We start from the raw sequence: 51,548 nt of genomic DNA on the forward strand, positions 1-51,548 counted from the left end.
GTGAGCCCTTCGATGAGCGCGTCCAGCTGCCGGGCCGTGTCCGCGCCGAAGTGGCTGCCGAGCGCATCCTGGCTGCGCCGCGAGAATCCCGCTGAGGTTCCGCCCCCCCAACCCCCTTACAACAGAAGGGGGCCGCATCAAGGCCTCAGAGGGCGGCTAGGAGGTCTTCTACCAGGTCGTCCGGGTCCTCGATGCCGACGGACAGCCGGACCAGCTCCGCAGGCACCTGCAGGGCCGAGCCGGCGGTGCTCGCGTGCGTCATCTTGCCGGGGTGCTCGATCAGCGACTCGACGCCGCCGAGCGACTCGGCGAGGGTGAACAGCCGGGTCTTCGCGCACACGTCCAGCGCGGCCTGCTCCCCGTCCACGTGGGTGAACGAGATCATGCCGCCGAAGCCGTGCATCTGCTTGGCCGCGACCTCGTGGCCGGGGTGCTCGGGCAGGCCCGGGTAGTAGACCTTCGCGACCTTGGGGTGCTCGCGCAGCGCGGCGGCGATGCGCCCGGCGTTCGCGCTGTGCCGGTCCATCCGGGCCGCCAGGGTCTTCACCCCGCGCAGCGTCAGCCACGCGTCGAACGGGCCCGGCACGGCACCGGCGGTGTTCTGCAGGAACGCCACCGAGCTCGCCAGCTCGTCGTCCGAGGTGAGCACTGCGCCGCCGACCACGTCGGAGTGGCCGCCGAGGTACTTGGTGGTCGAGTGCACCACCACGTCCGCCCCCAGCTCCAGCGGGCGCTGCAGGTACGGCGACGCGAAGGTGTTGTCCACCACGAGCCGGATCCCCGCGTCCCGCGCGACCTGGGCCAGCGCGGCGATGTCGGCGATGGTCAGCAGCGGGTTCGTGGGCGTCTCGACCCACAGCACCTTCGTCTCCGGCCGCACCGCGGCGCGCACCGCGTCGACGTCGGACACCGGGACCGGCGTGTACTGCACGCCCCACTCGGTGAGCACCTTGTCGATCAGCCGGAACGTGCCGCCGTAGGCGTCGTCCGGGATGATCACGTGGTCGCCGGGGCGCAGCGAGCCGCGCAGCACCGCGTCCGTGGCCGCCATCCCCGAGGAGAACGCCCTGCCGTGCTTGGCGCCCTCCAGCTCCGCGAGGCACTGCTCCAGCGCGGTGCGGGTGGGATTGCCGGTGCGCGAGTACTCGTACCCGGCGCGCATCCCGCCGACGCCGTCCTGCGCGTACGTCGAGGTCGCGTGGATGGGCACGATCACCGATCCGGTCGTCGGATCGGGTTGCTGTCCCGCGTGAATCGCGCGGGTGGCGAAGCCATCACTCATGGATGGCAGCGTACGGACCACACGGACATCCGCCGTTCGGCAGGTGGCCGTCCCACCTGTTCCCGAGCACGACGACGGCCCACGACCGGAGGGGTCGTGGGCCGTCGCGGCTGGATCAGCGGATCACCACTGCGGGGGCTGCTGCCCCGGCTGCTGCGGGTATCCACCGGGCTGCTGCCCGTACTGCGGGGGCTGTCCGTACGGGGGCTGTCCCGGCTGCGGCTGGCCGTAAGGCTGCTGGCCGTACTGCGGCGGCTGGCCGTACGGCGGCTGGCCGGGCTGGGGCTGGCCGTAGGGCTGCTGGCCGTACTGGGGCTGGCCATACGGCTGGCCCGGCTGCGGCTGGCCCGGCTGGCCGTACGGGTTCGGCTGCCCGAACTGCTGGCCCGGCTGGCCGTAGGGGTTCGGCTGGCCGAACGGCGGCTGGCCCGGCTGCGGCTGCCCGGGCTGGCCGAACTGCGGCTGGGCCGCGTAGGGCTGCCCGGCGAAACCGGCCTGCGGGACGCCCTGCGCATCGGGACCGGCGGCGATCCACTCGCGCGTCGCGGGCAGCATCGCGAGGACGCCGACACCGGCCGCGATGAGCGCACCGACGATGTAACCGATCAGCAGCGGCACGGTGGGGGCGGTCGCGATGCCGGTGATCAGCAGCACCAGCGCCATGACCCCGGCGCCGCCCACGGTCACGTACGGGCCGTGCTGCTTGCGCATCAGCAGGAAGATCCCGCCGACCAGCATCGCGATCGACGCCAGCAGCTGGATGAGGGCGAGGAAGCTGGGCAGGCCGAAACCGATCAGGGAGATGGCCGACAGGACGCCGATGAAGCCGATGAGCCCGAGCAGGGTGCAGAGCCCGCCGAGTCCCGCGGCGACCCCACCGGCGACCTTCGCCATCGTCCCGTCCACACCCTGCTGCCCGTACGGACCCGGCCCGGCCTGCGGCGGCGGTGCGCCGAAACCGGCCTGCGGTGCCGGGAACCCGCCACCGGGAGTACCGGCCTGCGGGGGCTGCTGCGGGAAGCCGCCGGGCTGGCTCTGCGTGCCCGGCTGGCTGTACATCGGCTGCGCGGGCTGCGCCGACGGCGGCACCATCTGCGTGGCGGCCTCACCGCCCTGCCCGGCGAGTCCCGGCTGCTCGTACATCGGCTGCGCGGGCTGCATCGACGGCGGCACGACCTGGGTGGAGTCCCCACCGGGCTGCTGCTGCGGGCGCACCACCTGGGTGGCGTCCGCGGACGGCTGGTCCGCGGCCTGTTCCATCTGCGCGGGGCGGACGACCTGAGTGGCGTCCGCGCCGGAGGACTGGTCGGTGGCCGGGGTCTGCGGGTCCAGCTGGGCGCCGATCTTCGATTCGGGGGCGTCCGCCTCCGAGTCCGATCCCTGCGGTTGCTGTCCCTGCTGACCGCCGTCCGGCGGCTGCGGAGAGCTCATCGGGTTTCCTGACCCCCTTGGGCGTGGAACGTGGTTCTGCGGAGCGTGTTGATCGTGCACACGCTATCCGATGTGTCGCAGCGTAGCGGCCGTTCGTGACCAGAAGTCAACGCCCGGCGATGAACGCGAGGACGTCTTGGCGCGTGACGACACCGGCCGGTTTGCCGCCGATGAGCACCATCGCCCCGTCCGCGTCGGTCAGCGCCGACATCGCCGCGCTGACCTCCTCACCTGCACCGATGGTGGGCAGCGGCGGGGACATGTGCTGTTCGATCCGGTCGGCGAGCTGGGCGCGCCCGGCGAACAGGGCGTCCAGCAGGTCGCGCTCGTTCACCGCCCCGGCGATCTCGGCGACCATCACCGGCGGTTCCGCGTTGACGACCGGCATCTGGGAGACGCCGAACTCGCGCAGGATCGCCACCGCCTCCGCGACCGTCTCGTTCGGGTGGACGTGGACGAGTTCGGGGAGGGTGCCGTCCTTGCGCAGCAGCACGTCCTTGATGGCGCCGCCCGCGTGGTCCGGGGACAGGAAGCCGTACTTCGCCATCCACGAGTCGTTGAAGACCTTGCCCAGGTAGCCGCGTCCGCCGTCGGGCAGCAGCACCACGATCACGTCGTCCGGCCCGGTGTGCTCGGCCACGCGCAGCGCCGCGGCGGCCGCCATCCCGCAGGAACCGCCGACGAGCAGCGCCTCCTCCCGGGCGAGGGAGCGGGTCATGGTGAACGAGTCGGCGTCCGAGACCGGCACGATCTCGTCGCAGATGTCCCGGTCGTAGGTCTCCGGCCAGAAGTCCTCGCCGACGCCCTCCACCAGGTACGGACGTCCGCCGCCCCCGGAGTACACGGAACCCTCCGGGTCCGCCCCGATGATCTTGACCTTGCCGCCGGAGACCTCCTTGAGGTACCGGCCGATGCCGGAGATGGTGCCGCCGGTGCCGATGCCCGCCACGAAGTGCGTGATCCGGCCTTCGGTCTGCCGCCAGATCTCCGGGCCGGTGCTCAGGTAGTGCGACTCCGGGTTCGCGGGGTTGGCGTACTGGTTCGGCTTCCAGGCGCCGTCGATCTCGGTGACCAGCCGGTCCGAGACGCTGTAGTAGGACTCGGCGTGCTCCGGCGGCACCGCGGTCGGGCACACCACGACCTCGGCGCCGTAGGCCTCCAGCACGGCCCGCTTGTCCTCGCTGACCTTGTCCGGGCAGACGAACACGCAGCGGTAGCCCTTGCGCTGCGCCACCATCGCCAGGCCCACGCCGGTGTTGCCGGAGGTCGGCTCGACGATGGTGCCGCCCGGCTTCAGCTCGCCGGACTCCTCCGCCGCCTCCACCATGCGCAGCGCGATGCGGTCCTTCACGCTACCGCCGGGGTTGAGGTACTCCACCTTCGCCAGCACCGGCGTCGAGGCCGATCCCGCCAGCGAGTTCAACCGCACCAGCGGGGTGTTCCCGACGAGGTCGATCACGTGCTCGACGTAGTCCACAGCGAGTCCCTTTCGCTCTCCGCGACGTTGTGCGGCTGAGCCTAAGCGGACGTTTCGCGGCCCGTGGCGCACGGGTGGTCCCCGGGCGCGCCGCCCGGCTCGCCCGACCCGGCGGGAACGTTTTCCCGGCTGAGGGCGTATTCATGTACAGGACGAGAATTCGCGGAGCGTCGGCGTGGCGCGAGGAGGAGCGGTCATGGTCGGGACGCGGATGCTGCGGCTGGCACTGGTGGCGGCGGGAGCCGTCGGCGGCGTGTCCGGCGCCGCGTACGGCCTGCTCAACGGGCAGTCCTGGTACGCGCGGCGCGCCATCGGCGAACCCACCGGCGTGCCGTTCCGCGCCGACGGCGTGCACCTGCCCGACGGCACCGGGCCCGTCGCGGCCTCCCCCACCGGGGAAGCCCCGGTCCTGTTCGCCGTGCTCGGCGACTCCTCGGCCGCCGGCCTCGGCGTGGACGCCCCGAACGAACTGCCCGGGGTGCGCATCGCCCGCGGCGTCGCCGCCGAGCTGGAGAACCCCGTCGAGCTCACCACGTACGCGATCGTCGGCTCCACCTCCCGCGACCTGGCCGCGCAGGTCGAGGCCGCCCTCGTGGTGCCGCCCCGGCTCGCCCTGATCATCATCGGCGCGAACGACGTGACCGCCCGGCAATCGGTCGCCGACTGCGCCGCGCTGCTCGGCGACGCGGTCGGCGAGCTGCGCGACGCGGGCGTCGGCGTGGTCGTCGGCACCTGCCCGGATCTGGGGGCGATCCGGCCCATCCCGCAGCCGCTGCGGTCCGTGGCCTCCTCCTGGAGCCTCGCGCTCGGCCGCGCGCAGCGGCGCGCCGTCGAAGAAGCGGGCGGATACGCGGTGCCGCTCGCCGACCTGCTCTCCCCCGAATTCCTCACCCACCCCCAGGAGCTGTTCAGCCCCGACCGGTTCCACCCCTCCGCCGCCGGGTACGAGGCCGCCGCCGGACTCCTGCTGCCCGCGCTGTGCTCCGCGATCGGCGAATGGCACGGGCCGCCGGTGCCGCAGCCGCCGGTCCGGTCCTCCGCCGCCGAAGCCAGACGCCCCACCAGCCGCGTCGTCGCCCGCCTCAACCAGCGCTTCGGCCGCCACCGCAGCAGCTGACCCGCCCGACGACGGCGTCCCCACCGGGGTGCTGGTGACGGTCGTCTCAGCACGTCCCGGCCGGTGCCGGTCTTACAGTGGCGCGAGAAGTCGACCTCGCGGTCGGCGCCGCGACCCGTAGGCGAACGAAGGAGTTCCCGCATGCCCGAAGCAGTGATCGTGTCCGCCGCGCGCTCGCCCATCGGCCGCGCAGGCAAGGGCTCGCTGGTCGACGTTCGCCCCGACGACCTCGCCGCGCAGCTGGTGCGCGCCGCGCTGGACAAGGTGCCCGAGCTCGACCCGGCCGAGATCGACGACCTGATGCTCGGCTGCGGCCTCCCCGGCGGCGAGCAGGGCTTCAACATGGGCCGAGTCGTCTCCGTGCTCCTCGGCTACGACCACCTGCCCGGCACCACCATCACCCGGTACTGCTCGTCGAGCCTGCAGACCACGCGGATGGCGCTGCACGCCATCAAGGCCGGTGAGGGCGACGTGTTCATCAGCGCCGGGGTGGAAGCCGTGTCCCGGTTCGCGAAGGGCAACTCGGACTCGCTCGACGACACGCAGAACCCCGTGTTCGCCGACGCCGAAGCCCGCACCAAGGCCACCGCCGAGCAGGGCGCCGACGAGTGGGTCGACCCGCGCGAGTTCGGGAACGTGCCCGACGTCTACATCCCGATGGGCCAGACCGCGGAGAACCTGGCCCGCGCCAAGGGCATCAGCCGCGACGAGATGGACGAGTTCGGGGTCCGCTCGCAGAACCTCGCGGAGAAGGCCATCGCCGACGGCTTCTGGGCCCGCGAGATCACCCCCGTGACCACGCCGTCCGGCGCCATCGTCGACACCGACGACGGGCCGCGCGCCGGAGTCACCAAGGAAGCCGTCTCCGGGCTCAAGCCGGTGTTCCGCCCCGACGGCCGGATCACCGCGGGCAACTGCTGCTCGCTCAACGACGGCGCCGCCGCGCTCGTCGTCATGAGCGACGTGAAGGCCAAGCAGCTCGGCCTCACCCCGCTCGCCCGCGTCGTCTCCACCGGCGTGTCCGGGCTGTCCCCCGAGATCATGGGCCTCGGGCCGGTGGAGGCCTCCGAGCAGGCGCTGCGGCGGGCCGGGCTCGGCATCGGCGACATCGACCTCGTGGAGATCAACGAGGCGTTCGCCGCGCAGGTCATCCCGTCCTACCAGGACCTGGGCGTCCCGCTGGAGAAGGTGAACGTCAACGGCGGTGCCATCGCGGTGGGCCACCCGTTCGGCATGACCGGCGCCCGCATCACCACCACGCTGATCAACTCGCTGCAGTGGCACGACAAGCAGTTCGGCCTGGAGACGATGTGCGTGGGTGGTGGCCAAGGAATGGCCATGGTCCTCGAACGCCTGAGCTGAACTGTCTCGGCTCGTTCTGCTGAGAGGGCGGGTGGCGGAACCTCAGCGGGCCCCTCGCTGCGGGATCGTTTTCACCGGTGGCTCCGCCACATGAGAAAACGCTGTCCTCGCGAGGGGCCCGCTGAGAACCCGCGGCGGTGCCGGTTGATCAGGTGGTCGGCTGCTCAGCGGCTTCGCCGCTGACAGGGCCTGGAGCATGGGAAAGGGCCTCTCTCCTCGTGGAGGGAGGCCCTTTCTCGTCCTGGTGCTAGTCGTTCTGGAAGTACGACAGCAGGCGCAGGATCTCCAGGTACAGCCAGACCAGCGTGGTCATCAGGCCGAAGGCCACGTACCAGGCGAACTTGGCGTCCACCCCGCTCTTGATGGCCTTGTCCGCGGCGTCGAAGTCCAGCAGGAAGCTGAACGCCGCGATGCCGATGCACACCAGGCTGAACACGATGGCGATCGGGCCGCCGTCGCGCAGCCCCAGACCACCGGCGGTGAAGAACCCGGCGACCAGGTTCACCAGCATCAGGATGGCCACGCCGGCCGCCGCGCCGATGATCCACTTGGTCAGCTTCGGCGTGACCCGGACCGCACCGGTCTTGTAGACCACGAGCATGGCCGCGAACACGCCCATGGTGCCCGCGATGGCCTGCATGATGATCCCGGAGCCACCGCCGCCGGTGAAGTTGTTGACCGCGCCGCCGATGACGTAGCTGATGCCACCGAGGAACACGCCCTCGACCGCCGCGTAGGCGATCACGAGGGCGGGGCTGACCTTCTTCTTGAAGATGATGACCAGCGACAGCACCAGACCGATGATCGCCGCGGGCAGCGCGAGCGCGTACAAGCCGGAGATGTAGGTCGCCGCGCCGGTCGCGACGGTCAGCGCGAGCGTGATCGCCGTCTTGGTGACCACGTCGTCGATCGTCATCGGCCGCGTCGCCTGCGGCGGCGCGACCGGTGCCTGCCCGGGCGCACCGAAGCCGCCCTGGCCGTAGTTGAAGTTCGCGTACCCGCCGTTGGTCGGCAGGTTCTTGAACGCTGGGTTGCTCGTAGTGCGCAACTCGTCCTCCTGGGCGTGCTTTGCGCCGTCTCCGGTACAACGACCGAAGCTGCCGGTCGGTTCCCCACGGGTAAAACAGACTTTACCCCCGGTCCCGCGAACGCCTCGGCCCCCGGTTTCCCCGCCCGGCCGCCGGCCGAACAACCGGGAAAATCCGGTCACGGAACGTCGCAACCTTTTCCAGGGGTGGCCGCGCGTGCCTGGTCCGCGCGGAAACGGGTGTTGCGCTGCGACCGAACGAGTGAGAACCGGGCGAATCCGGCTGGGAAAAACGCAGCGCGTCATGGGCGCGAATAGATCGGATGGCGCCTTGTGGACACCCTCCGTGATCGGAAGGATGCGGCTCGGGTGTCCGTGTGCCGTGTCGGGGGCTTTCGCACCCGGTCCGCGCCACATCGCTGTGGCGCGCGCCGGAGAGCAAGCACGCCGACGCCCTGATCTCCCAGACCGAGACTGGAGCATGCATGCGCACGTTCAGGAAGTTGATCACAGCGGCGGTGGGTTCCGCTGTGCTCGCCGGCAGCGGACTGCTGGCGACCACGGGAACGGCCATCGCCGCGCCGGAGGAAGGGATCGGCCACGAGACCACACCGGGACAGCCCTACGCGGGCATCGAACGGGACCGGGACTGGCTCGGCTCCTACATCGTCGGCGACAAGCAGGTGTGGTGCGTCCGGTTCGCGCTGAAGGCGCCGGACACCGGCGAGCAGTACGAACCGGGCGACGAACTGCTCACCAAGTGGGGCGACCCGCTGCCGGACGACGTGGCGGCGAACATCTCGTACCTGCTGCTGCGCTACGGCACCACGCAGGACGCGGACCAGGCGGCGGCGCTCGCGCACCTGCTGCACTCGTGGACGTCCGCACCCCGGGACCCCAGCGACCTCGACCCGGGCAAGCCGTTCCAGGAGATCGGCTACGACATCGACTTCCAGCTCGGCAAGCTGCCGCAGGGCGCCAAGGACGCCGTGGAGCAGCTGCGCGCGGACGCGGAGAAGAACCGCGGACCGTGGGAGGCCTCGCTGACCGCTCCCGAACAGGAGCAGGTCATCGGTGAGGCCGCCGACTGGACCGTCACGGTCGAGCACCCGGACGGCACCGGCGTCACCGGCGTCCCGGTGACGATCACCGCCACCGACGCCGAGGTCGAAGGCCTCGACGAGGACGGCACCGTCACCACACCGGACAACGGCGACCCGCTCACCCTGAAGGTGACGCCCACCGGGCCGAACCCGAAGGTCGAAGGGGAGCTGTCCACCCCCGCCGAACGCCCCTACGTGCAGCAGGCCGTCGAGAACCCGGACGGCGTGCAGCGCGTGGTGTCCACCGGCGGGGAGGACCAAGTCAAGGTCGAGGACGTCACGACCGCGGTCACCGCGCCCGGCAAGGTCGCCGTCGGCAAGATCGACGAGGAGAGCAAGGCGGGCATCGCCGGCGTCGCGCTGCGGGTCAGCCTGCCCGACGGCGGGCCCGCGCTGAAGCAGGACGGCACCGAGCTCGTCGGTCCCGACGGGCAGCCCGCCGTGGTCACCACCGGCGACCAGGGCACGGTCGAGATCGCGGACCTGCGCACGCCGCAGGAGATCATGATCACCGAGGTGGCACCGGCGAAGGGCTACGAAGAGGCCTTCGACGCGGCGAACCCGCCGTCCGTGACGGGCACCGTCGAACCCGGCGGCACCCTGACGCTCACCGTGACGAACAAGGCCAACACCCCCACCGTGCCGATCTTCATCCCGGCCGGTGACCCGGGCGTCAGCGGTGGCGTGGTGGAGCTGAGCGCCGCCGGTGGCGACGGCGCCGTCTCCCCCGGCCTGCTGGGCCTGGGCGTGCTGGCGCTCACCGGGACCGCGGTCGCCGGTGGCGTGGCGTGGCGCAAGCGGCTCGCGGCGGCAGGTGAGCGTTGACCGCGCCGAAGCGTCGCCTGATCACGCTGGTCCTGGCCGGCGTGGTCGCGCTCGTCGCGGTGGTGGCCGTCGTGGCGAGCACGCTGCTGCGCGGCGAGGAACCGGCCGCGGCACCGCGGGCGGCCTCGGTCGCACCGGCCCCGGTGCAGCCCGCGGACCTGCCGCCGCAGCCGGTGCACATCCCCGCCGGGCAACCGCCGGGCACCGTCCGGCTGCCGCAGGGCGGCCAGGCGGAGCTGGTGCGCAAGGAGCTCGACCGCAGCGGCACCCTCCCGGTGCCGGACGGCGTCGACGAGGCCACGTGGTGGGGTGCCGGGCTGGACTCCCCGCAGGGCGCGACGGTGCTGGCCGGGCACGTGAACTGGAAGGGCTCGGTCGGGCCGTTCGAGGAGCTGTGGAACTCCGCTCCGGACCAGCTGGTCACCGTCGTCGACGACGACGGAACGGAGTGGCGCTACCAGGTCTCCGAGATCGTCACGCTGTCCAAGGAAGAACTGCCCGCCCGCGCCGCCGAGCTGTTCGGCCAGGGCGGCGAGCACCGGCTCGTGCTGGTCACCTGCGGTGGCCGGTACGTGGGCGGTGACCTCGGCTACGACGAGAACCGGATCGTGGTGGCCACCCCGGCCTGAGGCCGGTGCAACGACGAGAGCGGGGTTCCCACTCGGGAACCCCGCTCTTCGTTCGTCCAGGACCGGCGGCGGCTAACGCCGCTTCTTCTGGCCCTTCTTGGCCGAAGCGGCCTGCTTGCCCGGCCGCTTCTTCTGCTGCGGGCGCCGGTTCCCGCCTCCGCCGCCGGAGTTCGCGGTGGCCTTGGCGCCGTTCACGGCGGTGGCCGAAGCGTCGGTGGCCGAGGCCTCGGAGTCCTCGTCGGCAGCGGATTCCGCGGAGGTCTCCTCCGCCTTCTTCACCTGGCCGGGCTTCTGCCCCGGCTTCGGGCGCGGCGCGTCCTTCTTCGCTGCCAGCTCCTTCTGCTTCTCCCGCTCCTGCTCGCGGTCGATCTTGTTGCTCAGGAAGTGCTGCTGGCCCAGCGTCCAGATGTTGTTCGCCATGAAGTACAGGACGATCGCGATCGGCAGCACCCAGCCGGAGAACAACGTGCCGACCGGCGCGACGTACATCATGAACTTGCCCATCATGGCCGTCTGCGGGTTGGCCATGGAGGCGTCGGTCTGGCGCTTCATCGACATGCGCATGGTGGTGAACGTCGCGATGGACGCGATCACCATCAGCGGCAGGCCGACCGCGATCATGTTCAGCCGCGTGGTCCCGAACGCTTCGAGGACCGCCGCGGGCTGGCTCAGCCAGTTGCCGAGCTTCGCACCGAAGATGTCGGCGTTGATGAACGACTCGACCCCGGCGCGGTCGAAGATGTAGTTGCTCTGCGCCTGCGGGGTGAAGCCGCGCAGCACGTGGAACAGGCTCAGGAACACCGGGATCTGCAGCAACGCGGGAAGGCAGCCACCGATCGGGTTCACCCCGTGCTCGGACTGCAGCTTCTGCATCTCCTGCGCCATGCGCTGCTTGTCGTTCTTGTACTTCTCCCGCAGCTTCTGGATCTGCGGGGAGAACTTCGCCATCTTCCGGCCGGCGCGCATCTGGCTGATCGCCGGCTTGAGCAGCACCACGCGGAGCGTGAACACCAGGAAGAACACCGACAAGGCCCAGGCGAACCCGTTGTCCGGCCCCAGCACGGTGCCGAAAACCCTGTGCCAGAACCACAAAATGGCCGACACGGGATAGAGGATAAAGTCGAACACTCAACCACTCCTGGTCATCGCCCGGCGATCGTCCCGGGCCCGCTTGCACGGCCGCGCCCGCCCTGTGCGCACCGGCCTCAGCCCTACCAGGGTGCCATGCCCGGCGGCCCGGACGAGGCGGGGCGGGGCTTTACCACGGAGGGTGATGGCGCGGTCGCGGAACGTTCGAGGCCCGTCGCGGGCGACCGGGCCGTCCGGCACCCGCTCGGCACCACGCGCGGTGCGCCATCCCGCGATCCTGCGCCGCCTCCCCAGCCGGACCGCGGGCAGCCCGTTCCGGGAGCCGGCGACCCGCAGCCGCCCCGCCGGGCCGGAGCGCCGCACCGCACCGCTCGCCAGCACCGGGACCAGGTCCACCAAGTCGGCGGCGAGGCGATCCAGCTCCGCCGCCGCGTCCCGCGGGTCGAACCGCCGGTGCTGGCGCTCCGCGAGCCAGCGCAGCGCGGGCGGCAGTTCCGCCGGGCCCAGCGGCGGCACCTCGCGGCCCACCAGCATCGGCAGCACCACGGCGCCCGCGCCCGCGGCCACCACGATCTCCCGCCGGATCCAGTCCTGCGCCTCGTCCAGCGCCCGTCCCCCGCACGTCCCGGGCGCGGTCCTCCAGTGCGGGCCGATCAGCACCAGCAGCACCCGGCAGCGCCGCGCCCCCGCCAGCAGCTCCGGCGGGAACACCCGGCCCGGCTTGATCGACAGGCCGTCGAAGAAGATCCGGTCCGCCCCGAACCTGCGCCGCAGGTCGGCGGCGATGAACGCCGCCGCGATCTCCGCATCTCCGGTGCGGTAGTTCACGAAGACCTCGTGCACAGTGGCGATCTCCTCTACCCGTGCGGACTTCCGCTGATCAGCTCGTCCTGGTGTGCAGCGCCGCGGTGAGCCGCGGGTACAGCTCGCGCACGCAGCGGTTCGCGTGGAAGCGGGACAGCGTGCGGGAGATCCGCCGCAGGTCGGACAGGATCGTGGCCGAGGCGAACGAATCGACCACGGCCAGCAGCGCTCCGGTGAGCGCGCACGCGTGCTCCACCGCCCCGGCCGAGGCGTAGGCCAGCGCGCGGCGCATCCCGTAGCGCGCCCGGGTGCGCAGCGCCTGCTCCGGAACCCGGGCCAGCTCGCCGTCCAGCACCTCCGCCGCCCGCCTCGACCGGCCCAGGTCGTGCAGGCACCAGCCGGTGATCATCGCGGTGGGGTCGGGGAGGTACTTCGGCCCCAGCACCGGGACGTCGTGCTCCGGCGCGGCCCGCGCCAGCAGCTCGCGGGACCGGTCCAGCGCGCGCAGGCACGAGTCGTAGTCGCCGGCCAGCGCGTGCCCCTGCGCCTCCCGCTGCGCCGCGAGCCCGCCGATCCGCGGCGGCACCGGGCCCTGCTGCGCCCGCCGGGACAGCTCGATGGTCTGCCGCGCGTCGTCCCGGTACAGCGTGATCAACCCACGGCACACCAGCGCGTAGCTGGCCAGGTGCCGATCCCCGCCCGCCGCCGCGAACTCCACCGCGCGGTCGGTCCACCACAGCGCCGCCCGGTCGTCCCCGGACTCCTGCGCCATCCAGCCCGCGTATTCGGCGTAGCGGGCGCTGAGCACCAGCAGGTCACCGCTGCTGCTCGGCCCGGCGTCCGCCGCCAGCCTGCGCAACGTCTGGGAGTGCACCGCGAGCACCGGCAGCACCGCGCCGTGGCTGGCGGTCTGCCCCAGCTCGCGCAGCAGGTCGAACTGCCTGCGGAACACCTCCAGCGGTGGAGCGTCCAGCGCGGTCGCGGCCCGGCCGCGCGACCCGCCGCCGTAGGCGAACGGCACCTCGGCGCCGGGGACGCCCAGCGCGGCCACCTCGCCCCGGTCCACCAGCCGGAACCAGCCCGCGTCACCGGTGAGGTCCATCAGCCACAGGTCGCCCTCCCCCACCGGTCCCGGTTCCGGCGCGCTGGGCTGCGCGGGCACCAGGCTCGCGAGCGCACCGCCCGCCCCCAGCGCGGCGTCGCAGCTGCGAGCGAGTTCGGGGTTCGGCCGCCGGACACCGTTCTCGACCTTGCTGAGGTAGCCCTTGCTGTAGTGCACCCGCTCGGCCAAGTGCGCCAGCGACCATCCGGCGTCCTGGCGGAATCGCCGGAGTTCCGTCGCGAACCGAGTTCGCCGTGCGGCCACGAATACCTCCTGTTTCCGGTCGTCCGGCCGCGTGGCACCGGGCAACGCCTCGTGCCGGACGACTGATCGGGACATGCTTCGTCGAGGAAGAAAAAGAGGGGCGCCACGGAAATTAGTACGAAGCACACTGAAAGTGGAGGAGTTCTTGATCATGACATCCGGATTGCGCAACGCCTCACCCGACAGGAGCAAGAATCCCGAGGATCAGTTCGCCCTGCGTGCGATGCTGTCGCTCGGATTCACCCTGGTGCAGGTATGGGCCATGCACACAGCGCTCACCAGCGCCCCGCCGGAAGGTCCGGCCCGCTGGGCGCTGGCCCTGGTGCTGTCCGCCGCGTTCATCGCCGTGCTGGATTCCTGGGCCGCCGTCTGGCGGTACCTGCGGAACGGGAACCGGCGCCGGGTCCGCAATATCGGGTAATCCGGCCGGCCGCGCCCGACTCGCCGAATTCGCGGTTTCACGGGAAACGGCGCATTTCCCGCCGGAACAGCGAATCGAAATGGTCCGAGCGGTCGATCAAGCGACCCGAATCAGCCGGTTGGTACCGGGACCGCCCGTTCACCCCTCTTCCAGGACGTCCAGGACGGGCTGGCCGTACTTGGCCAGCTTGTTCTGGCCGACGCCGCTGATCGCGCCCAGCTCGTCCAGGGTGGCCGGGCGCTGCGCCGCGACCTGGCGCAGCACCGCGTCGTGGAAGATCACGTAGGCGGGCACGCCCTGCTCCTTCGCCGTGGCCGCGCGCCACGCGCGGAGGCGTTCGAACAGCGGCGCCGCCTCCGCGGGCAGCTCGACCTGCTCGGCCTTGCCGGCCTTGGCCTGCTTCGGCTCCTTCGCGGCCTTCGCCGGTTCGCGCCGGAACCGCACCTCGCGCTCCCGCGAGAGCACCGCACCGCTGGACTCGGTGAGCACCAGGGTGCCGTAATCACCTTCCACCGCCAGCAGACCCTGCGCCAGCAGCTGGCGCACCACGCCCCGCCACTCCACTTCCTTGAGGTCCGCACCCACGCCGAACACGGTGAGCTCGTCGTGCCGGAACTGCTGGACCTTGTCGTTGCGCTTGCCCAGCAGGATGTCCACGACGTGGCCCGCGCCGAACTTCTGCCGCCGCTCGTGCAGCAGCCGGTACACCGTGGAGAGGAGCTTCTGCGCGGCGACCGTGCCGTCCCAGGACTCCGGCGGGTTCAGGCAGGTGTCGCAGTTGCCGCACGGCGCGCCGTCCTGGCCGAAGTAGGCCAGCAGCTGCACCCGGCGGCACTCCACGGTCTCGCACAGCGCGAGCATCGAATCCAGGTGCGCGCCCAGCCGCCTGCGGTGCGCGTCGTCGCCCTCGGAGTTGTTGATCATCTTGCGCTGCTGGACGACGTCCTGCAGCCCGTAGGCCAGCCACGCCGTGGAGGGCAGCCCGTCGCGACCGGCCCGGCCGGTCTCCTGGTAGTAGCCCTCCACCGACTTGGGCAGGTCCAGGTGCGCGACGAACCGCACGTCCGGCTTGTCGATGCCCATGCCGAACGCGATGGTGGCCACCACCACCAGTCCGTCCTCCCGCAGGAACCTGGACTGGTGCGCCGCGCGCGTCCCCGCGTCGAGGCCCGCGTGGTACGGCACCGCCGGAACACCGTTCTGGCTGAGGAAGTCGGCGGTCTTCTCCACCGATGACCGGGACAGGCAGTAGACGATGCCCGCGTCCCCGGGGTGCTCGGTGCGCAGCAGGTTCAGCAGCTGCCGCTTCGGATCGTTCTTGCCAACGATGCGGTACTGGATGTTCGGGCGGTCGAAGCTCGCCACGAAGTGCCGCGCCTGCGTCAGGTCCAGCCGCGTCGCGATCTCACCGCGGGTGGCCTCGGTGGCGGTCGCGGTCAGCGCGATGCGCGGCACGTCCGGCCAGCGCTCGTGCAGCATCGACAGCGCCAGGTAGTCCGGCCGGAAGTCGTGGCCCCACTGCGCCACGCAGTGCGCCTCGTCGATCGCGAACAGCGAGATGTTCCCCTTGTCCAGCAAGGACAACGTGGATTCGACGCGCAGCCGCTCCGGCGCCAGGTAGAGCAGGTCCAGCTCCCCGTTCAGGAACGCGGCCTCCACCGCGCGGCGCTGCCCGGCGTCCTGCGTCGAGTTGAGGAACCCGGCGCGCACCCCGAGCTCGGTGAGCGCGTCCACCTGGTCCTGCATCAACGCGATCAACGGGGAGACGACGATGCCGACGCCGTCGCGGACCAGCGCCGGAACCTGGTAGCACAGCGATTTCCCGCCGCCGGTGGGCATCAGCACCAACGCGTCGCCGCCACCGACGACGTGCTCGACGATGTCCTGCTGCGGGCCCCGGAACGAGTCGTAGCCGAAGACGCGGTGCAGCACCTCCAGCGCGTCGGGCGCGGCAGGATCGGCGACGGGACTGCTCTGCGCGGAAGTCACCGGGCGATTCTACGGAGCCACCACGACGCCGAACCGGCCCATCGGGCGCCGGTGTGTCGGCCCAGTCCGCGGCCGCTCGCACGCCGCGGGCCGGGCCCCGGGCTCAGTTGACGAAGTCGGGGAGCCGCTCCGCCACCCGCTGCGGGCTCGGCATCTCGGCGATCTCCGCGGCCACCCGGCGAGCGACGAGCCGGTGCGGCGAATCGCCCAGCAGCGGCGCGGCCGCCGTGCGCACCGACTCCGCGGTGACCTCCGCGCCCAACAGCTGCGCACCACCCCCGGCCGCGGTGATCGTCTCGGCGTTGCCGAACTGGTCGGCGCCCTGCGGCAGGAACAGCTGCGGCAACCCGGCCCCCAACGCGGCCAACGTCGTCCCGCTGCCGCCGTGGTGCACCACCAGGTCCACCCGCTCCAACAGCTCCGCCTGCGGCACCCATTCGTGCACCGAGACGTTCGGCGGCAGCTCGCCCAACGCCCCCGCCTGCACGCTCGGGCCCGCCGCGACCAGCACGTCCACGTCCAGCGCGGCGAGCCCCTCGATCGCGGACCGCAGCACTCCCGCATCGCCGAAACCGGTGCCCAGCGTCAGGTACACCAGCGGCCGCGACCGCTCGGCCACCGCTTCCGGCGGCAGCTCACCGGGCGGCGCGAACGGGACCGGCCGCAGCGGGAAGCGCGGCAACGATTCGAGGAGCTCCGCCGGTTGCAGCGAAGCCGGGAAGATGTCCAGGAACGGATTCCCCAGGGTGCGCAGGTCCCCTTCGGGAAGGTCGATACCGGCGTCCGCCGCCACCGAGCGCAGCGCCGGGTCGAAACCCGCGTAGCTCGCCGGGGACTGGCGGCCGAAACCGTGGCACACGCCGGGAATTCCCGCTTCCCGCGCGGCCAGCCCGGCACCGTGGTTGCCCGCTTCGTGCACCACCAGATCGGGCTTGAACTCGGTGAGCACCGGCCGCAGGTCGGCCAGGTAGCGGCGCGGCAGCTCGGCGCCGAACACGAGGGAGACCAGCCGTCGCCATTCCTCGGAACCCGGTTCCGGCCGCGTCGACGAACCACCCGAGGCCGCGGCGAAACCGGCGCCGATCGGCACGCCCACCGCGGCGAAGCGGAGGCCGAGCTCCTCGACCGTGCCGCGGAACGGTTCGCCGGTGGCGAACAGGACGTCGTGGCCGTGTGCACGCGCGGCGCGCGCCAGCGGGATCAGCGGGTACAGGTGGCCGTGGCCGGAAAGGCTGGAGAAGACGATTCGCACGCGGTCGACGGTAATCGTCCGATACCGGTTCTCGCCGGTGGATTTTCCCAGGTACGACGCGGAAGAGGCGATTTTCGCCGTGAATGACCGATTGGCTCGTTTCGAGCCGGGGTGATCGCAGCCCTCCTGCCGCGATCACCCGGCCCCCAGTTGATCTTTCTTTCAGCGCGGAACGATCCGCGGGATCAGGTCGCGGCTTCGGAATCCCGCGACGGCAGGTGCACCAGGATCAGGCCGACGGCGGCGATGATCAGGTTCTGTAGGGCGGCCTGCAGCCCGTTCCACTTCTCGGACTGCCACATCATGAACCACTCACCGCCGATCACGATGAAACCGCCGCCGAACAGCAGCACCTCCAGCAGCCAGCCCAGCGACGCCAGCCGGCGTGCCAGCTCCGCGCGCCGCGCATCCGCGTGCGAGCGCAGCCACACGACCAGCGCGGCGACGAGCACCACCGTGATCAGCACTTCCCAGCCGATGACCACGAGGTACGCGGTCGTCGACAATCCGGGATGCGTGATCGACCGCCACATCGTGTCCGGTGAATTGAACGTCGTGTCCATTGCGAACACGTGCTGCACGAACGCCGCATTCGTCCCGAAGTCCGTGATGTTCCCGAAGGCGACCAGCCCCATCTGCGCAGCGGTGATGGCGACCAGCACCGTGATCACCGCACGCAGACTCCCCAACGTTGCCAGAAGACGCATGCGGCGGACTGTACGCAAGCGGCGGTGTCGAGACCGCTCGCGTGCCGCATTCGCAATAATCCGGATCGGAACACGACACCGGAACAGCACCAGGGAAGGAGCCCCATGCGGGTGTGCCTCGTCTCGCACCGCCTGGGCGGGTTCGACGGCGTGAGCATCGAGGCCGCGAAATGGGCGGCCGGGTTCCGCGCCCTCGGCCACCGGGTCACCCGGGCCGCCGGCCACTTCGTCGACCGGGAACCCGGCGACGTCGAGGTCACCGGCATGTGGGCGGACCGCCCCGGTGGTGATCCGCCCCCGGTGGACCACGCGGTGATCCGGCGGCTCTGCACCGAGCACGACCTGCTGGTGCTGGACAACGCCGGCTCGCTGTGGAGCGCGCCGGACGCCTCCACCGCGTGGGAACGGCACGCGCTGGACACCGGCACGCCGGTGCTGCTGCGCCACCACGACCCGGCTTGGCAGGGCACCGCGCTGCGCGCGGTGGACGGCGACGCGGTGCCGCTGCACCACCCGGCGCACCTGCACGTGCTGATCAACGAGCGCACCGCGGGCGAGTTCACCGCCCGCTGGCCCGAACTGCACCGGACCGGGGCGCTGCGCGTGGTGCACAACCGCGTGCACGTGGACCGGCTCGCGAGCGGCGACCGCGACCGCACCCGCGCCCGGCTCGGGGTCGCACCGGACGAGGTGCTCGTGCTGCACCCGGCACGCGTCGAGGGCGCGAACAAGAACATCCCCGGCGCGGTCCGGATCGCGACCGAGCTGCGCGCGCGGCTCGACCGGCCGGTGCGCTACTGGCTCACCGACGACACCCCCGCCACCGGGCACGTCGCGGAGGCGCTGGCCGCCGCGCCCGGACCGGTGCGCGGGCACGTCGCCGAGCAGGCGGACATGTACGCGGCCGCCGACCTGGTGCTGCTGCCCTCCACCTGGGAGGGCTGGGGGTTGCCCGTCGCGGAGGCCGCCGCGGCGCGACGGCTCGTCGTGGCCGGGCCGTACCCGGTGCTCGACGAACTCCGCGCCCTCGGCCTGCACGTACCCGGGCCGGACGCGGTGGACGAGGTGGCGGCGCTGCTGGGCGACCCCGCCGCGGCCGCCGAACCGCTCGCCGCGAACCACCGGGCCGTGCGCGAGCACCTCGACGCGGCGGCGCTGCCCGCGGTGCTGGCCGAACTGGCCGAGCTCGCCCGGCGCCGCTGCGCCACTCCCCCACGCCGCTGATCGAGAACCGCGATCGAGGAGCACCGCCGCACATGCCCGAGATCTTCGTCGTGCACCGCCGCGACCCGCACAACATCGGCGACATGGCCTGCCCGCCGTCCGACCACCTCGAACACTTCCCGTGGCTGGCCAACGCCACCACCATCGACATCGAGCACGACGTCCCGCGCTACGCGGACCGGTTGCGCCGCGCCCACGTCATCTACGGCGGTGGCGGTCTGCTCGGCACCGGGTTCTTCGACCGGCAGCTCGACCTGCTGCTGTCGCTGCGGCCGCCGAAGCTCGTCGTCTGGGGCGCCGGGCACAACAACAACGAGCACCACGCGATCGACGCACCCGAGCTCCTCGGCCGGTTCGACCTGGTCGGCCTGCGCGACCGGCAGGGCCCCGGCGGCCACGAGTGGGTGCCGTGCGTGAGCGCGCTGCTGCCGCGGCTGGCCGCCCCGGGCGAACCGCGCCACGAGGTCGTCGCCTACCGGCATCGCGATCAGAAGCTGCCGTTCCCCGCCGATCTCGGCGAATTCCCGTTGCGCACCAACGGGAACGACGACCTCGACGGGACGCTGGACTTCCTCGCCTCCGGGGAGGTGGTGGTGACGAACTCGTACCACGGCGCCTACTGGGCGACGCTGATGGGACGGCGGGTCGTGGTCGTCGACCCGTTCGCCTCGAAGTTCCACGGCTTCCAGCACCGGCTGCCCGTGGTCGACGGCCGTTCCTGGCGCGCCGCGCTCGCCGACACCCGCACCTACCCGGACGCGCTGCGGGAGTGCCGGGCGGCGGTGCTCGGCTTCGGCGACCGGGTCCGGCGGCTCTTCGGCCGCTGACCGCCAGGCCGCTGACCGCCGGGCCGTAGGGCGGTCACCCCGGGCGGGTCGCTCGCTGATGCTCGCGGGCGGTCACTCGCAGGGCGGCGAGTACGCGGTCTGCGGGATCGTCTGCTCCCACTGCTCGCGCGGCAGCACCCCGCGGGTCGTGGCGCAGATGCGGTCGATGGCGTACTGCTCGTCCAGGTCCCACAGCTGCGCGGTGTTGTCGCCGCTGGAGGTGGCGAAGGTCCGGCCGTCCGGGCTGAACGACACCGTGTTCACCGCGGCCTGGTGCTCGGCGACGCTGTTGCCGATCGGCACCGCCCGCCGCGGATCCGACACGTCCCACAACCGGACGGTGCGGTCTTCGCCCGCGGTGGCCAGCGTCCGGCCGTCCGGGCTGAACACCGCGGTCTTGACGATCTGGGTGTGCCCGATCAGCGGGTTCCCGAGCAACCGGGGCGCCGCCGGGTCGGACACGTCCCACAGCCGGATCGCCTTGTCCTGGCCCGCGGTGGCGATCGTGTTCCCGTCCGGGCTGAAACTCGCCGTGTAGGTCTCCGTGTCCCCCGTGTTCAGCGGTTTCCCCAGCAGTTCCGGGTGCCCGCGGTCGGTGACGTCCCACAACCGGACGGTGCCGTCGCTGCTCGCCGTCGCCAGCACGCGGCCGTCCGGGCTGAAGCTCGCCTGGTTGATGTAGCCGCGATGCCCGGTGAGCGGCGCCCCCAGCCGCACCGGCACGGTGGGGTCGCTGACGTCCCACAGCTGCACGCTGTGGTCGTCGTCGCAGGTCACCAAGGTCCTGCCGTCCGGGCTGAACGACACCTCGCCCGCGTAGCGGGTGTCGACCTTGAACGACCCGGCGAGCGGTTTCGGGGCCGACCGGTCCTGCATGTCCCACAACCGCACCGTGCCGGAGCCGCCGCCGGTGGCCAGGATGCGCCCGTCCGGGCTGAACGCCGCCGCGTACACCGAACCGACCGGACCGTCGTAGACGTCCAACGGGCCGGCCACCTGGCGCGGCACCCGGGTGGAGACGTCCCACACCCGCATGGTGTGGTCGTCCCCCGCGGTGATCAACGTCCGCCCGTCCGGGCTGAACAGCGCGGTGTTCACGCGCGCGGTGTGCCCGGACAGGATCCGCTCCGGCAGCGACCAGAGCCGTACCGTGCCGTCGTCCGCTCCGGTCGCCAAGGTGCCGCCGTCCGGGCTGAACCCCACCGCGAACACGGTGCTGCTGCCCGAGCTGAGGCTCTGCCCCAGCCTGGTCGCGTTCGCCGGGTCGGTCACGTTCCACAGCAGCGCCGAGCTGTCGGCGCTGCCCGAGGCCAGCGTGCGGCCGTCGGGGCTGAACTTGACCGACCACACCGGGGCGTTGTGCCCGATGAGCGCGGGCCCGAGCTGCACGGCGTGGGCCGGGTCGTGCACGTCCCACAGCCGGATCGTCTTGTCCGAGCTGCCGGAGGCGAGCGTCCGACCGTCCGGGCTGAACGCCACCGTGTGCATGCCCCCGGTGTGCCCGGTCAGCGGCTGGCCCAGCGGCGTCGGCCGAGCCGGGTCCGCCACGTCCCACAGCCGGACGGTCCGGTCATCGCCGCTGGTCGCCAAGGTCCGTCCGTCCGGGGTGAACGCCAGGGTGCGGACCTGCGCGAAATGCCCGGTCAGCGGCTCTCCCCACGGCACCGGCCGGGCCGGGTCGGTCACGTTCCACAGCCGAGCCGTCCGGTCCTCGTTGGCGGTGGCCAGCGTTCGGCCGTCGGGGCTGAAGGCCAGCAGGTAGATGGTGCCGTCGGTGCCGCCGATCGGCGGCCCCAGCGACTTCGGGCGGGCCGGATCGGACACGTCGTACAGCCGGACCAGGTGGTCGTCGCCCGCGGCGGCCAGGGTCCGCCCGTCCGGGCTGAACACGGCCGAGGTGACCCAGCTGCCGAACCCGGTCAGCGGTGCGCCCAGTTGTTTCGGGTGCATCCGGTCGGAGACGTCCCACAGCCGCACGGTCTCGTCGTAGCTGGCGGTGGCGAGGGTGCGGCCGTCCGGGCTGAACGTGGTCAGGTACACCGGCCCCTTGTGCCCGCGCACCGGCATGCTCAGCGGCGAGTTCTGGGTGGACAGCAGCCGCGTGTACACGCCCTGGTCGTCCGGGCGCAGCCGCTCGGCCACCAGGTTCAGCTTCGCCGCGGCGGAGGGGTCACCGGCCTGCAACCGATCGGCCTGCGCGAGCACCTGCCGGAACTCGGCGTCGTCGCGTTCCCGCACCGCCAGCACCGCGGCCACGGCGGCGACTGCGGCGAACACGCACACGGCGGCCGCCGTGCCGCGCCGGAACCAGCCCGCCCGCCGCCGGTGCCGCATCGAGGCGTGCAGGAACTCGTGGCTGATCGGCGCCAGTTCGGCCGAGCCGACCTGGTCCGCCCAGTGCTGGGCCGTTTCCAGCCGTGCCCCGCGGTAGAGCAGCGAGGTGTCCCGGCTTTCCTGGCGCCACGATTCGGCGTCCCGTTCCAGCCGTTGCCGGGCGAGGTTGCCCGCGCGGTCCTGGTCGATCCAGCTGCGCAGCCGCGGCCACGCGTACAGCAGGGCCTCGTGGCTGATCTCGGCGCAGTCGGAGTCCAAGGTCACCAGCCGCGCGGTCGTGAGCACGTTCAGCGCGCGGGCCGCGGCGTCGCGGTGTTCGGCGTGCTCGACGATCTCGGTGTAGGTGGCGCGCCTGCGGGTGTCCTGGGTGTCCTCGCCGACGTGCACCAGCCGCAGCAGCACCTGCCGCGCGGCGGTCTGCCCGCCTTCGGCGAGTTCGGCCCACGCCCGTTCCGCGGTGGCCGCCACCGCGCCCTGGATGCCGCCCGCCGCGCGGTATCCGGCGATGGTGAGCTTCCCCGATTGCCTGCGCTGCCAGGTGACCAGCAGCGCGTGTGACAGCAGCGGCAGCGCACCGGCGTCGTAGGCCCGTTGGGACGGTTTGCCGTACGCCCGGCCGACGCTGACCCCGAGGTCGCGCAGCAGCACGTCCACCAGACCCGGTTCGATCTGCAGGCCGGTGGCCTTCGCCGGGCCGGTGATGGCCTTGCGCAGCTCGGTGACGGTCATCGCGCCCAGCACCATCTGCCGGTGCTGGAGGGCTTCGGCGAGTTCCGGGAAGTCGAGGCAGCGCGCGTAGAAGTCCGCCCGCAGCCCGAGCACCACCAGCCCGGGCGGGGTGCCGCCCGCGAATCCGGTCGTACAGCAGGCGTTCAGCACCTGCACGAACAGCGCCCGCCGGTGCTCGTCCCGGCACATGGTGAACGCTTCCTCGAACTGGTCCACGACCAGCACCAGGCGCGCCCCGTCGCCGGCGGCGCGGCGGACGTGCCCGGCGACGGCGTCCCGGACCTGCTCGGCGAAGCGGAAGTCCGCGGACGGGTCGGGGACGGGCGCGTCGAAGGCTCGTCCGCCCGCGGCGGGTGAGTCCGGGACCGGTGCGTTCGCGGCGTCGGAGTCCTGATCGTCCGAACCCTCCGGGCAGCGGACCGGGCCGTCCGGTTCGGCGCCGTGGCGGTCGGCGTTGGCCAGCACCTCGTTGAGCTCGGGGATCAGTTCGGTGAGGGCGCGGAGCGGGTCCTCTCCCGGCGTCGTGGTGCGGACCGGCCACGTCGAGGAGCCCTGCTCGGCGAGCGCGCCGCCGGTGAGCGCCGGGAGCAGACCCGCGCCCAGCAGCGAGGACTTCCCCGCCCCGGAGGCACCGACGAGCATGGTGATGCCGCCCTCGTCGGCCGCGGCGGCGAGGCGTTCCACCAGCGTGGTGGTGGCGCGTTCCCGCCCGAAGAACCAGCCGGATTCGTCCTGGCCGAACGCGGCGAGTCCGCGGTACGGGCAGAGCCCGCCGTCCGCAGGTGGGGCCGTCTCGGCTTCGTCCGCATCGCCCTTCTCGGTGGCGGGGGCCGGGTCGGGCGTGCTGAGCGGGCTGGCGAGTGCTTCTTCCCAACGGGCCCGCCACGCGGACACGTCGTAGAGTCCCTCCACCGGAGGCTGCGGCTGGTGCTTGCGCGCTTCGCCGATGAGGATCTCGAGCACCACGGAGAGCGCGGCGAACCGGGCGGGCACGTTGCGTCCGCGGCGCCAGTCGCTGATCCGCTGGGCGGTGGATCGGATCGGCCTGCCGCGCTCGTCGAGCCGCCGGGCGCGCTCGACCGCGTCGGCCACCCGCTTCAGCGGGGGGTCGCCCGCGGTCACGTACAGCAGGGCGAACCGTTCCGCGAACAGCGCCCGCATCCCGGTGCCCGTCGCCGAAGCCCCCGCTTTCCGGTCCGTCATCCCCGTCCTCCTCCGGTCCGGATCCGGACCGGAAAATCCGGTACCCGCCGTTGAGCAGGTACTTCCCCACGCTCCGGACGCGGGCCGCCACACATCCGCTCCGTCGCCTGCCATGCTCTGACACGGGCTGCGCCGAACGGGCCACGGACGGTCGATGCGCGCGAACCGACCGAACGGTCCGGACAGCAGCCGAGTGGCGGTAGGTGTGCCGCTGAGGTGACTGGGGGTTTCGTCAGCGGCACACCGCACCACTTGGCTTTCGTCGACAGCACGCGGATTCCGGGTCGGCGCACCGCACCGGAATCGACAACCGCCGAGCGATCACGAGAGTACGCGGAATCACCCCGGCCACTCACGGTGGTCGGGGAATTTCGCGTGCCCGAGAAGTCCTCGACCGGCCTTCGCCGGTGTCCGCTCCCGCACCGGACCAGGGTTGTCACCGGCGGCGGAGGGCTCTTCCGGGCAGTCCGGGCGGCTGTCGGGCCGGAGGTTCCGTCGAGGGCGAATCGGCGCCGAGCCGGGTCCGGGGAGGCGGCGCAAGGTTCGTGGGATGTCGCCCGATGGGGTGGTCTCATCACGGGCAGTCGCTGCCGCATCCGCTCGGCGCGCTGCCATCGCTGCGGCGCTGCTTCGCAGTCCAGCCGGCCTCGCTGCGTGGTCCGCGGACCGGCCGTCGCGTGGTGGTGCCCCCGGTCGGGATCGAACCGACACTCGGACGAGTTTAAGTCGTCTGCCTCTGCCAGTTGGGCTACGGGGGCTCGGTCTCAGCGCGCGTTCGAGGAGGTCCTAGAGCGCGGGCTGAGCGGTAACGGCGCCGATCGGTGCTGGGCCGATCGCCACCGCCGGTTCGGACGCACCGACTCTGCCTCCGGTTCCCCCCGATCGGAAGCCGCCGACCAGAGCAAGCCGCTCCCCCCGGTGCGCGGCGATCGGCGGCGGTCGCGGCCCGCCCCCATCAGTCCCACCTCGGCGCCGAGGTAGTCGCCACGAGGTGCTCGTAGCGCTCGGCGACCCAGCGGTGCACGGCGGTGGAGACCGCGTCGTCCTGCGCCCGGTGCTCGAACCAGCGCCAGTCGCAGTTCACGTTGACCTCCAGGAACACGTGATCGGAGTCCGTGGCGAGCAGGTCGAACGCCGCCACGTGCAACCGCCAGAAGCGGCACAGCGCCAGCAGCCGGGTCGCCAGGCCTGCGGGCAGCTCGACCCGTTCCACGGCCACCGAGTCCGGGTCGACCCACAGCTGCGCCGGGTCGAGCTTGTCCACCCGGTAGCCGATGACCTCGTCGCCCACGACGAACGCGCGGATCTCGTGCTCGGAGCCGACGTACTGCTGCACCAGCACCGGGGCGGGCTCGCGCGCTTCCGCGGAGTGCCGGATGTCCAGCGGCCGGGGGAAGAGCCCCCGCAGCGCGCCCGGTTCCGGTTCGAGCATGTGGTGGCCCGCGGTCTTGACGATGCAACGGCCGCCGCCCGGGCGGTTCCGGCCCGGCAGGGTGGTCACCGCGGTGCGCGGTACCCGGAAGCCGAACGAAGCCGCGTCCCGCAGCTGGGTGAGCCGGTCCAGGTGGGCGCTGGAGCGCACCGGGTTGATCTGCTCCCAGTCGGCGCGGCCGGACAACCAGCCGGACACCGCGCGCCACTGCTCGCGGACGTAGGCGCCGTGGACGGTCGTCGGGTCCACGGGCAACGCGGTGATGTCGAAGTGCCGCCGCCACACCATGATCGGTCGCAGCAGCCAGCGCTCGAGCTCGACCAGCGGGGTGTCGGTGTAGACCGTGAGGGCGACGTCGACGCACCGGTCGGCATCGATGCGCACCATCCGGATGTTGCGCTCCGCCAGCGCGAGGGAGAGCTCGTTCATCTCCATGTCCGCGGCCCGCGCGAGGACGAGCACGCACGGGATCGGATCGCCGTCCCCGTCGTCGACCAGGTCCGCGCGGTGCACGCGCTCCTGGAAGTCGAGGCTGGTGTCGGCGGAGCGGAAGAAGTAGTCCTGCCCCTGCAGCAGCAGTGGTCCGGGGCGGAAATCAGCGGCCGCGGGACCGGTCGTGGGGCCGAACGGGTGCGCGAAGTCGTCCGCCGCCCCCTCGGTCATAACCCCGGTCCTCCTGCGATGCCGCCATCACCGGCGCTCGGTGGTCCGGCCGGTGCTGCGCTCGGTCAGTCGTCCTTCTTGCGGAACACCTCGGAAGCGGCCTGGTACTCGGCCGCGAAATCGGCGAGCGGGCCGTCCTGCACTTCGTCGCTGCGCAGCAGAGCCGCAAGTTCCTGGAGAGTCAAAGGATTCACCCCTTCCCCAACTGAGGCATCCTTTCGAGTGACGACGCCCCGACAGTCTTCGATTACCCGCTACTCATCGTCAAGGGTAGCGGGTCACCCGATCGCCTGCACGGAGCAGCCCCCACTCGTACGCGAATCACCGCGTGCTCATGAAGCACGCGGTGATCACCCGGAGTACGGTCAGCTTGCCGCGGCCCGCTCGAAGTCGGCCTTCGGATTCTGGATCTGACCCATCGACACGGCTTCCCGCTTGAACAGGAACGCCAGCGTCCAGTCGATGACGATCCGCATCTTGCGGTTGAAGGTGGGCATCCGGCTCACGTGGTACGTGCGGTGCATGAACCACGCGACGAAGCCCTTGGCCTTGAACCCGTAGACGTCGGCGACGCCCTTGTAGAGCCCGAGGCCCGCGACCGAGCCGGCGTAGGCGTGGCGGTACTCCTTGGTGGACTTGCCACGGAGCGACGCCAGCAGGTTCTTGCCGAGCTGGTTGGCCTGGCGCACCGCGTGCTGCGCGGACGGCGCGCAGGTCGCGTTCGGGTCGGTGTCGGCCTTCGAGAGGTCCGGCACCGCCGAGCAGTCACCGGCGGCCCACACGTTCGGCAGGCCTTCGACCTGGAGGTGCGAGGTGGCCTTGATCCGGCCGCGCTCGTCGAGCGGCAGGTCGGAGTTCTTCAGCACCGGGTTGGCCTTGACGCCCGCGTTCCACACCAGCGTGTCGGTGTCGAACTCGGTCCCGTCGGAGAGCACGGCGTGGCCGTTCTCCACCGACTTCAGGAAGGTGTTCAGGTAGACCTGGATCCCGCGCTCTTCCAACGCCTTGACCACGTAGACGCCCATCTTCTCGCTGACCTCGGGCATCACGCGCCCGGCGGCCTCGACGAGGACCCACCGCATGTCCTCCGGCGAGATGGACTCGTAGTAGCGGGTGGCGTAACGGGCCATGTCCTCCAGCTCCGCCAGCGCCTCGGCTCCGGCGAAGCCGCCACCGACGAAGGTGAAGGTGAGCAGCCGCTTGCGCAGCTCCTCGTCGGAGGTGTTGGCCGCCGCGTCCATCTTCGCCAGCACGTGGTTGCGCAGGTAGATGGCTTCACCGACGGTCTTGAGGCTGATGCCTTGTTCCGCCAGGCCGGGGATGGGCAGGAGTCGGGACACGGAGCCCAGCGCCACCACGAGCACGTCGTAGGGGAGCTCTTCGGGACCCGTCTGCGGGTTCTCGATCTGCACGACCTGGTCGGCGTGCTTGATCTCGGTGACACTGGCGGTGATCACATGGCACCGCTTCAGGACTCGTCGCAGTGGCGCTACCACGTGGCGAGGCTCGACCGAGCCCGCTGCCGCTTCCGGTAGGAAGGGCTGGTAGGTCATGTGCGGCTGAGGATCGACCACGGTGACGGAGGCTTCGCGACGTCCCAGCTTGGACTGAAGCTGAAGCGCCGTGTACATGCCGACATAGCCGCCGCCGAGGATGAGAATCCGGGTGGGTTCGGATTTACCAGCCATGCCGATATGGTCGCACCACTGGGCGGGGGCACGGTCCGCAGACCCCCCCTAATGTGACGCCAGTCGCGCGTGGTGGTGATCACGATCTACGCGCTGTGCGCGGACGGCTGCGCTCGGTATGCGCACTCCGCAGCGCGGGGGAGCCGGATTGACGGCCACCCTACCGACTTTTCCGGCCGGAAAGCCACCACGCCGCAGCATCTTCCGCATTCCGAGGAGTTCGGCGCCGGATCGGCGTCCACCCGTGCTGACCAGGTACTGCGCTGCGGATTCCCGATTCCGGCAGGGCGCGGCGGCGGCATCGGGACCGCGGGCTCCGATCAAGAAACCGGTGCTCACGGACGCTGAACCGGTACGGCGCAACGGATTCGCCACATCGACCCGAGCCGCGCGGTGCCACCGCGACCTCACACCTGCACGACCGCGATGCCCCGCCGCCCGGCCGCGCGAGGCGCGATCTCCTCGCACGCGGGGGAATCGACGGTCGGGCCGAGGTCGCCGCCGGGATCCGCGGGGGCTCGCTCGTCGTCGCCTGCCGCCGGAGTCCCGAGTTCCGACAGCAGGTGCCGCATGCCGACCGGGTCGGCGGCGAGCAGCACGACCGGACGAGCGAGCCCCGAAGCCGCCGCCGCGACGATCGCGTCCACTGTGGAGTTGAACCGGTGACCCGCCGCGCCACCGGTGGTGCACTTCCCGCCGAGGCGGGCGTCCTCCGGACGCACCGGGAGGACCTTGATCCGATCGAGCACCGCCGAGAGCTCCGGGTCGGCACCGGAACCGAGCATCGCTTCGGCGAGCGTCACCGCGGTGATCACTACCTGCGCCCGGCGCGCGCGGGCGATCTCGACGTGCGCGCGAACTCGGGCGCCACCGGCCGCGAGCTCGCGCACGGCGGCGGCGTCGAGCAGGAGCGTGCCGCCCGCGGCTATTCGTGGTCGGGCCATGCACACCTCGCTTCCTCCAGCGCCGCAGCGGGCACCGGTCCGTGTTCGCGTTCGAGCAGGTCGGCGAGCTCGCCCAGCAGGTCCAGCTCCAGCTGCCGCGCCACGGCATCGGTCACGTACTGGCTGAACGCGCCGCGCCCGACCCGCTGCTGCACCGCCGCCGTCAGGTCTTCCGGGATCGACACGCTCACCTTGCGCGCCCGTCCCGCCGACCGGATCTCCCCGGACGCCGCGGGTTGCACGACGTCGACGGCTCCCGGCGGCGCCTCGGCCGGGCGGTACCGCCCCACCAGTTCCGCCAACCGATCCGCGAACTCGGGCAACCGCCGCCCCTCGAGATCGGGCGGACCCGCCTCATTCCCGCGCGCCTTGTTCACCGTCACGATTCGATGCTACCTCGGGTAGCAACATCGACCCAGCGACAAAACTCCCGATCACCCCATCGGGTACCCCCTGGTCCACGAATTGCATGTAATATGCATGCATGGTTGCCTTGCAGATTCGCGATGTGCCTGAGGCCGTGCGCGACACGTTGGTCGACAGAGCGCGCGCGCAAGGGCAGTCGCTCCAGGCGTACTTGCTGTCCTTGGTCGAAGCCGAGGCGCGCCGCTCGGAGAACCGGGCTCTCCTCGCCCGTTTCTCCGGCCGGTCCGACGGGAGCACGGTCGCGGCGGGCGACACCGCCGACGAACTCCGTGGCCTGCGCGACGAACGTGGACTCGACGAGAGCGGTGACGGCTAGTGCTGGTCGTGGACGCATCAGCGCTGGCCGACGCCCTGCTCGACGACGGCCCGTCAGGACGTCGGGCTCGGTCAGCGCTGGCCGCCGACGACCACTGGGCGGCACCTGCGCACATCCACATCGAGGTCATGTCAGTGATCCGGGGGCGGCTGCTGGGACAGAAGATCACCATCGAGCGCGCTGAAGATGCCACGACCGCTCTGGTCGACATGGCGCTGGACCAGGTCGATCCCACCCGGCTCCTGCCCCGCATGTGGGAGCTGCGCGGCAACGTCACCGCTTACGACGCCGCGTACGTCGCCGCCGCAGAGCAGTTGGGATGTCCACTGCTGACCGGAGACCGCAGGCTGTCCCGCGTTCGCGGCGTCCGCTGCGAGATCCGGACGATCTCCGCCGCCTAACCGCCCTCGGTTCGGTGTTGCCGTTCGTGTTCGGGTCGCTGCCGCGGATCAGCGGTGCCCGGACGGCGGAGGACGGCGCGACCATCGTGGTCGACGCGCCACACCCGGAGTTCGCCGCGGCGCTCCGCGACGTTCGATGAGGGCGGCGGAGCGACGTCAGATCCCGGCGAGCTCGCGGGCGCGGTGCAGCACGTCGCGCAGCATCTCCGGGGTGAGCGTTCCGGTGAAGGTGTTCTGCTGGCTGACGTGGTAGCAGCCAAGCAGGTTCAGGTCCGCGCCGCCGTCCGTCGCGGGCAGCACCACAGCCGACCCGTGCCCGAACTTCGGCCGCGGCGACGGGACCTCCCAGGCCGCGTCGCGCAGCACCGGCAGCACCGCCTGCCAGCCGAAACCGCCCAGCACCAGCACCACCCGCACCGAATCCCGCAGCAGCACGAGTTCGCGGGCCAGCCACGGCCGGCAGGTGTCCCGCTCACCCGGGGTCGGTTTGTTCGCGGGCGGGGCGCACCGGACCGGTGAGGTGATCCGGGTGCGGTGCAGGACCAAGCCGTCGCCGAGGCCGTGCGCGTGCGGCTGCGAGGCCAGCCCCACGTCGTGCATGGCCTGGTAGAGCACGTCCCCGGACCGGTCACCGGTGAACATCCGGCCGGTCCGGTTCGCGCCGTGCGCGGCCGGGGCGAGGCCGACGATCGCGATCGCCGCGTCCGCCGGGCCGAAACCGGGCACCGGCCGGCCCCAGTAGGTCTGGTCGCGGAACGCCGCCCGCTTCTCCCGCGCCACCTGCTCCCGCCACTCCACCAACCGGGGGCAGGCGGTGCAGCGCGCGATCCGCTCGTCCAGCACGCCCAGCTCACGCGCGTCGCGGGCCGCGGCGGCGGGATCGATGACGGGGTCGTCCACCAGCTCGGAGATCACCCCTCCACGGTCGCAGAAACCTCGCCGCCGCGCGGGTTCCGGCACGTAGAGTTCGGTCATGGCAGCCACCGAAACGAGCACCGGCGAAGCCGGGCAGGAAACGACGACGGCCCCGGCCGACCCGACCGACGACCTGGTCAGCACGCACCACACGATCACCGCGGCCGGCGGTGAGCTGTCCTACACCGCGACCACCGGCCGCATCGTGCTGCGCGAGGAGGTCATCACCGACGGCAAGTTCGACGGGCTGAAGGCGAAGGCCGAGGTGCACCTGACCTCGTACGTCGTCGACAGCACCGAACCGCGCCCGGTGACGTTCGCCTTCAACGGCGGCCCCGGCTCCGCGAGCGTGTGGCTGCACCTGGGGGTGCTGGGGCCGCGGCGGGTGCTGTCCGGGGACACCGGTGCGCTGGCCGCCCCGCCGTACGGGCTCGCCGACAACCCGGAGACGCTGCTGGCGGAGAGCGACCTGGTGTTCATCGACCCGGTCTCCACCGGGTACTCGCGGGCCGTCAACGGCGGTGAGCCCGCGGACTTCCACGGCTACCAGCGGGACATCGAGTCCGTCGGCGAGGTCATCCGGCTGTGGACCTCGCGGAACGGGCGCTGGATGTCGCCGAAGTACCTGGCGGGCGAGTCCTACGGCACGCTGCGGGCCGCGGCGCTGGCCGAGCACCTCCAGGACAAGCACGGGCTGTACCTGAACGGGCTGCTGCTGATCTCGTCGGTGCTGGACATGGGCACCATCCGGTTCACCGAGGGCAACGACCTGCCGCACGTGCTGTACCTGCCGACGTACGCGGCGATCGCGCACCACCACGGCAAGCACGGCGACCGGCCGCTGCCCGAGGTGCTGGAGGAGGCGGAGAAGTTCGCCTCCGGGGACTACGCATGGGCGCTGTCCCGCGGCGCGCGGCTGCCCGCGTTCGAGCGCGCCGACGTCATCCGGCGCACCGCCGAGCTCACCGGCCTGTCCGAGGACTACGTGGACCGGGCGAACCTGCGGATCGAGCACCTGCGGTTCTTCACCGAACTGCTGCGCTCCGAACGCCGCACCGTGGGCCGGATGGACGGGCGCTTCGTCGGCTGGGAACCGGACGCGGTGGGCGAGCGGATGACGGACGACCCGAGCGTCTCCGGCATCATCGGCGCCTATTCCGCGGCCATCAACCACTACCTGCGCCAGGAACTCGACTACGCCAACGACCTGCCGTACGCGTTGCTGAGCAACCGGGTGCAGCCGTGGTCGTACAAGGAGTTCGAGGGTTCCTCGGTTTCGGTCGTGGACAAGCTCGGTGCGGCGATGCGCACCAATCCGCACCTGCGGGTGCACGTCGCCGCCGGCTACACCGACGGCGCCACGCCGTATTACGCGGCGGAGCACGTGCTGGCCCGGCTTCCCATTCCGGAGGAGCTGCGCGCCAACATCGACGTCCGCTACTACCCGGCGGGCCACATGATGTACGTGCACGAGCCGTCCCGGGTGCAGCAGTCCGCCGACCTGGCCGAATTCATCCGCCAGGGCGGCTAGCGGCGGTTCCGGGGTCCGCGGTGCGCACGACCGCGGACCCCGGGGCGCGCATTCCAGGAATGGCCGATCACCGCGCGTGCGGATTCCGTGACGAATTGCAGCGGCCCGATTCGGTTGCGCATTCCCCCGATCCTGGCGAGAACCGGTCAGCGCACCTGGGGTTCTGCACTTCGGCGCCGGAACGGGCTTGGTCGACTTCGATTCCTTGTTGCAACATCAACGGCATGGGCGCGAACGAGTACGACCTGTTCCGGGCCATGCCCTCGGCTCCCGACACCGATCGCCCGAACTCGGCCCGCATGTACGACTACTACCTGGGCGGTTCGGCGCACTTCGCGATCGACCGCAAGGCGGCCGACGACGCGCTGGCGGTGCTGCCGCAGTCGGCGGTCTACGCGCGGGCGAACCGGGCGTTCCTCGGCAGAGCGGTGCGGTTCCTGCTGTCGGAGGGCGTCGACCAGTTCCTCGACCTCGGCTCCGGCATCCCCACCGTCGGCAACGTGCACGAGATCGCGCACCGCATCGACCCGTCCGTCCGGGTCGCCTACGTCGACCACGAACCGGTGGCGGTGGCGCACGCGCAGCGGATGCTCACCGGGCAGGCGAACGTGACGATCACCCAGGCCGACGTGCGGGATCCGCAGAGCGTGCTCACCGCGCCCGGGGTGGCCGGGATGCTCGACTTCTCCCGTCCGATCGCGGTGCTGGCGATCGCGATCCTGCCGTTCGTGCCGGACGACGCGGAGGTGCACCGGCTGGTGGCCAGCTACCGGGAGGCGAGCGCCCCGGGCAGCTGGCTCGCGATCTCGCACATCTCGCAGGTGTCGGCCACCGACGAGCAGGTCCGGGTGGCGCACGAGGTGATGGCGCGGACACCGACGCCGGTGCTGTGGCGGGACCGGGAGAGCGTGCTGAGCCTGTTCGACGGGTACGCGCTGGCCGATCCGGGCCTGGTGCTCTCGCCGCTGTGGCGCCCCGATTCGCAGATCAGCTTCGGCGAGGCGGGGCAGGCGAACGCCTACGGCGGGGTGGGCCTGCTCGCCGGGTGAGACGCGAGCGCGCCCCGCCCGGGAACCGGACGGGGCGCGCGTCGGCGCTGATCAGGCGACCACGTGCGGCCGCTCCTCCGCGAAGTGGCAGGCCGCCGGGTGCTCGCCCAGCCGCACCTCCAGCTCCGGGACGCTCTCCGCGCAGATGTCCTGCGCCTTCCAGCACCGGGTGCGGAACCGGCAGCCCGACGGCGGGTTCGCCGGGCTCGGCACGTCGCCGGTCAGCCGGATGACCTCGCGCTTGCCGCGCAACGTCGGGTCCGGAACCGGGACCGAGGACAGCAGCGCCTGCGTGTACGGGTGCTGCGGGTGCTCGTAGATCTGCTCGTCGGTGCCGATCTCCACCATCTTGCCCAGGTACATCACGCCGACCCGGTCCGACAGGTGCCGCACCACGCCCAGGTCGTGGGCGATGAACACGTACGAGAGGCCGAACTCCTGCTGCAGCTCGCCGAGCAGGTTCATCACCTGCGCCTGGATCGACACGTCCAGCGCCGACACCGGCTCGTCGCAGACGATCACCTTCGGCTTCAGCGCCAGCGCCCGGGCGATGCCGATGCGCTGCCGCTGGCCGCCGGAGAACTGGTGCGGGTAGCGCTGCAGGTGCTCGGGGTTGAGCCCCACCACCTCCAGCAGTTCCTGCACCTTGCGCTGCCGGTCGCCCTTCGGCGCCACCTCCGGGTGGATCTCGAAGGGTTCGCCGATGATGTCGCCGACGGTGCGGCGCGGGTTCAGCGACGTGTACGGGTCCTGCAGCACGATCTGCATGTCGCGGCGCAGCTTGCGCAGCTCGGCGCCGCGCATGCTGAACATGTCGCGGCCTTCGAAGGTGGCGGTGCCGCTGGTCGGCGGCTCCAACCGCATCAGCACCTGCGCCAGCGTGGACTTGCCGCAGCCGGATTCGCCGACGATGCCGAGCGTCTCGCCCTTGTTCAGGTCGAACGAGACGCCGTCCACGGCGCGGACCTGCCCGATGGTGCGCTGGAAGACGATGCCGCGGTTGATCGGGAAGTGCTTGACCAGGTCCCGCACTTCGAGGATCGGCTCACTCACTGGTCATCAGCTCCTCGGCGAAGTGGCAGGCGCTGGTCCGGCCGTCCCCGAGCAGGTGCTGCTCGGGGATCTGCTCCTGGCAGCGGTCCTGGGCGCGGGGGCAGCGCGGGTGGAACGGGCAGCCGCTGGGGATCTTCATCAGGTTCGGCGGCAGGCCCTTGATCGTGTCCAGGTCCTGGCCCTTCAGGTCCAGGCGCGGGATCGACCGCATCAGCCCCTCGGTGTACGGGTGCCCGGGCCGCGCGTAGAGGCTGTAGGCGTCGGCGGACTCGACGATGCGGCCCGCGTACATCACCACGATCCGGTCGGCGACCTCCGCGACCACGCCGAGGTCGTGGGTGATGAGGATCAGCCCCATCCCCCGCTCGCGGCGCAGCTCGTCGAGCAGGTCCATGATCTGGGCCTGCACCGTCACGTCCAGCGCGGTGGTCGGTTCGTCGGCGATGAGCAGCTTCGGGTCCAGCGCCAGGGACATCGCGATCATCGCCCGCTGCCGCATGCCGCCGGAGAACTGGTGCGGGTACTCCTTCACGCGCTGCTTCGCGTTCGGGATCTTCACCAGGTCCAGCAGTTCCACGGCGCGGGCGGTGGCGTCCTTGCGGGACATGCCGCGGCGCAGCCGCAGCTGCTCGGCGATCTGGAAGCCGACGGTGAACACGGGGTTCAGCGCCGACAGCGCGTCCTGGAAGATCATCGCCATCGAGTCGCCGCGGAGCTCGCGACGACGCGCGTCGGTGGCGGTGAGCAGGTCTTCGCCCTCGTAGCGGATGGCGCCGCCGGTGACGAAGCCCGGCGGGGTGTCCAGGATGCCCATCACGGTCTGCGCGGTGACGCTCTTGCCGGAGCCGGATTCGCCCAGCACGGCCAGCGTCTCGCCCGGGTCGACGTGATAGCTGACGCCGTTGAGCACCTTCGCGACGCCGTCGCGGGTGCGGAACTCCACGTGCAGGTCCTCGACGTCGAGCAGCCGCCCTGCCTTCTCGTCCTTGTCGGACACAGCGGTCCTCCTACTTCTGCTTCGGGTCGAGCGCGTCGCGGACAGCGTCACCGAGCATCACGAACGCCAGCACGGTGACCACCAGGAACCCGGCGGGGAACAGCAGCAGGTGCGGGGCGGTCTCGATGTAGTCGCGGGAGTCCGCGATCATCACGCCCCAGGACACCACCGGGTACTTCAGCCCGAGGCCCAGGTAGGACAGCGTGGCCTCGGCACCGATGAACCCGCCGAGCGCGATCGTCGCGTACACCAGCACCGGCGCGAGGCAGTTCGGCAGCATGTGCCGCAGGATGATCCGCGACGGCGTCGCGCCCAGGGCCCGCGCCGCCTTCACGTAGTCCTGCTGCTTCGCCGAGATCGCCGCGGACCGCATGATGCGCATCGCGATCGGCCAGGACAGCGCCGCGATCGAGCCCACCACCTGCAGGATCACCCGGGTTCCGCTGGGGATGTCACCGGGCTGGTTGAAGGTGGTGAGGATGACGATGGCGCCGAGCACGAACGGCAGCCCGAGGAAGATCTCGGAGAACCGGGACAGCAGGTTGTCCAGCCAGCCGCCGTAGTAGCCGCCGATGATCCCGACGACGGACCCGATCAGCACCGTGCCCAGGGTGGCGAGCAGGCCGACGGCGACGGACGCGCGGGCGCCGTAGATGGCGCGCGCGTAGATGTCCCGGCCCTGCACGTCGTAACCGAACCAGGCGTCCGCGGACGGGCCCTGCCGGGCGTTGGCCAGGATCGCGTTGTTCGGATCGGCCGAGGTGAACAGCTGCGGGAAGGCGACCATCAGCAGCAGCACGAAGATGATCGCCGAGGAGGCCAGGAACATCGGCCTGCGCCGCAGGTCGCGCCAGGCGTCGGCCCACAGGCCGCGCGGCTTCTCGGGCCTGATCTCGTGGGCCGCCATCGGGTCGGTCCCGGATTGCGTGGTGGTGACGACAGTGGCAGTCGGTTCAGTCATATCGAATCCTCGGGTCCAGGACCGCGTACAGGATGTCCACCAGGAGGTTCATCAGCAGGTAGACCAGCACCAGCAGCGTGACGATGCCGGTGACGGTCATGCCCTCCTTGGTGAGGATGGCCTTGTAGACCAGCCCGCCGATGCCCCGGATGTTGAACACGCCTTCGGTGACGATGGCCCCGCCCATGAGCGCGCCCAGGTCGGTGCCGAGGAAGGTGATGACCGGGATCATCGAGTTCCGCAGCAGGTGCACGCCGACGACGCGGCGCGGTCCCAGGCCCTTCGCGTGAGCCGTGCGCACGTAGTCGGCGCGCTTGTTCTCCATCATGCTCGTCCTGGTCAGCCGCGCCACGTAGGCCATCGAGAGGCTGCCCAGCACGAAGCCGGGTACGAGCAGTTCGCCGAACGTGGGATCGGACCCGACCGATGTCTTGATCAGATCGAGCTCGGTGCCCAGCCACACCTTCAGCACGAACCCGGTGACGAACACCGGCAGCGAGATCAGGAAGAGCGTGGAGACCAGCACCAGGCTGTCCAGGAAGCCCTTGCCGCGCAGACCGGTCACGATGCCGGCCAGGACGCCGATGACGGCCTCGATGACCAGCGCCACCAGGGCCAGCCGCACGGTGGTCGGGTAGGCGTTGGCGATCAGCTGGGAGATCTGGACGCCGTTGTAGGTCTCGCCGAAGTCCCCGCTGAACAGCTGCCCGAGGTACTTGAAGTACTGCACGACGAGCGGGTCGTCCAGGTTGAACTGCTGCGTCATCTCCTTGATGTACGAGTCCGGGCAGGGCCGCTCACCGCACTTGCCGGCGAACGGATCACCCGGGACGGCCCACACCATCGCGTAGATGAGGAATGTGGTGCCGATGAAAACTGGGATCAACTGCAACAGCCGTCGCAGTACGTAACGTCCCACCGGTCCTCCTGTGCACGAAGAACGCGGCCCGGCCCGCCCCGAGCGTTCCGGGGCGAGCCGGGCGCCTCGCTCTGCCTACTGCTGCTTCAGCGTCACCGACGTCAGGTCCAGCTTGCGGAACGGCGTCGCCTTCGCCTCGGCCAGCCGCTCGGTGGAGTAACCGGCCTGCACCGGCTGCGTCCACAGCGGGATCACCGGCATGTCCTGGGCCAGCAGCTTCTCCGCGTCCGCGTAGAGCTTGTTGGCCGCTTCCACGTTCGGCGCGGCGTTGGCCTTGTCCAGCGCGGCGTCGAAGGCGGGGTTGGAGTACTCGCCGTCGTTCGAGGACGCCCCGGTGCGGTACAGCTGCGTCAGGAACGTCTCGATGTTCGGGTAGTCCGCGACCCAGCCGGTGCGGTACATGCCGGTGAACTCGCGGGCGTTGGCCTGGCGGCGGAACTCGCTGAAGGTGGGGGTCGGCGTGAACTGCACGTCGAGGCCCAGGTTCTGGCGGATGCTGGAGGCGACCGCCTCGGACCACTCGTTGTGGCCGCCGTCGCCGTTGGTGATGATCGTCAGCGTGCCCTGGAACCCACCGGCCTTGGCCAGCAGCTGCTTGGCCTTCTCCGGGTCGAACGTGCAGTACTCGCCGCACTGGCCGGGCACGAAGCCCTCGACCGACGGGGAGGTCCAGCCGTCGGCGGGCTGGCGGCTACCGGCGAAGATCTGCTGGGTGATCGTCGGGCGGTCGATCGCCATCGAGATCGCCTTGCGCAGGTCCGGGTTCTTGAAGCGCTCGTCGTAGAGCGGGAACGCGATGTTCTGGGTCAGCAGACCCGGCTTCTCCTGGGCGCCCTCGCCGAGGTCGGTGCGCCACTTGTCGCCGGTGAGCGCCGAGACCGGCACCTGGCGGATGAAGTCGAGGTTGCCGGAGACCAGGTCCTGGTAGGCGGTGTCGAGCTCGTCGTAGACCTTGAACTCGACCGCGCGGACCTTCGCCTTGTCGTCGCCCTTGAAGTCGTCGTAGCGGCTGACGGTGAGGTTCTCGTTCGGCGAGCGGGACTCGAACTTGAACGGTCCGTTGCCGATCGGCCGGTCCTCGAAGCCCTGCTTGTTCGTGTAGAACATCTCGGGCAGCGGGTAGAACGCCGAGTAGCCCAGCATCGTCGGGAAGATCGCCAGCGGGGACTTGAGCTCGACCTGGAACGTGTTCGGGTCGAGGACCTTCAGCCCGGACATCGTCTCGGCGGTCGGCTTCGGGGCCTCCTTCGGGCCGCTCGCGCCGTCCGGGTCAGCGGGGTTGACCTGGTCGTAGCCCTTGACCTGCTCGAAGAAGCTCGCGCCCTGCTGCCCGTTGGGGGCATAGGCGGTGTAGTTCCAGGCCTTGACGAAGCTCTCGGCGGTGACGGGCGACCCGTCGTGGAACGTCCAGCCCGGCTTGATCTTGATGGTGAAGGTCCGGTTGTCCGCCGACGGAGTGATCTCCTCCGCCATCTCGTTGCTCACCGAAGCGTCGTCCGGCGAGTACTTGACCAGGCCGGAGAAGATCGAGTCGATGACGTTGCCGCCGTTGACCTCGGTGGTGTTCCCCGGGATCAACGGGTTCTCCGGCTCGCCCCACTCGACGGTGACCGTGTCCGCCGACGCCGAATTCCCGCCGCCTCCGCAGCCGGAGGCCAGCAGGGCCACCGCCAACGGGGCCGCCAGCATCGCGGCCAGACGTCCCTTTCGCATGCGTCCTCCCACTTCCCACGCGCGCCCCACCGAGGATTTCTCGGGGCCGCACCACACGGCGATGATGTTCACCACCGCGATAGACGAGCGTAAACATAAATGAGAAACACCGACCCGCAGTGCCCCGTCACAAATCCGTCACTTTCTGGTTCGATCCAGAAACCAATCCATCCACGCCCCGGAGGCGATCGACCACACTCTGAGAACTAGCTGATGGAGAGGGCGATTCCGTCCAGGATGTCGTGCTCGGACACGGCGACCGCATCGATCCGGGCGCGCTCGGCCAGCTCGTCCGCCAGCACCTTGACGACGAGCGCACCACCACTGATGACGTCGACCCGGCCCGGGTGCATGGAACCGATCGCCGCACGTTCTTCATGAGTCATCGCCAACAGCTCCGAAGTCGTTTCCTCCAGTTGTTTCTGGGATAAACGGGAAAGGTGAATTGCCGCGGGATCGTAAACCGGCAAGTTCTGCGCCACCGCGGACAGCGTGGTGACGGTTCCGGCGACGCCGACCCAGGTCCGCGCGCCGGAGGCGTCCACCGCCGCGAACGCCTCGTCGAGGATGCCGCGGGCGACCCGCTCGGCCTCGGCGACGTCCGCCGCGGACGGCGGATCACTGTGCAGGCAGCGCTCGGTGAGCCGCACGCAGCCGACGTCGGCGGAGAACGCGGCGTCGATCCGGGCCTGCGCGCCGTCCCACTCGCCCACGACCAACTCCGTCGAGCCGCCGCCCACGTCGGTGACCACGAACGGGCCATCGGCGGGGTCGAAGTCACCGACCGCACCGATGAACGACAGCCGAGCCTCCTCGTCCCCGGTGATCACCTCGGCGTCGATGCCCAGGGTGTCGCGCACCATCGCGAAGAAGACGTCCCGGTTCGCGGCGTCCCGGGTCGCCGAGGTCGCCACCATCCGGATCCGCTCCACGCCCTTGCGGCGCGCGATGGCGGCGTAGTCGACGAGCGCCGCGCGGGTGCGCTCCAACGCCTCCTCCGCGAGCCGGCCGGTGGCGTCGACGCCCTGGCCGAGCCGGACCACCCGCATCTCGCGGTGCACGTCGCGCAGGTCGCGGGCGCCGTCGGAACCCGCGGTCACGTCGGCCACCAGCAACCGGATCGAATTCGTCCCGCAGTCGATCGCGGCCACCCTGGACATGGGCTTCTCCTAGCGCTGTTCCGTGGTCCGGAGCCGGTGCCCCGTCCTTCGATCGGCGACCACGCTAGCCGCTGTGGCGGCCGAACTCACCGGTGGCGTGTCGGCGCAACTCGAAATCGGGGAACGTCACTGAACGGAGTGAACAGCTTCCGCCGCCGGTCAGGTGGGACGCACTGATCGGTCCGGACGGCGGTACGACCCGAACTCACTCACCCGATCGGATGATCATGGGCGAGGAGCGAAGTCGGCGGGAACCTCGCACGCCTGCAGCGGGCCCGATGCCGCGGGCCGCACGAGGACGACCTCGCCGGGCTTCGCCTCGTGCGGGTCGGTGGTGCCGGGCTCCAGCCGGGCCCCGGCGTCCTGCCCGCGCGGGACGAACCGGCCCTCGTCGAGCACCGCGGCGTCGCACTGGTCCGGGACGCCGGCGGCCCCGGGGACCGTCGAGGTGACCGGCGTGCTCGGCTCGGTCGGATCGGTGTTCGCCGTCGGGTGGGAGGCATCGGTCGGGCGGGAGGTCTCGGGCGGGCGGGTGCCGGACGTGGGGCGCCCCGGGGACGACGGGGGCGCGGTGCTCGACGGGGCCTCGGTGGCGGGCGGCGCGTGGTCCGGCGGTCCGCCCGCCGCGGGCGGCCGGGAGGGTGCCGGTCCATCGGCGGGCGGGAGTTCGCCGGTCGAGCTGGACGGCGGAATGGCCGAGGGCGGCGAGGGCGGCGCGGTGGACGGCGGAGCACCGGGCGCGTCCGGCGGCGGTTCGGCAGGAGCGGGCTCTCCGGGCGGCGGCGCAGCGGGCGACGGGACATCGGGCGACGGCGCACCGGACGACGAGTCATCAGGCGACGGCGCGTCCGGCCGCGGCGGATCGGCGGGGACCGCACCGGACGTCGGCGGCACCTCCGACGCCGAGCCGTCCGCAGGCGGAGAGCTCGGCGACGCCGTACCCGGACCGTCCGCCTCGGATCCCGGCGGCACGCCCGGCTCGCCGGGCTCCGCGGTCGACGCCCCCGGCCAGGTGGGCCGCGCGTCCGAGCCCGGCGCGTCCGGCGCTCCGGGCGACGGCGGGGTCTGCGCCGAGGCCCCCGGGACACCGGCTTCCTGCGGCGCCGCGATCACCGGCGCGGGCCGGGCGTCCGGCAACCTGCTGCCCGCGAGCACGTCGCGCCCGTCGGATTCCGGCAGCGGCTCCACCGGCTGCGGGAACGCGCCGTTCGAGTAGGCGTCGGCCCAGTTCAGCACGGTGCGCACGTAGTCGTCGGAGTGGTTGTAGCGGAACACCGCCTCCGCCAGCGCCCGCGGTTCCCGCAGATCTCCCCCGGCGCTGCACAGGTAGGCGCCCGCGGTGGCCGCCGCGTCGTGCACGTTGTGCGGGTTGAGCTCGCCGTCGTCGTTGCCGTCGAGGGCGTACTCGTTCCAGGTCCCGGGGACGAACTGCATGGCTCCGACGGCGCGGTCCCACACCGGGTCGCCGTCCAGGCTGCCGCCGTCGGTGTCGGGGATGGCGGCGACGCCGGGCCCGCCGTCGAGCCGGGGCCCGAGGATCGCGGACAGCGTGGTGCCGTCGACGTCGACCTTCCCGCCGCGGGCGTGCCCGGATTCGATGCGGCCGATGGACGCGAGCACCGACCAGTGCACGCCGCAGCCCGGGTGGGTGCCGATGAGCCGGTCGGCTGCGCCGACGTAGGCGGCCATCATCGGCTCGGGGATGTCGAGGCGTCCGCCGGGCTGGTCGTCGGGCGGGCCGGGCAGCCGTTGCGGCCTGCCCGCGAGGTCGAGCAGTTCGGTGCTGGGCTCGCGGGTCTGCGGCAGGTGCCCGCTCGCGCCGTAGAGCCCGCTGTCCGGGGCGGATTCGGCGCGGCCGTCGCGCACGGTCGGCGGCGGCAGCGAGAGCAGGGTGCTGGAGGCGGCGACCAGGAGCAGCGTGGGGGTGAGCGCGGTCGCGGCGCGCCACCGGCGCCGGTTCCGGCGGCGAGCGGTGGGACGGGTGTTGCGAACTGCCACGGTGCCTCCAGCCCCCACGAGATCGTCCGCGACCAGGGGCTTTCGCCACCGGCGCTGGATCCGTCACCACCGTGGCACGAAGCGGCGCGTTACGACGCTCGCGCTCACTCCATCGAGTGGCATTAATAGCCACTTCGATCATGCAGCGTGATCACGGCCGCTGATCGAACACGATGGAGTGGATCTCCGCAGCTCAGGCGCTCATCCGAATGCCGCAGCGCGGCTCGGCCACCGGAGAACGGGGACGGCGGAGCGGGAGGGCCCGCGGCGACCGCGCGCCGCGGGCGGAACGTCAGCCCGCGGGCTCGGCGGCGGGCTTCTCCGGCCAGCGCCGCTCGATGATCTCCAGCGCCTCGTCGCCGAACGGGTTCACCCCGGGCCCCTTGGCCAGCGAATGCGCCACGTGCACGTGCAGGCACTTCACCCGGTCCGGCATCCCGCCCGCCGTGACCAGGGTGCCCAGCGATTCGATCGCGTCCCGCTCCGCCAGGTAGGACTCGTGCGCCAGGCGGTAGCGCTCCGCCAGCTCCGCGTCCGCGGCGAGCCGGTCCTGCATCTCGCGCATCAGGCCCTCGGCCTCCAGCGTGGAGCAGTGCCCCACCAGCCGGGGCGAGGTCAGGTAGTACAGGGTCGGGAACGGCGTGCCGTCCTCCAGGCGCGGGTGCGTCTGCACCACGGCCGGCTCCCCCGCCGCGTCCCGCGCCGCCACCGCGCGCAGCCCGCGCGGCGGTCGGCCCAGCTGGCGGGCGATGCTGTCGCGGTCGCTCGCGGCGACCGCCGAAGTGTTGCTCACGTCAGTTCCCTGTCAGCGACTTCCACAGATCCGAGTACCAAGCGCCGTCGTCCTCCGGTGCCGGCGCCGTCGGCGGGGCGGCCGGTCGGCCGGGCAGGTCCACGATGTACGGCGTCTCCCCGGGCCGCACGTACCCCAGCCGGGAGCGGGCCTCGGCCTCCACCCGCTCCGGGTCGGAAAGCTGCGCCTTGCGCAGTTCCAGGTCGCGCACCTGCTGGACGAGCTCGGTGCGCTGCTGCTCCTGCGCGGCGAGTTCACCGCGCTGGCTCAGGTAGGTCCGCAGCGGCACGGACACGCTCAGCGCCATCGCGCACAGCAGCAGCGCCAGCAGCGCCGCCCGCCGCGTCGAGGACAGCTTGAACGCGCCCGCGGTCTCCGAGCGGGAACCGGTCTTCGGCCGCGGCCGGGAACCCGATTGGGCTCCCGGCCGCGTCCCGGACCGCTTCGCGGTGGTCGGCGCCTCCGTGCGGCGGCGCGCACCGTTCCCGCGCGTCGACGGGGAACCGTCCCCGCGACGGCGCTGCTGTCGATCAGAAGATCGCCCGCTCGGCATCGTCCGCACCCGTCGTCGTGGTCACCCGGCCTCGCGGACCGCTGGTGACCAGGATGTCACGCCTCCAGGTTGAGCCGCGGGAAAGCCAGCTCACCCGCGTAGCGGGCGGCGTCCCCGAGCGCTTCCTCGATGCGCAGCAGCTGGTTGTACTTGGCGACCCGCTCGCTGCGCGCCGGGGCACCGGTCTTGATCTGGCCGCAGCCGGTGGCGACCGCGAGGTCGGCGATCGTGGTGTCCTCGGTCTCGCCGGAGCGGTGGCTCATCATGCTCTTGTAGCCGCAGGAGTTCGCCAGGTTCACCGCGTCCAGCGTCTCGGACAGGGTGCCGATCTGGTTGACCTTGACCAGCAGCGCGTTGCCCGCGCGGCGGTTGATGCCCTCTTCGAGGCGCTCCGGGTTGGTGACGAACAGGTCGTCGCCGACCAGCTGCACGCGCTCGCCGAGCTCGCTGGTCAGCTGCACCCAGCCGTCCCAGTCGTCCTCGCCCAGCGGGTCCTCGATGGACACCAGCGGGTAGTTGTCGAGCAGCTCGGTGTAGTAGCCGGTCATCTGCTCGGCGCTGCGCTTGGACTTCTCGAAGGTGTAGGCGCCGTCCGCGAAGAACTCGGTGGCGGCGACGTCCATCGCGAGCACGATGTCGGTGCCCAGCTTGAACCCGGCCTTGTCCACCGCGACCGCGATGAGGTCGAGGGCCTCGCGGTTGTTCGGCAGGTCGGGGGCGAAACCGCCCTCGTCGCCGAGTCCGGTGGGCAGGCCCTTGGCCTTGAGCACCGACTTCAGCGCGTGGTAGGTCTCCGCGCCCCAGCGCAGCGCGTCGGAGAAGGAGTCCGCACCCACCGGCGCGATCATGAACTCCTGCACGTCCACCCCGGTGTCGGCGTGCGCGCCACCGTTGAGGATGTTCATCATCGGCACCGGCAGCACGTGCGCGTTGGGGCCGCCGACGTAGCGGAACAGCTCCAGGCCCGCGGAGTCCGCGGCGGCCTTCGCGACGGCCAGCGAGGCGCCGAGGATGGCGTTGGCGCCGAGCCGGGACTTGCCCGGGGTGCCGTCGAGGTCGACGAGCTTCTGGTCGACGACGCGCTGCTCGGTCGCGTCCAGGCCGGCCAGCTCTGGGCCGATCTCGTCGAGGACCGCTTCGACGGCCTTCTCGACGCCCTTGCCGCCGTAGCGCTCGGCGTCGCCGTCCCGCAGCTCGACGGCCTCGTGCTCACCGGTGGAAGCGCCCGACGGGACGGCCGCGCGGGCCAGCGTGCCGTCTTCCAGTGCCACTTCGACCTCGACGGTGGGGTTACCGCGCGAGTCCAGGATCTCGCGGGCGCCGACCTGTTCGATGATCGCCACGTGTGCTCCTAACCAGGGTTTGAGGTATGGGCGGCCCGCCCGACTCGCTCGTGCGCGCGAGCGGGCGCCGATCGCCCCACGACCGCCCCCGAGCCTATCGGTGGGCGCGAGGGCGGTGCGGCCGACTTCGCGCACGCCACACCGCGCGCTCGCGCCGGAGCGGCCGAGATCACCCCGGCGACCACGCGCCGTGATCGAGAACGGCCGGGACGGGCGCGGACGACATCCGCTCGGCCGTCGAGGAACACCGGGACCGGCACGTACCGTTGTGCGGACCATGAGCAGCGAAGGCACCGTTGAAGCGTTCCGCCGGGCGGAGAGCCTGGTCGCCCAGCGCAGGCCCTGGGAAGCTCTCCGCGCACTGCAACCCGTGCTCGACATCGCCGAGGACAAGCCCTCCGTCCAGCTGCTGCTGGGGAGGGCTTACTTGTTCACCGCCCAGTTCCGCCGAGCGGAGGCCGCGTTCCTGCGGGTGATCGAGCTCGATCCGTCCGACCACTACGCCCGGCTGGTGCTGGGCCGCACGCTGCAACGGCAGGGGCGGCTGCGGGAGGCTCGCAGCCAGGTCCAGCTGGCGGCGGTGATGAACCCGGACCCGGCCTACCAGGAGGCGCTGGGCGAGATCAACGCCCGGCTGGCCACCCGCGGCGGCTGAGCCGGGGCGGCGCGACCGAACTCGCGGGCGCCCGGCCCGCGGGTCGTGCGGTGCGCGGTTCAAGGGGTCGCGGCGGGTCACGCGGTGCGCGGTTCGAGGGATCACGGCGACTCACGGATCACGCGCTGCACGGCTCAGGGATCGCGGCGGGTCACGGCTCGCGCGCTGCACGGCTCACAGTTCGCGGCGGCTCACGGATCACCCACCGCGGCTCGCGGGTCGGGCTGCGCTCGCCGGGTCAGCCGCGACGGCTCGCGGCCGCCGAGTAGCTCTCGGCGATCGCGTACACCTTCTGCCCGTACTCCACCGAGTTGTTGTACGACATCACCGCGCCCCACCAGCCCGTGCCGGTGGTCAGGTCGCGGCCGCTGGAGCACAGGTAGCGCGCGGCGGCCATCGCCGCGTCGTCCAGGTTCTGCGGGTCGCCGAGCCCGTCGCCGTTGCCGTCGGTGGCCCACTTGCGCCAGGTGGACGGGATGAACTGCATCGGGCCGACCGCGCGGTCGTGCACCGGGTCGCCGTCGAGCGCGCCGCCGTCGGTGTCGCCGATGGCCCGGACACCGGGGGTGCCGTCCAGCGGCACGCCGATGATGGGGCTGGAGGGCACCGCGTCGTCGCCGAGCACCCGGTTCCCGTAGCGCCCGTGGTTGGACTCGATGCGGCCGATCCCGGCGAGCATGGCCCAGGAGATCCGGCAGCTCGGCTGGTACTGGCGCATCGCCAGGTCCGCGTTCACGTAGGAGATCAGGGCGCGGGCGGGCACGTCCGCGGAGGACGCGACGTGGTCGGCCCACTCCCGCACCGGGTCTTCGCCCGCGGGCGCGGGTTGCTGCGCGGGCTCCGGGACCAGGGGCGCGGCGGAGCCGGGCAGCACCGGTGCGGGTTCCACCACGACCTGCTCGGGCGGCGGTCCGGCCGCGGGTGCAGCGTCGGGCCGGGTGAGGGTGGAGGCGAGCGCCACCCCGGCGCCCAAGGTGGCGACGAGGGCCAGCGCCACGGCCAGCCGCCCGACGGCGGCGGCCACTGCGCGCAGCCGGGATGCGGTCGGGTCGGTCACGCGATCAGGCTACTTGCCGGTATCCGCGAGAACTAGGAGCGAACACGAATCGACCATCGGCCGACCCGAACCCGCGCGGCCGGATCGATCGGGCGTCCCCGGATCGGCGGCGAACCAGGCTCGACCGGTGGCGAACCAGGATCAGCGGCGAAACCCGGTTCGGCTGGTCGCGAAACCGGATCAGCGGCGAACCCGCGCGGCCGGGCGCGAACCCGGCTCGGAAGCGGACCCGGCCCGATCGGCCCGGACCCGTGGCGGACCCGGCTCGGTCGTTGCTGAACCCGACCCGGTCGGTCGCGAACCCGGCTCGATCGGCGACGAACCCGGCTCGGCCGGTGGCGAAGCCTCGCTCAGTCCGTCGCGAACAGGCTGCGGCTGGTCTTGCCGTAGTGGTCCGCGTGGTCGAGCACGTCCTGCCCGTAGTCGTGGCTCTCGTTGTAGTCGAGCAGCGCGGCCCAGAACCGGTCCGGGTCCTGCATGTCGCCGCCGACGGTGCACAGGTACTCGGCGGCGGCGAGGGCGGCGTCGTCGATGTCGTGCGGGTCGGCGATGCCGTCGCCGTCGGCGTCCACCGCCCACCGCTCCCAGGTGGTGGGGATGAACTGGAGGGGCCCGATGGCCCGGTCGTAGACGGGGTCGCCGTCGAGCCTGCCGCCGTCGGTGTCATCGATGCGCTTGACGCGGTGGCTGCCGTCCAGCGGCAGTCCGATGATCGGGGTGCTGGGCCTGCCGGTCTCGTCGAGGCGGGCGCCGCCGTAGCGGCCGTGGCTGGATTCGATGGCGCCGATCCCGGCGAGGGTGCTCCAGCCGAGTCCGCAGCCGGGATGGCTCTGCTCGACGGCCGTGGCGGCGTAGCCGTAGGCCTGCAGGGCGACGCGGGGGATGTTGAGCTCGTCGGACATCGATTCGGCCCAGGCGGTGAGCTGCAGCTGGGGCCGCTGGGTGGTGGGCAGCGGCGGGCCGCCCTCGGGCAGCACGGTGAGCGGGGGCGGGTCGACACCGCCGTCCGGAGGCGCCACGGCGGGCGGCGGGACGGCTTGCACGCTCGGACTGATCTGCTCGGGTTCGCGGTCCACTTCGATGCCGCACGAGACGAGCAGCGCGACCATCGGTACCACTCCGGCGAGCCGCCACGACCTGCTCGTGCTGAGTTGCTGCGACACGAATGCCCTCCCTTTCCTCGCCCCAGTGTGCACGTACCGGATCATCACCCGGGAACGAACCGGACTTTTCGCCGCCACCGCCCGGTTCGGCGGGTGCGCGGGTGCCGCCGGTCGGCTCGTCGGGATCAGCCGCCGGCGGCCGGGCCGCGATCGTTCTCGCTGGTCGCGCCGTCGTCCGCCCAGTAGTCGGCCCACTGCTGCGAGGTGAGCCGGTGCGGGTCGTGCCCGTCGGCGCGGGCGGCGGCCTCGGCCGTCCGGACGCGCGCGGCGAAGTCGAGCGCGGCGGCGCGCAGCTCGTCCTCCGGGTCTCCGCCCTCCAGCCGGGCGCGCGCGACGAGGGCGAACGCGCTCGCGCCCGGCGTCCCCGCCGCGGTGAGCAGTTCGCGCGGCACGCCTGCCCGGTCGGCGCGGTTCACCAGCTTGGCCGCCAGCGCGGCCGCGGGCTGCCCGGTCGCCACTCCGTCCACAATGGATTCACGTTGCTTCTCGCGCTGCTTCAGCTCGTCCCAGCGCAGCTGCTGGGACTCCGCGTCGTGCACCGAGCCGGCCTCGGTGAACACGTGCGGGTGCCGGGACACGAGCTTGCCCACCAGGTCGGCGGCGACCTCGTCCACCCCGAACGGTTCAACGCGGTCCTCGGCCGCGATCCGCGCGTGGAACAGCACCTGCAGCAGCACGTCGCCCAGCTCCTCGCGCAGCGACGGCCGATCCCGCTGCTCGATCGCGTCCAGCAGCTCGTAGGTCTCCTCCACCAGGTAGCGGCGCAGCGAGTCGTGGTCCTGCTCCGCGTCCCACGGGCACCCGCCCGGCGAGCGCAACCGGTCCATCACGGTCACCGCGTCCAGCAGTTCCACGCCCACCGGCGGCTGCGCCCCGAGCAGGGCCGCGCCCGCGTCCAGCAGCGCCACCGCCTGCTCCGACTGCACATCCGGCGCGAACAGCACGACCGGTTCGCGGCCCGCCCGGGCGAGCAGCTCCGGCACGTCCGGCGTGCCCGGATCGTCCAGCGCCGAGACCGTGGCCGGGGAGAGTCCCGGCACCACGTGCACCGCAGCGGCCCGGCGCAGCGCGGGCACCGCCGCCGCCGGGATCACGTCCCCGAGCCGGTCGTCCACGACCACCACCGCCGTTCCCGGTGCCACCGCCCCGGTGTCCGAGAACCCCGAGTTCGCGCCGATTCCGCCGGAAGCCGCTGAACGTGCGTTGTGCATGGCGCGATTGTGCCAACCGCGCGGCGGCCATCGGTCGCAGTGCTCGATCCATGCCGCGGAGGGTGCCGGGCCGTCCGCCCGCGCCCCCGGCCGACACACCGGCGCATCACCCGGTACGGGTGATCTCGACCGGACCTCGCCGCAGAAGATCACCCGTTCAGCCGCAGCCGGCCGGTCAGGAACGCGCGCTGGGCAGCACGATCCCGATGGTCTCGTCCTGGTTCGGCGCCGCCGAGAGACCGAGCTCGTCCCACACGCCGTAGCGCGGGCTGAGCTCCACCCCGACTTGCTGCGCGGTGACCCGCAGCAGCTGATCGCCCAGGGCCTGCATCTTCATCTCGTCGGCGCCCGCGGCGCTCGGCGCGGGCGGCGGCGGTGCGACCTCGCGCTGCTTGATCCGCACCACCGTCCACTGCCCGGACTGCGGTTGCAGCTCGAACGCCATCGCCGTGCCGGTGCGCGCGCCGAACAGCGGCGTGCCCGCGGCCAGGTCGGGCACGTCGGCGGAGCGCAGCCGCTGGTCGGCCGCGGCACCCGTGCCGGACTGCCGGTCCTCGGCGATGAGCGCGGCCGATTCCGCGTCGCCGCCCGCCATCCGCCGCACCTTCTCCTCGGCTTCGCGCCGGTTCACCGCGGAGGTGACGTCGTAGGTGACCGACAGCCGGTCCACGTACTTGCGCCCCAGCTCGGCCGCGAGCAGCCTGCTGCGCACCACGTCCTGGATGTCGCTCTCGGTGTAGATCTGGCCCTTGCTGGCGGCCTGCGGCCCACCGGCGGAGTCGATGACCTCGGCGACCCGGCGCTCGTCCACGTCCAGGCCCTCGGTCCGCGCGGCCTGCTTCGTCAGCTCGCGGCGCACCAGGTCGGCGGCCATCCGGCGGGTGAGCTCGCCGAGCATGCCCTGCTCGGACAGCTGCGCCTTCGCCTCGGGTTCCTTCTCCAGCACCGCGCGGTAGCGGCTCTGCACCTCGTTGATCGGGATGCGCGCTTCTCCGACGAACGCCGCGGCACCGGCCTTGCCCGGTTCGACACCGCAACCGGCGAGCAGTGCGCAGCAGAGCAGGATCAACGCGAGCGGGCGGGCCCGGTGCATGGCGGAACTCACAGCGATCACCCTCTCACGAGATCATCGCAGGGTGAACCCTGCACGCACCGGGTCCGGATCCGGTCAGTTCACGCAGGGCACGCCGCCCGCGGTGATCGGCTGCTGCTGGTCCTGCGCCTGCGCGGGCCGCAGCCCGTCCAGCCGCAGCGCCGGCGCGCCCGCGAAGTTCACCGCGCCCGGGCCGTCGTAGTCCGCACCCAGGTACACCTCGACGGTGCCCGCCGGGACGGAACCGCTGGTGCGCACCGGGATTCCGCCGAGGGACGCCGCGACCTGCTCCCCCGCGTCCTGCTCGCCCGCGGCGACCCGCACCGAGGAGGAGCTCGCCGACGCCGCGTTGCCGGTGGCCCCGGTGCCGAACCCCTGCGCCGCCAGCCGGTCCGCCACGCTCGCGGCCAGGCCGGTGATGCCGGAGGCGTTGTAGACGTCCACCGAGATCTCCGCCGGGGAGCTCGACTCGGAGGTCTCCGGCGTCGTCTCCCGCTGCGTCTCCGGCGACCGCTCGGCCTGCTGGCGCACCGCGCGTTCCTGCGGGGACAGCAGCAGGTCCGCCACGAACCGGTGCACCTCGTCCTCGTCGGCCTGCACGTCTTCGCGGCCGGACGGGCCGACGAGTTCCACCGGGATGGTGTGGAAGTCGATGTCGCCGCCCGCGATTCCGGACATCTGCTGCGCGAATCCCATGAGGTCCCAACCGGAATCGACCACCACCGACTTCTGCAGCGCCCCCACCAGCTCGCCGAGCCGCACCGGGTTGCCCAGCGTGCCCGCGGACAGCACCTTGTTCGCCAGTCCGGACATGAACACCTGCTGGCGCACCACCCGGTCCAGGTCGTAGTTCGGCAGGCCGTAGCGCTGGCGGACGAAGGCCAGCGCGTCGGCGCCTTCGATGGTCTGGCGCCCGGCGGAGAACACCGCGCCGGAATGCGCGCTGTCGTCCACCGCCTCGTTCAAGCACACCTCGACGCCACCCACGGCCTTGGTGACCTCGTAGAACCCCAGCAGGTTCACCTCGGCGTAGTGGTCGATGCTGGTTCCGGAGAGGTCTTCGATCGTTTTGATCAGGAACTTCTGGCCCTCGGCCTTGGACTGCAGCTCCAGCTGCTTCTCGTCGGTGACGCCGTCCTGCTCCAGCCGGTGCCGGGCCTCGCTCTTCGCCCGGCCCAGAGCCGAGTTGAGCTTCTGCTCCCCATAGCCGTTGCCGAGTTCGACCATGGTGTCGCGGGGGAAGGAGACCGCGCTGGCGCGTTGTCCGCCGTTGGGGATGCGCACCAGGATCATGGTGTCGGTGAGGTCGCCGCCCT

At 71.8% G+C, this 51,548-nt stretch carries 43 protein-coding genes and 1 tRNA gene; 12 read left to right on the forward strand and 32 right to left on the reverse strand.

Features of this window, described 5'->3' with window-relative positions; translation table 11 throughout:
- Positions 1-145: 145 nt before the first annotated feature.
- From ABZ805_RS19150 to ABZ805_RS19160, 3 genes are all read right to left on the reverse strand, one after another.
- Positions 146-1,282, reverse strand: coding sequence for a cystathionine gamma-synthase (locus ABZ805_RS19150; RefSeq protein WP_358441830.1), 1,137 nt, complete (start codon positions 1,280-1,282; stop codon positions 146-148).
- Positions 1,283-1,405: 123 nt separating this feature from the next.
- A complete protein-coding gene (locus ABZ805_RS19155) occupies positions 1,406-2,713 on the reverse strand; it encodes a hypothetical protein (RefSeq protein ID WP_358441833.1) in 1,308 nt (435 codons plus the stop codon).
- A 106-nt stretch (positions 2,714-2,819) separates the two neighbouring features.
- Complete coding sequence (locus ABZ805_RS19160) at positions 2,820-4,190, reverse strand: cystathionine beta-synthase (protein WP_358441836.1); 1,371 nt, start codon at positions 4,188-4,190, stop codon at positions 2,820-2,822.
- A gap of 196 nt (positions 4,191-4,386) precedes the next feature.
- On the opposite strand from ABZ805_RS19160, the gene ABZ805_RS19165 reads away from it, so the two are divergent.
- Both ABZ805_RS19165 and ABZ805_RS19170 read left to right on the forward strand, forming a co-directional pair.
- Complete coding sequence (locus ABZ805_RS19165) at positions 4,387-5,307, forward strand: SGNH/GDSL hydrolase family protein (protein ID WP_358441839.1); 921 nt, start codon at positions 4,387-4,389, stop codon at positions 5,305-5,307.
- 141 nt (positions 5,308-5,448) lie between these two features.
- Complete coding sequence (locus ABZ805_RS19170) at positions 5,449-6,669, forward strand: acetyl-CoA C-acetyltransferase (protein WP_358441842.1); 1,221 nt, start codon at positions 5,449-5,451, stop codon at positions 6,667-6,669.
- A gap of 247 nt (positions 6,670-6,916) precedes the next feature.
- On the opposite strand, the gene ABZ805_RS19175 is transcribed toward ABZ805_RS19170, so the two are convergent.
- A complete protein-coding gene (locus ABZ805_RS19175) occupies positions 6,917-7,717 on the reverse strand; it encodes a Bax inhibitor-1/YccA family protein (RefSeq protein WP_358441844.1) in 801 nt (266 codons plus the stop codon).
- A 497-nt stretch (positions 7,718-8,214) separates the two neighbouring features.
- On the opposite strand from ABZ805_RS19175, the gene ABZ805_RS19180 reads away from it, so the two are divergent.
- Positions 8,215-9,624, forward strand: a complete 1,410-nt coding sequence (locus ABZ805_RS19180; protein WP_358441847.1) for a hypothetical protein — start codon at positions 8,215-8,217, stop codon at positions 9,622-9,624.
- Positions 9,621-10,253: a class F sortase gene (locus tag ABZ805_RS19185; RefSeq protein ID WP_358441850.1), complete on the forward strand. Its 633-nt coding sequence runs from the start codon at positions 9,621-9,623 to the stop codon at positions 10,251-10,253. Before ABZ805_RS19180 ends, ABZ805_RS19185 begins: the two co-directional genes overlap by 4 nt.
- A gap of 72 nt (positions 10,254-10,325) precedes the next feature.
- On the opposite strand, the gene yidC is transcribed toward ABZ805_RS19185, so the two are convergent.
- From yidC to ABZ805_RS19200, 3 genes are read right to left on the reverse strand one after another with little or no spacing between them, the layout of a single operon-like run.
- Positions 10,326-11,381 (reverse strand): membrane protein insertase YidC, encoded by a 1,056-nt coding sequence (gene yidC, locus ABZ805_RS19190; protein ID WP_358441852.1) that lies wholly within the window; start codon positions 11,379-11,381, stop codon positions 10,326-10,328.
- The gene (locus ABZ805_RS19195) at positions 11,382-12,185 is read right to left on the reverse strand and encodes a TIR domain-containing protein (protein ID WP_358441855.1); all 804 of its coding nucleotides are present in this window, start codon (positions 12,183-12,185) and stop codon (positions 11,382-11,384) included.
- 37 nt (positions 12,186-12,222) lie between these two features.
- Entirely contained in the window at positions 12,223-13,512 is a 1,290-nt protein-coding gene (locus ABZ805_RS19200) for a helix-turn-helix transcriptional regulator (RefSeq protein WP_358441857.1), read from the reverse strand.
- A gap of 151 nt (positions 13,513-13,663) precedes the next feature.
- On the opposite strand from ABZ805_RS19200, the gene ABZ805_RS19205 reads away from it, so the two are divergent.
- On the forward strand, positions 13,664-13,933 hold the full coding sequence (locus tag ABZ805_RS19205; protein WP_358441859.1) for an MHYT domain-containing protein: 270 nt from the start codon (positions 13,664-13,666) through the stop codon (positions 13,931-13,933).
- 138 nt (positions 13,934-14,071) lie between these two features.
- Here ABZ805_RS19205 and recQ read toward each other — a convergent pair whose 3' ends face one another.
- The 3 genes from recQ to ABZ805_RS19220 form a co-directional block, all read right to left on the reverse strand.
- Positions 14,072-15,922 carry a DNA helicase RecQ gene (recQ, locus tag ABZ805_RS19210; protein WP_358441861.1) on the reverse strand — a complete coding sequence of 617 codons (1,851 nt, stop codon included), beginning with the start codon at positions 15,920-15,922 and terminating at the stop codon, positions 14,072-14,074.
- Positions 15,923-16,025: 103 nt separating this feature from the next.
- Positions 16,026-17,174 carry a glycosyltransferase gene (locus ABZ805_RS19215; RefSeq protein WP_358441864.1) on the reverse strand — a complete coding sequence of 383 codons (1,149 nt, stop codon included), beginning with the start codon at positions 17,172-17,174 and terminating at the stop codon, positions 16,026-16,028.
- 185 nt (positions 17,175-17,359) lie between these two features.
- Positions 17,360-17,881, reverse strand: a complete 522-nt coding sequence (locus tag ABZ805_RS19220; protein WP_358441867.1) for a DUF2165 domain-containing protein — start codon at positions 17,879-17,881, stop codon at positions 17,360-17,362.
- A gap of 105 nt (positions 17,882-17,986) precedes the next feature.
- Here ABZ805_RS19220 and ABZ805_RS19225 point away from each other — a divergent pair, with 105 nt between their 5' ends.
- Together ABZ805_RS19225 and ABZ805_RS19230 are read left to right on the forward strand one after the other, a co-directional pair.
- On the forward strand, positions 17,987-19,105 hold the full coding sequence (locus ABZ805_RS19225; protein WP_358441870.1) for a glycosyltransferase: 1,119 nt from the start codon (positions 17,987-17,989) through the stop codon (positions 19,103-19,105).
- 32 nt (positions 19,106-19,137) lie between these two features.
- Positions 19,138-19,932 (forward strand): polysaccharide pyruvyl transferase family protein, encoded by a 795-nt coding sequence (locus ABZ805_RS19230; protein WP_358441873.1) that lies wholly within the window; start codon positions 19,138-19,140, stop codon positions 19,930-19,932.
- Positions 19,933-20,004: 72 nt separating this feature from the next.
- Here ABZ805_RS19230 and ABZ805_RS19235 read toward each other — a convergent pair whose 3' ends face one another.
- From ABZ805_RS19235 to ABZ805_RS19260, 6 genes are all read right to left on the reverse strand, one after another.
- Positions 20,005-24,198, reverse strand: coding sequence for an AAA family ATPase (locus ABZ805_RS19235; RefSeq protein ID WP_358441875.1), 4,194 nt, complete (start codon positions 24,196-24,198; stop codon positions 20,005-20,007).
- 681 nt (positions 24,199-24,879) lie between these two features.
- Positions 24,880-24,956 (reverse strand) — tRNA-Leu (locus ABZ805_RS19240).
- Between the two features lie 197 nt (positions 24,957-25,153).
- A complete protein-coding gene (locus ABZ805_RS19245) occupies positions 25,154-26,293 on the reverse strand; it encodes a hypothetical protein (protein WP_358441878.1) in 1,140 nt (379 codons plus the stop codon).
- 365 nt (positions 26,294-26,658) lie between these two features.
- The gene (locus ABZ805_RS19250; protein ID WP_358441881.1) at positions 26,659-27,981 is read right to left on the reverse strand and encodes an NAD(P)/FAD-dependent oxidoreductase; all 1,323 of its coding nucleotides are present in this window, start codon (positions 27,979-27,981) and stop codon (positions 26,659-26,661) included.
- Between the two features lie 407 nt (positions 27,982-28,388).
- Complete coding sequence (locus tag ABZ805_RS19255; RefSeq protein ID WP_358441883.1) at positions 28,389-28,925, reverse strand: hypothetical protein; 537 nt, start codon at positions 28,923-28,925, stop codon at positions 28,389-28,391.
- Positions 28,907-29,308 carry a hypothetical protein gene (locus tag ABZ805_RS19260; protein WP_358441886.1) on the reverse strand — a complete coding sequence of 134 codons (402 nt, stop codon included), beginning with the start codon at positions 29,306-29,308 and terminating at the stop codon, positions 28,907-28,909. The genes ABZ805_RS19255 and ABZ805_RS19260 overlap by 19 nt, the downstream gene beginning before the upstream one ends.
- A 101-nt stretch (positions 29,309-29,409) precedes the next feature.
- On the opposite strand from ABZ805_RS19260, the gene ABZ805_RS19265 reads away from it, so the two are divergent.
- Together ABZ805_RS19265 and ABZ805_RS19270 are read left to right on the forward strand one after the other, a co-directional pair.
- Positions 29,410-29,667, forward strand: coding sequence for a hypothetical protein (locus ABZ805_RS19265; protein ID WP_358441888.1), 258 nt, complete (start codon positions 29,410-29,412; stop codon positions 29,665-29,667).
- Positions 29,667-30,068: a type II toxin-antitoxin system VapC family toxin gene (locus ABZ805_RS19270; RefSeq protein ID WP_358441891.1), complete on the forward strand. Its 402-nt coding sequence runs from the start codon at positions 29,667-29,669 to the stop codon at positions 30,066-30,068. Before ABZ805_RS19265 ends, ABZ805_RS19270 begins: the two co-directional genes overlap by 1 nt.
- A 156-nt stretch (positions 30,069-30,224) precedes the next feature.
- Here the strand turns inward: ABZ805_RS19270 and ABZ805_RS19275 are convergent, their stop codons facing one another.
- Positions 30,225-31,043, reverse strand: a complete 819-nt coding sequence (locus ABZ805_RS19275; protein ID WP_358441894.1) for a uracil-DNA glycosylase — start codon at positions 31,041-31,043, stop codon at positions 30,225-30,227.
- Between ABZ805_RS19275 and ABZ805_RS19280 the strand changes: the two genes are divergently transcribed.
- Together ABZ805_RS19280 and ABZ805_RS19285 are read left to right on the forward strand one after the other, a co-directional pair.
- Entirely contained in the window at positions 31,042-32,514 is a 1,473-nt protein-coding gene (locus ABZ805_RS19280) for a peptidase S10 (protein ID WP_358441897.1), read from the forward strand. The genes ABZ805_RS19275 and ABZ805_RS19280 overlap by 2 nt on opposite strands.
- 224 nt (positions 32,515-32,738) lie before the next feature.
- Positions 32,739-33,563, forward strand: a complete 825-nt coding sequence (locus ABZ805_RS19285) for an SAM-dependent methyltransferase (protein WP_358441900.1) — start codon at positions 32,739-32,741, stop codon at positions 33,561-33,563.
- Positions 33,564-33,614: 51 nt separating this feature from the next.
- On the opposite strand, the gene ABZ805_RS19290 is transcribed toward ABZ805_RS19285, so the two are convergent.
- The 10 genes from ABZ805_RS19290 to eno form a co-directional block, all read right to left on the reverse strand.
- The gene (locus ABZ805_RS19290; protein ID WP_358441903.1) at positions 33,615-34,616 is read right to left on the reverse strand and encodes a dipeptide ABC transporter ATP-binding protein; all 1,002 of its coding nucleotides are present in this window, start codon (positions 34,614-34,616) and stop codon (positions 33,615-33,617) included.
- On the reverse strand, positions 34,609-35,613 hold the full coding sequence (locus ABZ805_RS19295; protein ID WP_358441906.1) for an ABC transporter ATP-binding protein: 1,005 nt from the start codon (positions 35,611-35,613) through the stop codon (positions 34,609-34,611). Before ABZ805_RS19295 ends, ABZ805_RS19290 begins: the two co-directional genes overlap by 8 nt.
- A 10-nt stretch (positions 35,614-35,623) precedes the next feature.
- Positions 35,624-36,520 carry an ABC transporter permease gene (locus tag ABZ805_RS19300; RefSeq protein ID WP_358441942.1) on the reverse strand — a complete coding sequence of 299 codons (897 nt, stop codon included), beginning with the start codon at positions 36,518-36,520 and terminating at the stop codon, positions 35,624-35,626.
- A 46-nt stretch (positions 36,521-36,566) separates the two neighbouring features.
- The gene (locus tag ABZ805_RS19305) at positions 36,567-37,493 is read right to left on the reverse strand and encodes an ABC transporter permease (RefSeq protein WP_358441908.1); all 927 of its coding nucleotides are present in this window, start codon (positions 37,491-37,493) and stop codon (positions 36,567-36,569) included.
- A 75-nt stretch (positions 37,494-37,568) separates the two neighbouring features.
- The gene (locus ABZ805_RS19310) at positions 37,569-39,206 is read right to left on the reverse strand and encodes an ABC transporter substrate-binding protein (protein ID WP_358441911.1); all 1,638 of its coding nucleotides are present in this window, start codon (positions 39,204-39,206) and stop codon (positions 37,569-37,571) included.
- Positions 39,207-39,412: 206 nt separating this feature from the next.
- The gene (locus ABZ805_RS19315; protein ID WP_358441914.1) at positions 39,413-40,366 is read right to left on the reverse strand and encodes a Ppx/GppA phosphatase family protein; all 954 of its coding nucleotides are present in this window, start codon (positions 40,364-40,366) and stop codon (positions 39,413-39,415) included.
- Between the two features lie 225 nt (positions 40,367-40,591).
- Entirely contained in the window at positions 40,592-42,364 is a 1,773-nt protein-coding gene (locus ABZ805_RS19320) for a lytic murein transglycosylase (RefSeq protein WP_358441917.1), read from the reverse strand.
- Between the two features lie 292 nt (positions 42,365-42,656).
- A complete protein-coding gene (locus ABZ805_RS19325; protein WP_358441920.1) occupies positions 42,657-43,157 on the reverse strand; it encodes a DUF501 domain-containing protein in 501 nt (166 codons plus the stop codon).
- A gap of 1 nt (position 43,158) precedes the next feature.
- Positions 43,159-43,710, reverse strand: coding sequence for a septum formation initiator family protein (locus ABZ805_RS19330; RefSeq protein WP_358441923.1), 552 nt, complete (start codon positions 43,708-43,710; stop codon positions 43,159-43,161).
- Positions 43,711-43,766: 56 nt separating this feature from the next.
- A complete protein-coding gene (gene eno / locus ABZ805_RS19335) occupies positions 43,767-45,053 on the reverse strand; it encodes a phosphopyruvate hydratase (RefSeq protein ID WP_358441925.1) in 1,287 nt (428 codons plus the stop codon).
- 277 nt (positions 45,054-45,330) lie between these two features.
- On the opposite strand from eno, the gene ABZ805_RS19340 reads away from it, so the two are divergent.
- Positions 45,331-45,708, forward strand: a complete 378-nt coding sequence (locus tag ABZ805_RS19340; protein ID WP_224958898.1) for a tetratricopeptide repeat protein — start codon at positions 45,331-45,333, stop codon at positions 45,706-45,708.
- A 238-nt stretch (positions 45,709-45,946) separates the two neighbouring features.
- Here the strand turns inward: ABZ805_RS19340 and ABZ805_RS19345 are convergent, their stop codons facing one another.
- The 5 genes from ABZ805_RS19345 to ABZ805_RS19365 all read right to left on the reverse strand — a co-directional run.
- On the reverse strand, positions 45,947-46,765 hold the full coding sequence (locus tag ABZ805_RS19345) for a lytic murein transglycosylase (RefSeq protein WP_358441927.1): 819 nt from the start codon (positions 46,763-46,765) through the stop codon (positions 45,947-45,949).
- Positions 46,766-47,115: 350 nt separating this feature from the next.
- Positions 47,116-47,928: a lytic murein transglycosylase gene (locus ABZ805_RS19350; RefSeq protein WP_358441930.1), complete on the reverse strand. Its 813-nt coding sequence runs from the start codon at positions 47,926-47,928 to the stop codon at positions 47,116-47,118.
- A 125-nt stretch (positions 47,929-48,053) separates the two neighbouring features.
- A complete protein-coding gene (locus ABZ805_RS19355; RefSeq protein ID WP_358441933.1) occupies positions 48,054-49,139 on the reverse strand; it encodes a MazG family protein in 1,086 nt (361 codons plus the stop codon).
- A gap of 175 nt (positions 49,140-49,314) precedes the next feature.
- Positions 49,315-50,244: a SurA N-terminal domain-containing protein gene (locus ABZ805_RS19360; RefSeq protein ID WP_358441936.1), complete on the reverse strand. Its 930-nt coding sequence runs from the start codon at positions 50,242-50,244 to the stop codon at positions 49,315-49,317.
- Positions 50,245-50,307: 63 nt separating this feature from the next.
- The coding region (locus tag ABZ805_RS19365; RefSeq protein WP_358441939.1) for an LCP family protein at positions 50,308-51,548 on the reverse strand (1,241 nt) is incomplete at its 5' end.

It is taken from the genome of Saccharopolyspora sp. NPDC047091 (assembly GCF_040643635.1).
In the GTDB taxonomy this organism is placed as follows: domain Bacteria; phylum Actinomycetota; class Actinomycetes; order Mycobacteriales; family Pseudonocardiaceae; genus Saccharopolyspora_C.

Excerpts from the sequence above, each read along its gene's own strand:
- ABZ805_RS19150 (WP_358441830.1), bottom strand. The coding sequence starts at position 1,282 with ATGAGTGATGGCTTCGCCACCCGCGCGATTCACGCGGGACAGCAACCC.
- ABZ805_RS19155 (WP_358441833.1), bottom strand. The coding sequence starts at position 2,713 with ATGAGCTCTCCGCAGCCGCCGGACGGCGGTCAGCAGGGACAGCAACCG.
- ABZ805_RS19165 (WP_358441839.1), top strand. The coding sequence starts at position 4,387 with ATGGTCGGGACGCGGATGCTGCGGCTGGCACTGGTGGCGGCGGGAGCC.
- ABZ805_RS19170 (WP_358441842.1), top strand. The coding sequence starts at position 5,449 with ATGCCCGAAGCAGTGATCGTGTCCGCCGCGCGCTCGCCCATCGGCCGC.
- ABZ805_RS19205 (WP_358441859.1), top strand. The coding sequence starts at position 13,664 with ATGACATCCGGATTGCGCAACGCCTCACCCGACAGGAGCAAGAATCCC.
- ABZ805_RS19220 (WP_358441867.1), bottom strand. The coding sequence starts at position 17,881 with ATGCGTCTTCTGGCAACGTTGGGGAGTCTGCGTGCGGTGATCACGGTG.
- ABZ805_RS19225 (WP_358441870.1), top strand. The coding sequence starts at position 17,987 with ATGCGGGTGTGCCTCGTCTCGCACCGCCTGGGCGGGTTCGACGGCGTG.
- ABZ805_RS19230 (WP_358441873.1), top strand. The coding sequence starts at position 19,138 with ATGCCCGAGATCTTCGTCGTGCACCGCCGCGACCCGCACAACATCGGC.
- ABZ805_RS19235 (WP_358441875.1), bottom strand. The coding sequence starts at position 24,198 with ATGACGGACCGGAAAGCGGGGGCTTCGGCGACGGGCACCGGGATGCGG.
- ABZ805_RS19245 (WP_358441878.1), bottom strand. The coding sequence starts at position 26,293 with ATGACCGAGGGGGCGGCGGACGACTTCGCGCACCCGTTCGGCCCCACG.
- ABZ805_RS19250 (WP_358441881.1), bottom strand. The coding sequence starts at position 27,981 with ATGGCTGGTAAATCCGAACCCACCCGGATTCTCATCCTCGGCGGCGGC.
- ABZ805_RS19255 (WP_358441883.1), bottom strand. The coding sequence starts at position 28,925 with ATGGCCCGACCACGAATAGCCGCGGGCGGCACGCTCCTGCTCGACGCC.
- ABZ805_RS19265 (WP_358441888.1), top strand. The coding sequence starts at position 29,410 with ATGGTTGCCTTGCAGATTCGCGATGTGCCTGAGGCCGTGCGCGACACG.
- ABZ805_RS19280 (WP_358441897.1), top strand. The coding sequence starts at position 31,042 with ATGGCAGCCACCGAAACGAGCACCGGCGAAGCCGGGCAGGAAACGACG.
- ABZ805_RS19275 (WP_358441894.1), bottom strand. The coding sequence starts at position 31,043 with ATGACCGAACTCTACGTGCCGGAACCCGCGCGGCGGCGAGGTTTCTGC.
- ABZ805_RS19285 (WP_358441900.1), top strand. The coding sequence starts at position 32,739 with ATGGGCGCGAACGAGTACGACCTGTTCCGGGCCATGCCCTCGGCTCCC.
- ABZ805_RS19300 (WP_358441942.1), bottom strand. The coding sequence starts at position 36,520 with ATGGCGGCCCACGAGATCAGGCCCGAGAAGCCGCGCGGCCTGTGGGCC.
- ABZ805_RS19310 (WP_358441911.1), bottom strand. The coding sequence starts at position 39,206 with ATGCGAAAGGGACGTCTGGCCGCGATGCTGGCGGCCCCGTTGGCGGTG.
- ABZ805_RS19315 (WP_358441914.1), bottom strand. The coding sequence starts at position 40,366 with ATGTCCAGGGTGGCCGCGATCGACTGCGGGACGAATTCGATCCGGTTG.
- ABZ805_RS19330 (WP_358441923.1), bottom strand. The coding sequence starts at position 43,710 with ATGCCGAGCGGGCGATCTTCTGATCGACAGCAGCGCCGTCGCGGGGAC.
- ABZ805_RS19340 (WP_224958898.1), top strand. The coding sequence starts at position 45,331 with ATGAGCAGCGAAGGCACCGTTGAAGCGTTCCGCCGGGCGGAGAGCCTG.
- ABZ805_RS19355 (WP_358441933.1), bottom strand. The coding sequence starts at position 49,139 with ATGCACAACGCACGTTCAGCGGCTTCCGGCGGAATCGGCGCGAACTCG.